The organism is Nitrospirota bacterium, from assembly GCA_016212185.1.
Taxonomy (GTDB): domain Bacteria; phylum Nitrospirota; class Thermodesulfovibrionia; order UBA6902; family DSMQ01; genus JACRGX01.
In genome coordinates this window covers 1-57,671 of sequence record JACRGX010000065.1, presented here as the reverse complement: position 1 = coordinate 57,671, position 57,671 = coordinate 1, and the positions used below count along the sequence as shown (strand labels likewise).

Here is a 57,671-nt window from a genome sequence, read left to right as displayed (position 1 = left end):
AACATAATAAAAAAGCATAATGGTAAAATAGATGTCGTGAGCGAACCTGACAAGAAAACTACTTTCACTATAATACTGCCGAAAGAACAATGAACCTTAATATCCTGATTGCAGAAGACGAAGAGATAACACTAAAACACCTTAAGTATGCTCTGGAAAAAGAGGGCTATGCCGTAACAGGCGTAAAAAACGGCATTGAAGCCTTCAATAAACTTGAGAAAGAGGAGTTTGACATTCTCATTGCCGACATAAAAATGCCCGGCATGGACGGCATAACGCTTCTCGGCAAGGTAAAAGACAACTATCCCGCCACTGATGTAATAATAATCACAGGTTTTGGCAGTATTGAATCTGCGGTTGAGGCAATGAAAAAAGGCGCATTTGACTACATCACCAAGCCCTTTAATCTGGATGAGCTGAGCCTTAAAATCAAAAAAATTCAGGAAAAAAAAACCTTACAAAAAGAAAACATAGCCCTTAAAGTTTCTCTGGGGATAGGCAGGGATTACCCTTTCATAGCAAAAAGCAGGGTGATAAAAAGGGTGGTAGAGATTGTAAACAGCATAACAAATTCTGACTGCAATGTCTTGCTGACCGGAGAGAGCGGCACAGGCAAAGGGCTTATAGCAAAGCTCATCCACTACACAGGTCCCCGCAAAGAAAAACCTTTTTTGGCGGTAAATTGCGCAATCTTTACGGAAGAACTTCTTGCAAGCGAACTTTTCGGACATGAAAAAGGGGCCTTCACCGGCGCCGTCGCCACTAAACAGGGACTTATTGAAATTGCAAACACCGGCACATTATTTCTTGATGAGATAGCGGAGATGTCAACAGCCCTGCAGGCAAAACTGCTTAAGGTAATTGAGGATAAAGAATTCCTGCGCGTAGGCGGCACAAGGCAAATCAAGGTTGACGTAAGGTTCATTGCCGCAACAAATCAGAATATCAATACGCTCGTATCCGACGGAAAGTTCAGAGAGGATTTATTTTACAGGCTCAATGTCATGGATATTCATATACCTCCGCTACGGGAAAGAAGGGAAGATATTGTCCCGCTCAGCAATCATTTTTTAGAAAAACATTCTAAAAAGGTAAATAAAAAGATAAGCGGTTTCGGCAAAGAAGCGATAGATATGCTCATGGCATATAATTTTCCGGGCAATGTCAGGGAGCTTGAAAATATTATTGAGCGGGCCCTTATTCTGGAGAAAACCTCCCGTATAATGCCTGAGAGCCTTCCCCAGAGCATAAAGTTATTTCAGGTTGAAACAATCACCCCTAAAAAAATAAAAACAATTGACGAGATAAATAAAGAATATGCAGAAAAAGTGCTTGAGTTTGTGGAGAACAACAGAGCAAAAGCGGCTGACCTTCTGGGCATCTCAAGGACAAGCCTCTGGCGGATACTTAAAAAGTAATAACATTCCGAAGCATTAGATTCCATTATCTTCCTTCAACGTAAAGTTTTTTTCGTAAAAATTCCTCCTCAACAAAAAGTCTGCAAGGTAATTAAATCTATAACTCCTTTCATGATGTTAGTGATAAAACCGTTCACCTGCGTTCATATTTGAAACAATAATTTAAGCGTCAAAAAATAGCTTTCCATTTAATTCCAATAAGTTATGAGCTGGCATGCTTCTTTCTATTACCTATGTAGAAGTTCAATTTAAGGAGGGAATACATGCAAGAAAAAATCTTATTTGTAACAAAGGGAGGTGAAGACTGCGATAACGGATTTTCTTATGCGGTAGAGCTTGCCAAAACTCTTAATGCCGGGATTGCGGTATTAATGGTTTACGGCAAACAGGCATTGATCACCCTTGAAGACACAATGGCTGCGGTTGCATTTGCAGAGGCAGGAGATACGGAGACTGTTAAATGGCTCCTGCATGAGCAGGAAGAAAAAATTAAAGAAGCTGCAGAAATCAAGATTAAAAAATTTGTTGAAACATGCGGGAAGAATTCCATATCGCTCATTTACCGGACAGCATTTAATGACACGATAACGGCAATTAAGGATTTTCTTAAAAATAGGCCGTTCATTGATATGGTCCTTTTAAGCCCGAATCTTTCAGACGATAAAAAAGGGGTTGACTTTAAAAAATTACTCAAAAACATAACAAAACCTGTCGTAGCCATGTCAGCGCCTGCAAAGGCAGAGGCATAGGTACAGGTTAAAAAGGAGGAAGCGAAATGAAAACACTCAAAAGCATATTCAAAAAATTTGAGAATGCAATGTTTGCCGTTACCTTTGCCGAAGCCGGGGAATTTGAAACGGCAAAGCAGTTTATGCAGGAAGAAGAGCCCCCTCACAAAAAAATCAGCAAAAAATCCAGTGGTGAATATGTATCAAAGATTGCAGTCAATTCAGCCGTAGGAAGCAATTAATTCTATGAAGAAAGATGGAGGAGAGATGTCAGAGAAAAAGAAAAAGCCCTATGCGGGAATGACACTCATGGGAATTATTTCAGTCGGAATGTATGCAGCGCTTCTTTTAAATCAGGATTTTCTTAACAACTACTTTGGTCACGGAGGCGCATATGCGTTTTTGCTGGTAGCTACGGCATTTGCCTTTTCGTTTGTCCACGGTTCATTTACAGGACATTTCTGGACTGTGCTTGGGGTAGAGGCTGCAAAAAAGAAAAGGGAGGTAAAGTAACATGCATGATATGGTCAAGGAGGCAGCTAATTTCATCAATCTTGATGTAATGACTGTTGCCTACCTGTTTATTGTAGGATTTGTCGGAGGTCTTGTAAGCGGATTTATCGGCTCAGGCGGCGCATTTGTGCTTACACCCGCCATGATGAGCCTTGGAGTGCCCGGACTCGTGGCAGTCGCAAGCAATATGTGCCACAAATTTCCCAAGGCCCTCATCGGTGCGCTTAAACGCGCAAAATACGGGCAGGTTGATGTAAAACTCGGCATCGTACTTGGAATATCTGCAGAAGCAGGCGTCCTTTACGGCGCGCAGATACAGGAAAATATAAAGAAAAATTTCGGCGATGCAGGGTCCAACCTCTATGTCAGCGCGGCATTTGTAGTAATTCTTGCAATTGTGGGCAGTTTTGTATTACTGGATGCATGGAAAACTTACAAATCTGGAAACACCAATGAAGAAGAAAAACTCACAAAACTTGCGCGCCGGGTGCAATCCATAAATATTCCGGGTACAATGGTTTACTTTAAGAGTCTGAATGCAAAGGTTTCAGTGCTCTTCACGATTCCACTCGGTTTTGCAACCGGAATGCTTGCAGCAACCATTGCAGTAGGCGGTTTTATCGGTGTCCCTTCAATGATTTATGTTCTCGGGGCGCCCAGCCTGATGGCTTCAGCCACAGAACTTGTAATTGCGTTTGTCATGGGATTAGGCGGTTCATTAAAATACGCAATGCACGGACTGGTTGACATACGCCTCGCCATGATTATCCTTGCCGGTTCTTTATTCGGCATTCAGCTTGGCGCAATAGGCACAACCTATGTTAAACCTCATATGATAAAGGTAGTAATGGGATTAATCATGGTTATCGTCCTTTTCAGCCGCGCCCTTATGGTCCCTGTTTATCTGTCCCAGCTTGGCCTGATACAAACACTTAGCGATGCTTTAACAAAGACATTAAAAAATGTAAGTTTTGGTATAATGATTTTCGCCCTTGTACTCGGCGCCTTTATAGTCCTTAAAGCCATGTGGCAGGGACGCAGGGTTGAGAGGCTTCAGCATGCAGGAGCGGCTTTAGAGCACGGAAAGGTGTAGTTTGGGGAGATACAGAAAACTGCTTGTTGCCGTTGACGGCTCTGAAACAAGCATCCATGCGCTGAAAGAATCCTTCAAGCTTGCTGTGAATGAAGGAAGCTGGATAACTGTCGTGTCTGTTGTTCCGCCTTACACCGGAGACCTTGATTTAACCGGGGTTAGAGATGTCATGGCATCCATAAGAAAACCATGCGAAGATGCCCTTTCAAAGGCTGAAGAGGCGGCAAGGACTGAAAAAGCTTTGATAAAAACAGTCTGTGAGGAAGGCGAGCCATATGAAAAGATTGTTAACCTTGCAGAAACTAACAACTGCGACCTGATAATAATGGGAAGGCGCGGACTGCGCCGGCTTGAAAGAGCGCTTATGGGAAGCGTAACCGCAAGAGTAATCGGCTACACCCGCAATGACATCCTTGTTATTCCGAGAGACACCTTTGTGGGCTGGCAGAACATCCTTGTTGCCACTGACGGCTCAAAATACAGCAGGGCTGCAATTGAAAAAGCAATTGACTTCGCTAAATCATACGGCGGGGAACTGAATATCCTGTCTGTTATAGACGTCCCCGCAGAATTTTATGCTGAGGCCCCTGAGGTTGCAGATGACTTAATCAGGAAAGCAAAAGGATATGTGGAGGAGGCCCGCAAACTGGCTGAGGCATCCGGCATAAAAACAGCGATTTTTGTTCGTGAAGACGTGGCATACGAGGCAATTACCGCCCTTGCAAAAAAACAAAAAGTTGACACAATAATCCTCGGCTCACACGGGCGGACAGGATTAAAGAGACTCCTCATGGGAAGCGTTACAGAAAAAGTTATAGGGCACGCTCCCTGCCCTGTGCTTGTAGTCAAACCATAAGTTTTTTAGGGTGTATTTTCATGCTTCTTTGTGCCACGAATGATTTCGAGACATGACGATTCTTTCGATTTCTCCACTCATATATTTTTTTCTTGACATCATCATATCATTATAATATTATATTGTCACAATGCAAGATAGCCAATTAGTACATCAGGGTAAAATAATTGACAGGCTGAATCAGGAAAAGCTTTATATCCAGCTCACAAGAATATTTCTTGAGGAAATAAGCTCAGGGCAGTGGCAGCCCGAACAGCAGATTCCAACTGAGGAAGACCTCTGCAAAAAATATAACGTAAGCAAAATAACAGTCAGGCAGGCGGTAACTAACCTCGTCTCTGACGGCTATCTTACAAAAATTCAGGGCAAAGGGACCTTTGTCAGCTCTGTATCTCCAGTCGTAGGGCTTGCCATGAAAACAAGGCTTACCGAAGAAATGTTCGGCAGGGAAGCTCATTTGGAGAGGGAGATATTATTTAAAGGAGTACAACAGGCGCCGCCTGATGTAACAGCATATTTAAAAACCGATGACAGGATATTCTACATCCTGAGTAAAAGAACAAGCGGAGGTGAAACCGCATACATTGAGGAAACCTATATTCCCTACAATATGCTTCCCTTTATTGAAAAACTTGACATTACCCACAGCTCAATTTATTCCGTGCTTCAGGAAAAAGGCACCAGAAAAATATTTAAGATGATACAAACCATTGAGGTGGCTCAGGCGTCCGGAGATAATGCAAAGAATTTAGGCTTAGGCGAAGGCTCGGCAGCGCTTATTGTTCACAGGCTCTTTTTCAGTTCTGACGACATACCGATTGCATACACAAAGATTCTGGGCAGAACTGACAAATATAAATTTCAGACGGAATTTGAAAGAATTAGGTAAAACGAATCATATAGAACTAAAGGGGGCATAAGTAAAGCCCCATAATTTGTCATTCCTCCCGAAATTTCGGGATCGGGAATCCTTCTTGAATCCCGATACATCGGGACGGACAAGCCGGAATGACAGAATAGCTATTAATTAAAGGGGGTTGAAAAAATGAGTGGTCCAAGAAAGTTGTTTGAATTTCTTAAGGCTGCGTCAGTTGCTCATGCACAATGGGACTACGAAGTCTCTATGTCTATTTTAAAAAACAGGAAAAAGCTTTTGATTCTGCTTGCCATGCTGGCTCCTATTCTCGCGATATCGTTTGTTGAGGCAAGCGATATGATAGGCGGCAAGACGGCATATGCGCCGGCATTTTATTCCAACCTTATATTTTTCGTTTCAATCGCAGTAGGACTTGCGGCGGGGCTTATAACAGGATGTATCGGCGCAGGCGGAGGTTTCATAATCACTCCTGCCCTGATGGCAGCCGGAGTAAAAGGCATACTTGCCGTTGGTACGGATCTTTTCCATATCTTTGCCAAAGCGATAATGGGTACAACGGTTCATAAAAAACTCGGCAATGTCTCGGTAAAGCTTGCGATAGCATTCCTTGTAGGCTCTGCCGGGGGTACATTTATCGGCGGCGCTATACAGAAGGGCCTTTATGATAAAGACCCCTTATTGAGCGAGGCCTTCATCAGTCTGGTATATGCTGTTTTACTGGGCTTCCTCGGTTTCTATGCGCTGATTGATTTTCTGAAGTCAAGAAAGGAAGCTGATGCGGGAGGGCATGGCGCACATGGCGGGCCGTCAAGCATACCTCCTCTCGGAATGAAGGTACAGAATATGAAAATCCCGCCCATGATATCTTTTGATGAGGACCTGGGCGGACGAAAAGTTTCCGGCATTATTGTTGCAATGGGCGGCGTTATTGTGGGTATATTGGCGGCAATAATGGGAGTCGGAGGAGGATTCATAACATTTCCGATGTTTGTATATGTTTTCGGAGTATCCTCCATGACAACCGTCGGCACAGACATACTGCAAATTATTTTCACTGCAGGAATAGGAGCAGTCACACAATACGCCATCTATGGGTATGTGTTTTATACACTCGCAATGGGAATGCTCATCGGCTCTTTGATCGGCATTCAGGTCGGCGCTCTTACGACAAAGGTTGTCAAGGGAATACACATCAGGGGATTTTACGCAATGTCAATTATTGCCGGTTTTATAAACAGAGTTGCTACACTTCCCAAAAAGCTCACCGAGCTTGAAGTTATTCATATGTCAAAATCTGTTTCCTCAGGCATAGAAACCGCCGGCAATATCATATTCTGGATAGTTGTCGGGTTTTTCGGTTTCTGGGTTATAAGCAAATTCTTTACAAATATCAAAACGCTAAGAGAGGAGGCATAACATGGCTGAAGCGCATAAAAAACATCTTGGAACGGGAATAGTCCTTGCCATATCGTTTATTGTAGTATTAGTCTTGATTTTTTCGCCCATTTTCCCGAAGACTCCGGAGGGTAACTCCCAGAACGGACTGGACTTTGCCGACAGAATGTTTAACGAACTCTCCAAGGGGTCCTCTTATTTCATTCCAAAGATAAAAAAGGATAATGAGAAATTTATCGGTAAGACATTTGCAGTCAGTATAAAGATAGACAAACCTGAAGACGCTGAAAATACAATCAAGCTGTTTAACTCTGCCGGCGCCCGTGCGGAAATGCAGGGAACTGAAATGAAGATAGAAGGCGACCTCGGCAAGGTGGTAGAGACCGTTCTTAACGATTCGGATGCAATGTACAATAATGACGGTTCCAAGGTATCGGGGCTGTACGGGTATGCCGAAAAGGCTGTGATGAAAAACTGGTGGCAGGCGCTGAGCAAGATGGCAAAGACCTTCACAAAAGATAAGAAACTTGACGAGGCAAAACTTCTTGACAGCGTAAACAAAAAAGCCGTAGAAACATCCTACAACTTTTACGGGATAACAGCCCAGAAAGTCTCTGAGAATGCAGTCCTTATGACAGGTCTTCTGGTATTTTATGTGGTATATACCATGTGGTGGGGGTTTGCAATATTCTTCATATTTGAAGGCATAGGGCTTACGATGAAGAAATCAAAGGTTAAAAAAGAAGTGTAAGGAGGATACAATGAAAATACTTGTTCCAGTAGACGGTTCAGAATATTCCACAAAGGCATTGAATGTTGCCAAAGACTTTGCAAAAACAAAAGGCGCCAAGATATGCCTGATTAATGTAGTCCCGGTCCTTGAAGGCATAGACCTGGAAATTTCCCCGTCTGAAAAAGATAAACTTAAAGAAAGCATGAGGAAGCGCGCTGATTATATAGTCCAGCAGGCTTGCGGCGTGCTTGCCACAGAAGACGTAATCGCAACTTGCAGGGAAATAGCCGCCTCAACTTCAGTGCCTGATGCAGTAATTGATTTTGCTGAAAAAGAAAAAGTTGACTTGATAATAATCGGCAGCCGCGGCTTAAGCCCTTCTTCAAGATTCAGGATGGGGAGCGTTGCGTCAAAAGTGGTCAGGCATAGCTCCTGTTCTGTATATGTGGTAAAATAATCCGGCAGGATAAGAGTTCAACAACACAAGGGTGAATACGCTGATTCACCCTTGATTTTTACCGGCGCTGATAAATTGAAAGGAAAAAAAACCGCTTCTTTCAGCCTTAAGGATTTAAAGCCTTTTCTGTGGGAAAGGTTTCACCCGTTCAATGTAAAGTCATTTTTGATTTTAGCCGGCATTATAATCCCTCCGGTTCTTCTGTCAGGCGTTCTCATACTCGCATGGATGTCCACAATTAAAATAAAAGACGTTGTAACTCTAAACTTTAACCAGCAGCAGTTGGTTCTTGCCCAGCACGCGGCAGGACAAATTGAAAACAGCATAAATATTTTGAAACGCGAATTGTCCCTCCTTAGTTTCTCTCCGTCAATTCAGTATGATGAAGAAGTATTCATGGGAAAGAGAATGGATATCGCCTTTTCAAGCATAAAAGACGAGGGCGGACTGGAAATAAGGTTTGTTAAAAATAAAGACAAAAAAACCATTGTGGCAAACAGCCGGGGATATAATCTCTCCAATCCATCCGCTGATGATTTGTATTATTTGAAGCAGGCCGGGCGGGAAGAAAATAAGGGCAAGATCTCGTTAAGCGATGTTTCAGCAAAAAATTACAAAAACAGTCAGAAACTTATAATAACAATGGCTCTGTCTGTCTGGCAGATTTCCGTTGATGTGACACATCCGGTGGCAGCCAATAAATTCTCAGGCGTCTTACTGTTTATTATTGATGCAACTGCATTGGCCGGAGAGACAACAAAAAATATTATTTCAGGCAATACGGGATATGCGTGGGTCATTGACAGAAACGGAACATTCTTGTATCACCCTGAAAAATGGTTCATCGGGAAAAATGCATTTGAGGTCCGCAAGGCAAAAAAACCTGCGATATCATTTGCAAGGATTAATACAATTCAGAGGGAGAAAATGTTGAAAGGCATGGTAGGGACCAGCTGGTATATATCCGGATGGCACAGGGGGAAAGAAGGAGAGATGAAGAAATTGATTGCCTATGCGCCTATCCCCCTGGACAATACGGCAGATAACCGCATCTGGTCCGTAGCAGTTGTGGCGCCTATAAGCGAGGTTGAGGGCGTAATACATGAGATACAGATCCGGCAGTTTTATCTTGAGGGGTTTACTATACTTACTATATTCTTCGGAGGTCTATTAATAGTCAGTTTAATGCTTGTCTGGTCCAGTTCATTGCAGAAAGAAGTTAAAAATAAGACAAGTGAATTAATAAAATCCGAAAGTCAGTACAAATCTCTTATAGAACATGCAAATGACATTATATTTACAGTAACCCATGATGGTGAAATCATCTCTATGAATCATGCCGGGCGGACTTTTTTTAAAAGAGACGATGAAGAAATTGTAGGAGACAATATAGGGGAAATCTGTTTTAATGAGGACAGCGCCTCTCTTCAATTAAAAGCTATTGACGATGTCTTTAAAGCAGCGCGCCTGAGCCGGCAGATTACTTACCCTGTTATAATCAGCGGTAATAAATACTGGCTCAGCACAAACTTCAGCGCGCTATTAGACGACAAAGGCGAGGTTTTTGCCGTTCTGGGAATTGCAAGGGATTTTACAGAAAGGAAAAAGATAGAAGAACAAATGTCCCATACCGAGAAACTGGCATCCCTCGGGACTCTGGCTGCGGGCGTGGCGCATGAAATAAATAATCCGCTGACAATAATACTCGGCTTTACAGACCTGCTGAAAGAAAAGGTGCCGGCATACTCTGAATATTATGAAATATTAAAGACCATTGAAAAGCAGGGGCTGAATGCGAAAAGGGTTGTGGAAAATCTCCTGACCTTTGCCCGTTTTTCAGAATATAAAGAAGAAAATGTTGATATAAATATGAATCTGAAGGAAGTTCTCACTATTGTGGGAAATACCCTTTCGCTTAACAAAGTCGCTATCGTAGAAGAATTGTCAGAATCCCTGCCCATAGTAAAGGGCGACCCGAGAGAACTTCAGCAGGTTTTCTTAAATATAGTGAATAATGCGATATCCGCCATGAAGGGCGGCGGCACTTTAACGATTGCCGCAAAAATGATAGATGAAGGGGGCGCGGTAGAAATAAAAATTTCCGATACAGGCAGCGGAATTAAAAAAGAATACAGTACCAGAATATTTGACCCGTTATTTACAACAAAAAAGGTTGGAGAAGGCACGGGTCTGGGGCTTTCAGTTTCTTATGGAATTATTGCAAAATACGGTGGTACAATTACCTTTGAAACAATGACCAAGGAAGAATCAAGCAAGACCGGAACAACTTTTATAATAACCCTGCCGGCAGTAAAGGCAGGGAATAGCCAATAGGGAATAGCCCAGAGGGATTTCCCCCCTATTCCCTCTTCTCTATTGCCTATTGGCTTAACCAAAGGAGGAGGAATTATGCCCGAAAAGATATTGGCTGTTGATGATGAACCTGATATGTTAAAGCTTCTGAGTATGATTATCAGAGAAAAGACATCTCACGAGATTATAACCACTAACAATCCTCTGGAGGCGCTTGAGCTGGCAAAACAGGGCGGCTTTGACATTATAATTGCAGACCTGAAGATGCCGGGGCTTGACGGCGTAGAGCTTCTTGACGCCGTAAGGAAATTTGATGAAAATATCCCTGTTATTATCATCACAGCCTACGGTACGGTTGAGTCTGCCGCCGAGACGATGCATAAGGGGGCTTTTGACTTTATAACAAAGCCTTTTCGTAAAGAACAGATACTTTACACAATAGACAGGGCTTCCAAATGGGTAGCGCTCCGGAATGAAAACAGGATATTGAAGGAACAGCTGAAGAAGGGAATAGAGAATAGCCAATAGGGAGTAGGGAAAGAAATGGAATCATATCAGGAACTGGAAGTGTGGAAGAAGGCTATAGAACTTGTAACGGAGATTTACAAAATAACAAAAACATTTCCTAATGAAGAAATCTATGCTTTGACAAACCAGATTCGACGAGCAGCAATTTCAATTCCAGCAAATATAGCTGAAGGATGGGGACGGAATATGACAAAAGAGTATATTCAGTTTCTGAGAATTGCCAGAGGTTCTTTATTAGAATTGGAAACTCATCTTATAGTATCAAAAAATCTGCAATATCTAAACAGCCAGGCATTGGAAATAATACTACAAAAAACCCAAGAGATAAACAAAATGCTCAATTCTTTTCTTTGATAAACAGTTTAAGCAAAAGGCTTAAGGGATAGGAAATAGGGGGAAATCCTTCTTGCCTCTTGGCTATTCCCTATTGCCTATTGGCTGTTCTTTAATGTGTTCTTTAACGAATTCCTCTATATACCAGTCTGTAATGGCGTCGTTATACATAACCATGTCCAGTTGTTTGGTATAAGCTGTCAGTTTGCCCATTATCTCTAATTTTTCTTCTATAGTCTCCTGCCTGTACTTGGTAAGAATTGCATCTATCACATCCTGCGCGGCATTGACTTTGAAGTCCAGTTTTTTAAGGATTTCCGTAATGAGCCTGACCCTTCTTAATCTCCTGTCTACGGCGGCTCCCCCGCCCTTAAAAAAGAATTTAATGTAATTGTCATTCATATTCTCTCCGGCATATGCCTCTACCATTGAGAAATGGTAGCCGAGTCTTATGCTGAAATTCATGTAATGGCCGGATACTATTGCAAAGCTTTTCTCGGCAGTTTTATAAATATCATCTTCAGGGATAGATGCCGTATGCGCAATCATGCCTAAAAAACCCTTTGCATCGGCAGCCCTCGGCTCAGGCCATCTCATACATCTCATCCCCTTAAGTAATGCGGAAAATGGAATTGAGAGTATATCTTCATGAGTTGCCTTTTTTATATCGGCTTTAATGCCGCCGTCAATGTCTATCATATGAGCGTCAATAGGAATCCCTGCCTTTAGTATAATCGTATGGGACTTCCCGGCATCAGGCCCCTCGCCTATCAGAAACATCTCAGCCATTGCCGTTTCATGGGCAAACCGTGTTATATCATGAAATGTCTTACAATATTCAGGCTTAAAGTTCTCATCTTCGGGATCAACCAGATTTAAAGGAACTATCCATTTTAATGTTTTTTCCAAAACCTTAAACAGATGCGTGTCTTTAAAAGGCTCTTTCTTTTTTAATGCGTACGCAATAAGTTCATTAACCTTTCCCTCATAGATATTGCAGTTTACGGCATCCACTGTTATCTCCTGTCCATTCTTAATAACAGTTGTCGCTGTTCCGGTATCAAGGATTGTCGGAACCTGATATTCCCTTGAAATAGACGCCATGTGTCCTGTCGCTCCCCCGATATCCGTAACAATGGCAGACGCCTTATTCATGACAGTTACGAATTTTGTGGATGTATGCCTTGCCACAAGCACAGCGCCCTCTGGAAAATCTTTCAGGTCTTCTTCGCCCTTAAGCACAAATGCCTTACCCGCGCCGATGCCTTTGCACGCAATGATCCCTTTATCAATCAGGCTGTTGCGCCCTTCTATCCTTCTCGGAACTTTTAATCCTTCACCTTCCGCCTTCAGGATTCTCAGCGGTCTGCTCTGCAGGATGTACAGCCTGCCGTCCATGTCAAGGGCCCATTCTATGTCCTGAGGTTTCGCATAATGGTCTTTAAGAATCACGGCATACCCGTATAATGTCTTTATCTGTTCATCAGTAAGACACGGTTTGCCCTTAACCTCATCAGGGATATCAACCTCTTTAATGTCTCCATCAGGATTGCATACAAGCATTATCTGCTGTTCAGCAATCCTCTTTTCTAAAATGGCGCCTGTCTTTTTTGAGACCATGTAAGAATCAGGATTTACCATTCCGTCAACAACGGTCTTCCCGAGCCCGTGTACAGCATTAATTATGACCGCGTCATTCACAGGGTCATTCGGGTCCATCGTATATGCGACCCCGCCTGCCCTTGAATTTACCATCTGTAATACACCGACCGCCATAACCATTTCTTCTTCAGCAAAGCCTTTTGTCTTATAGTAAAAAATAGCACGCTGGGTGAATAAACTTGCCAGAACCTCTTTGTATTTCTGCAGGATCCGGCGCTCAGGCACATTGAGAAAAGTAGAATACTGCCCTGCAAAACTGAACTCTCCGTCCTCCTGAATTGCACTGCTTCTGACGGAGACCATTAATGATTGTTGTTTGTTGCTGTCATTGCCGCTTGTCGGCAATCCTTTTTCGGAAAGATTCCGGACAAGCCGGAATGACAAATCTTCCAATTTCAACTTCAAACTTTCAACCGCTTTATTGATAGCCGTCCGTAACTCCTCAGGAACCTCTGCGCTTATTATCATTTCCTGTATCTCTTGGCCTGCCTTATTCAGTTCTTCCATGTTGTTTATGTTCAATAAAGACAGTCTTTCATTTATCTTTTCCGTAAGCCTGTTGTGTTCCATAAATTTTTTAAATGCATAGGCGCTGATTGTAAAACCATCCGGGGTCAAAAGCTTAAGACGGTTTTTTATTTCGCCCAAATGCGCTGTTTTACCGCCGGCAATATCCGACATCCCGGCTGTGAGATTTTCAAAGGGAACGGTTAAATCGCTAACCGGAACATCTGATTTGTGCGCCAAGGTTTTGTCTATTTCTTTATTAATCTCATTATATAGTCCGTAAAACTGCTTGTATTTATCACCGGAGAGGGCATTAAGGTTTTTAATGATTGTTAAAACTCCGTCAGCAATTAAGCGCGCATTGGAATTTATATACTGCCTGTCAAAGAGGTATTCACCGGAGAGTTTTTCCTCCATATCAGCCATAAGCTCAAGCACATTATTGTTCTTTGTCAGAAGAGACTGAAATATATTGTACTTGCTTTTAATGGCTTCCTTAAAAGCATCCGGCGGGCTTTCACCAGTCTTTTTGAATGGCTTTAAGAAATTAAGCATGTTTAATTATACCTCAAAATTACCTTATAAAAAAACTCTTGACAAGCAAAGGTTATGTTATTATAATGAATAAGGCATAACATTATAATAACATAACCAGCTACCAAAATGGAAAAACTAATTGACAGAGAGCACCCCCTGAAACTTTACGTCCAGCTCTATGAAATATTAAGGGGGAAAATTGAGAGCGGGGAATGGAGTGTTTATACCCAGATACCCACAGAAGAAGAACTATGCAAAACATATGAAATAAGTAAGGCAACTGTGCGGCTTGCAATCTCTGAGATGGTAAGGCAAGGTTATCTCAGACGACAGCAGGGCAAAGGGACCTTTGTATGCAAGAGGATTATCCCCGAAGGTCTTTCCATGCTGACAAGTTTTAAGGAATTAATGCTTGAGGCAGGAATAATTTTTACTACAAAGGTGCTTGCACAGACAGTAATGATGCCGACAGACGACATAAGTTTAAAATTAGATGTTCACGATGATAAGCATGTGATTTACCTGAAAAGACTGCGCCTCGTGGACAATGAGCCTGTTTTACTGCAGGAAACATACATACCGCATCATATTTGTCCTCCGCTCTTAGATGAGGATTTAGAAAATAATTCCCTGCTTGAAGTCCTTGAAAAAAAATACAGCATAAAGATTACCAAGGTCAAAGGCTACATTGGAATTGCATATCTCAGCGCCGAAGAATCCAGCTTATTGGAATTACAGGAAGGCTCTGCCGCACTGCTTATAGAACAATTTTTTTATTCAGGTGAAATTCAGATACAATATACGCGGTCCATTAAACAGCCGGAACGGTTTAGATTCTTTTTAGAACTTGAACGAAAGGTGTCGTAAAACAGTAAATAGTCGTAGTAACCAACACTAAAAACTGACACTATAAAAAAGGAGGACTTATGTCACAAAGTAAAGTTGTACAGGATTTGATGATGGACGTTTTTGAGTTTCCTCATATCCCCTACTGGTTTTCAATAAAACAAGCTATGGGGGTTACCAAAAAGTCATTGCTTGTTGATGAGAAATGTATCCGGCCTCTGGCAATACTGGTCTTTGACGAAAAGTATAACCTCGTGGGCACCTTGAGTCTTAAGGATATTCTGAAAGGGCTTGAGCCGAAATTCCTGAAGCCTACCGCAAAGGCGCAGGTTCCGGCGGAGAATGAGGCAGGGTTGTCTCTTTTATGGGATACATTTTTTGATGAAAAGTCCAGAGAACTGTCTGAAAAACCGATAAGCGAAGTCATGGTTCCCGCTAAGGTCTTTGTTGAGCCCGGCGATCCCATTACCAAAGCGGCGTATCTTATGCTTCATAATGATTTGGTTTTACTGCCCGTTCTGGAAAACAAAAAGAAGCTTGTCGGCGTGGTCAGACTGATAGAGATATTTGATGAAATTTCCAACATTATTTTAAAGGGATAAAGGAGGCAATATAATGACAGATAAAGATATTAAAAAAACTCGGGGATTGCCGGAGCCTCCGAAAGATATAGTAATTGCAGCTCCAAAAATCCCGTTTGAATGGAAGCGTGTATTTTTCATCTTGCTGGGACTGGGACTTTTCCTTCTTATCTATTTTATGCCATCGTGGAAAGATGCCGTGGACCCCGCAGGCAAGGCATTCCCTTTATCAAACGAGGGGAAAGGAGCCATTGCCCTGTTTGCAATGGCAGGAGTATGGTGGGTTTTTGAGGTATTGCCGATCGGTATTACGTCCATAGCAATCGGCGTGTTTCAGGCGTTATTCAGCATCCGCTCTGCAAAAGACGCCTTCAAGGACTTTATGGACCCGTCCGTTATGTTCATCTTCGGCTCTGTTGTTGTGGGTCTGGCATTTTCAACAACCGGACTAACAAAACGCCTTGCGTATAAAATGCTGGAAATAGTAGGAGAAAAAACCAGCATGATATTATTAGGCGCGCTTGTAGTAACCGCAGGGCTTGCGCATCTCATGGCGCATACGGCTGCGGCGGCAACCGTCTTCCCGATTCTGCTGGCTATTTATGCGCTCTACGGCGAAGGCGACAAACAGACAAACTTCGGCAAAGCGCTTTTCATCGGCATGGCTTATGCGGCAGGCGCGGGGAGCATCATTACATTCTTAGGCTCTGCGCGCGCGGCGGCAGGCGCGGGAATGTTTAAGGAATTTACCGGCAGGGACATTGGTTTTTTTGAGCTCAGCAAATACATGTTCTTCCTCGGATGGCTGATGGTCTTTCTGATATGGGGCTATCTGATGATATTCCTAAAGCCGGAAAAGGATGTCATTTCCGGCCTAAAGGAAAAGGTCAAAAAACTCTCCAAAGAGCTGGGTCCCATGACCAAAAACGAGAAGTTTGTAATCATAACCGTCATCAGCGTTGTAATAATCATGTCCCTGCAGTCTTTTGTGCCGGCATTAAAGTCCATGGACAGGGCGGCATTAATTCTTATATCAACACTCATATTCTTTATTTTTAAGATACTCACGGTCAAAGAGCTTGAAGAAATCCCCTGGAACATTATCCTCCTTTTCAGCGGCGCTATGAGCATTGGTTTTTGCCTGTGGAAAACAGGCGCCGCGCAGTGGATGGCTGTTAACTGGCTTGTCATGTTCCAGAATGCGCACTGGCTTGTTTTTATTCTAAGCATCGCAACATTTGTCCTTATAATGACAAACTTCATTATGAATGTGGCGGCAATAGCCATTTCACTCCCTGTATCGCTCGTTATAGCAGGATATCTCGGCGTCTCGCCTGATGTAATTTTCTATGCATCGCTCGCTACAGCGGGAATGCCTTTTGTGCTTCTTATCGGAGCCGCCCCGAATGCAATCGCTTATGAATCTAAACAATTTTCAACCGGAGAGTTTTTCAAGCACGGAATATTGCTGAGTGTGGTCTTAGTCGTAATAATCGGCGCGCTTATACTCTCGTTATGGCCGATTTTGGGAATGCCGACGGTGTTAAAGTAAGAGGAGAGAGTAAGTGGATTATGAAAATATTTTAAAAAAGTATTTTGACAGCATATACACTGAGGTTGATTTCGTTAAAAAAACATACGCCGTGCTTAAAGAATTAGGGTTCAGCGATGAAAACTCAATCGCCTCTGTATGCATTTGCAGGGATGAAATCTCACAATCACTGCGCAGTGTTATCAAACACATCTGGGGTGAGGCATTCAATCTTTCAAGCCTCGGAGGTATGTTTTTTGCCGGTCAGACCGGTCTGGCAGCCGCAATGCACCATGCCCCGAATGTGAACGGCAGGGAGCGCTATGTCTACTTTGCCCTGCCCCACATTGCAATTGACAAGGACGGACGGCTCGGCGCCTGCATGCGCACCGGAAGAGAGGAAGAGTCCACCGCATGCGGCGCCCTGTGCGCATTTCAGAAGGAAATGACAACGGGTTCATTAAATCTTTCAATGGACGACATAGACCTTGAGCAGAGCCTGCTTAAGAGGCGTCTCCTGCGGGAGATACCTTACGGTCATATCCCGGACCTGCTTGAATTGACAAAAATAACGCAGCGGGTTATACAAAAAGACCTTGAGCATGCGATAAACACAATTATTGACAAGGCTAAAAGCGATTACGCCCTTCTGACAGGCATTCAGATACACGGACCTGACACTAACTATGTAGGGAATGTCTCGGGCTACGTAGTCGTAAATAACGTAAGAGAGGAAATAAAATTTTAACGGAGGATTAATCCTATGATGACCCTGGTCGCAATTGTATTCGTATTAGCCTACTCAATGATTGCCCTTGAGCACCCTATCAAAATCAATAAATCCGCCACAGCGCTGATTGCCGCGGGCTTAATGTGGACCCTATACTCCTTTGCAAGTCCGGCAGGCGTTGAAGGCGTCAGCCATCAGCTCACGGAAAAGCTGGCTGAAACAGCGGCAATCGTATTCTTCCTGATTTGCGCCATGACCATTGTAGAAGTGACTGACTCTCACGGAGGTTTTGAGGTCATCACCTCACGCATTAAGGCAACGAAACTGTCAAGCCTGCTCTGGATAATAGGCTTCATCTCCTTTTACCTGTCTTCCATTTTAGATAACATGACTACAACTATTGTGATGGTCGCTTTAATGAAGCGCCTGCTTAAAGACCATAAGCAGCGTCTCTTCTTTGCGGGTATCATCGTCATCGCCGCCAATGCCGGCGGCGCCTGGACCCCCATCGGCGATGTGACTACTACCATGCTCTGGATAGGCGGACAAATAACCACGGGCAATATAATGAAGGGACTCTGGATTTCTTCCACTATTAATTTGCTGGTTCCTCTTGTCATTGCATCCTTTTTCCTCAAGGGAAATGTCGTGCCTCCAGACACAGTTGAAAACGGCGCCTCTGCCACCTCTCAGTTTGAGAAAACCTTTATGTTCTTTATGGGCATGGGCTCCCTGATTTTCGTTCCGATATTCAAGGCAGTTACGCATTTACCCCCATACCTCGGCATTTTGTTTGCCCTCGGCGTGCTATGGCTGACGGGTAATATACTGCATCGTGAAAAGCCTTCAGAAGTGAAGGAACACCTCACTCTATCCAAAGCGCTCAAACGCATTGATATGGCATCTGTAGTGTTCTTCATCGGCATCCTGCTTGCCGTGGCTGCCCTTTCCGCTAACGGTATGCTCCCTGCCCTTGCCGGGTGGCTTGACGCCAAACTCGGCAACCAGTCTCTTATCGTCATTATTATCGGCCTTTGTTCCGCTGTCATAGATAATATTCCACTGGTTGCCGCTTCCATGGGCATGTACCCCTTAACCCAGTTCCCTCCGGACTCATTCCTTTGGGAGTTCATGGCTTACTGCGCAGGCACCGGAGGCTCCATCCTGATAATCGGCTCGGCTGCGGGCGTGGCTGCCATGGGGCTTGAAAAGATAGAGTTTTTCTGGTATGCACGCCGTATCGGACCGCTTGCCTTTGCCGGGTATTTCTGCGGCGTGGCAGCGTATATCATTCAGTACAATCTTCTGCACTGATTGTAAAAAGTTGTCATTCCTGCGGAAGCCCCGACTTGTTCGGGACTTCCACGGGAATGACAAGGAAATAATAACATAGAATTCAAGAAACTCAACACCATGAGTCATGGTGCTATTTAATTAACACTTGAGAAAAAACACCCCAAACTATTAAACTTTATCGGATATGAAAATACGCGACAAACTACACCTTGCCGTTAGTTTCTACATATTACTCGCTGTAATGGGCGGGTTTTTTACATACAATGAATTACGCACAATTACAAAGGGACTAAAGTTTGTTGAGACGGCTGATGATATAACCAATGCCCTTCTTGAGGTAAGGAGATACGAGAAAAATCTCCTGCTGTATAAGGACAAGAGCAGCATGGGAGAACTCAAAAACTATCTTGAGATTTTTAAAAAACATATACTCAGCATTAAGGGCGAAATGGTAAAGGAATTAGGGGAAGCCAACTATGAAATGATACTGGCGGCAACAGCCGAATACGAACAGCACATTAACAGAATCGGAGAAAACTTCAAACAGCAGGATTCCATAGACGTCGTGAGGTCAGATGCAAGGCAGATAGAATCTTTTATAGATGCCTTTTCAAAGCAGGAAAGAGCCGATATAAATAGACGGCTGCAATTGTCCTCCCGTCTCCTTATATTTGTCATACTGATAGTAGTAGTACTTGGAGCAATTATAAATATACGACTTGCAAAAAGTATTGCCGAGCCGATAAAAAAACTTGAGGAGGTAACAAAGAAAATTGCAGCCGGTGATTTTTCAGAAAAAATTAAAATCAGGGGCCGGGATGAGCTTGCATCTCTGAGCGCATCGGTCAACATCATGGAGGATAAATTGCGGGATACCATGGGAGCCTTTAAACTTGCTATAACAAGACTGAATGAGAAACAGGCTCAGCTTGTGGAAACAGAAAAACTCGCTACACTGGGAAAATTCTCTGCAGGAGTGGCGCATGAGATAAACAACCCAATTGCCATAATCAATGAAAAAGCCGGCCTTATGAAGGACATCCTTGAAATATCAGAGGACTTCGGCAATAAAGAGAAGTTCCTGGGACTGATCAGCGCCATACTTGACAGCATAAACCGCTGTAAAACAATTACCCACCGCATACTCGGTTTTGCAAGAAAATCTGATATTGCGTTTGAGGCCTTCAATATCAATAGCACAGTTAAAGAAGCCTCAGAGTTCATGGAAAAAGAGATGTTCTACAGAAGCATACGTCTGGAAATAAATCTTCAGGAAAATATGCCTCCGGTTAAGAGCGACCGTGGACAGCTCCAGCAGGTGTTTCTTAATCTGATAAAAAATGCCATTGATGCTGTTGAAGAAGGAGGAGTTATAACAATATCCACAGATTTAAAAGATAAAGACACAGTAAGAATAGCTATTAAAGATACCGGATGCGGGATACCGCCGGAAAACTTAAACCGCATCTTTGAACCCTTTTTTACGACTAAGGAAAGGAAAAAAGGAACCGGGCTTGGTCTTTCTATCACATATGGTATTATAAATAACTTGGGTGGGAATATTTACGTTGACAGCGAGGCGGGCCAAGGAACAGCTTTTACAATTGAACTGCCGGTGCACGGGAAACCGGCTGAATGGAAAACCGCATGAGCCGCGCCAAAGTGCTTATAGTTGACGATGAGGTGGAATTCGCCTCAACCCTTGCAGAAAGGCTGACTTTGCGCGATTACGAAGCAAAGGCGGTGTACTGCGCTGAAGACGCTATTACCGCTGTGCGCAGCAAGCCGCTGGACGTTGTATTGCTGGACCTGAGAATACCTGGGATGAACGGCTTTGAACTTCTCGGCATCGTCAAACAGTTCAACCCGGCTATTGAGGTCATAATACTGACCGGTCAGATGACAGACAATGTGAAACCGGAAATAACAGCAGAGGTATTTGAATATATTCTAAAACCGGTGGAGATAAATGAATTGACTGTAAAAATTGACAATGCCATGAAAAAACGCAGTGTAAAATGAACCGCCCTGCAGTCCCGATTTTTCGGGGTGGGGTATTCAAAATAAAATAACTGCTTTGTATGTCATTCCCGCGAAGGCGGGAATCCAGGAAAACGACTTTCTGGATTCCGCATTCCCGATGCGTCGGGACGGAATGACGAAAATAAGGAATAATAAGATGGAACACATGGAAGAAGACATGCCGGCAGACTCTCAGCTAAGCTTTATAGCTAAGGTGCTTTCGGTCTTTACTCATGAGATCAAAAACCATCTTGCCATTATAAAAGAGTCAAACGGATTAATAGGGGATTTAATAACACTGGGGCAGACAGCTCCTAATGCTGCGCAGTGTCTGAAAATCATTGAATCCGTTGAGCATCAGATTACAAAAACATCTTTGCTCTGCACAAACCTCAACCGCCTTGGACACAGAATGGATATGTCCGTGTCCACATTTAACTTAAACGAATGCCTGGAGGAACTTCTTAGCCTTATTCAAAGAACTGCCAATCAGAAAAAACTCAGCTTTAAGAAAGATTTTGCCCAAAACATACCCTCGCTTTACAACAGTCCGTCAAAACTGCAGTTTCTCATCTTCTGCCTCCTTGAAAAAAGTATGGACTTGCTGGATTACGGCGGCAAGATAATTATAAAAACAGCATATACAAACGGGTCGGTGTCAATAAGCATTATCCCTAAGGGAGATTTCAAGGAAACAAATGCAGATTCTGTGTGTTATGATAAGAGCGTTTTGCATATGATAATTAATAAGATGGGAGGGGATATTTCCTGTCAAACCGGGGATGAAACAACAGTAATTACGCTCCCTGTATTTTTAAACTCCGGACAACAGGACGAATAAATTTTTTAAAATACTCAAATAAAAAATAAACGAAAGGGGGGTCTGATGAAAAAGGCGATTAAAGTCTTGCTCGTAGATGACGAAGTTGATTTTGTAAACACTCTTGCACAGCGGCTCAAAATGCGGGAGCTTGTGGTGGATACGGTTTACGATGGCGCTCAGGCTTTATCTTTTATAAAGAAAATAGAGCCTGATGTGATTGTCCTGGACCTGAAAATGCCGGGACTGCACGGCATAGATGTGCTTAGGGAAATAAAAAATATAAAACCCGCCATACAGGTCATTATCCTGACAGGACACGGCACGGAAAAAAACGCCGTAGAGGCAAAAAATCTCGGCGGATTTGACTTCCTGCGGAAGCCTGCGGACATTGATCTTCTCGTAGCCAAAATCAAAGAGGCATTCACTGAAAAGATTGAAAGAGCCATGACGGCAATTACATTTGCCGAGGAAGGTGTTTTTGATACTGCAAAAAAAATCATAAAAAAAGAAGAATAGAAGACGAAAACGGAGGTAAATATTATGTCTGAAGATATTAAAGCAAACATACTCTTAGTAGATGACGAAGAACAGTTCCTTGATGTGTTTTCAAAAAGACTTGAAGGCCGGGGCATGAAAGTAGACACTGCAAGCAGCGGAGAAGACGCCGTTAAACGGGCCAAGGGCAAGGACTTTGATGCGATTGTTCTGGACCTCATGATGCCGGGGATAAGCGGCATAGAAACCCTTAAACGCCTGCGGCAGGAAAATCCTGATATGCAGATTGTAATCCTTACAGGGCACGGCACATTAGAGAAAGGTGTTGAGGCAATAAAGGCAGGCGCAGTTGACTTTATGGAAAAGCCTGTGGACTTAAATAAACTCATGGAAAAAATCGGAGAGGCACAGAGCAAAAAAATACTTCTCGTTGAGAAAAAAGCGGAAAAACAAGTAAAGGAGATATTAGAAAGCAAAGGATGGTAAAAATAATGGAGCAATTAAATATACACCGTAAGTTTTTATATGTAATTTTCATTATTGCAGTTGCGGCTGTCTGTATTTCAGGTTTCAATGGAGCTGCTTACGGCGAAGAGCAAACAGCAGACGCAGCGGCAAATGGTTCTGCCGCTCCATGGTGGGTCTGGCCGCTGACTTTATTTGTTTTAACATTTGTGCTCGGGATTGTAGCTGTTTTAGGCGGTGTAGGCGGGGGCGTGCTCTTTGTGCCTATTATAGGAGGTTTTTTCCCGTTTCACCTTGATTTTGTCAGAGGGGCGGGTCTTCTGGTGGCCCTATCAGGAGCGCTTGCCGCAGGACCCGGCCTGCTTAAAAAAGGCATGGCAGATTTAAGACTTGCCCTGCCTGTGGCGCTCATTGCATCTTCATGCGCAATTGTTGGGGCCATGCTGGGTCTTGCACTGCCGACAAATGTTGTTCAGACTGCGCTGGGTGCAACTATTCTGGGAATCGTTGCAATTATGCTCATGGCAAAAAAATCAGAATACCCCGAGGTAAAGCAGGCGGATTCACTTTCCACAGCCCTCAGGATAAACGGAATATACCACGAGGTGTCTACAGGAGAGGAAATTAACTGGAAAATACACAGGACGCCTCAGGGGCTTGCAACATTTGTTCTCATAGGCGTAATGGCAGGTATGTTCGGGCTTGGAGCAGGATGGGCCAACGTGCCGGTGCTGAATCTCATGATGGGAGCGCCCTTAAAAGTCTCTGTGGCAACCAGCAAGTTTCTGCTCTCTATAACAGATACATCTGCCGCATGGATTTATTTTAATAACGGGGCAGTACTGCCTATGATGGTTGTTCCCTCAATAATCGGGATAATGCTGGGCTCCATTGTAGGCGTCAGGATCCTTGCAAAGACAAAGCCGGCGGCAATCCGCTATATAGTTATAATAATGCTTTTATTTGCAGGCGCAAGGGCGCTGCTTAAAGGTCTGGGCATCTGGAATTAATGAAATAAATGCAAAATTAGTGAAGAACCCTGCGGCAGAGACCGCAGGGCGTCTATTATTTGAATGTTTATTTTTTGGTGTCATTCCCGCAAGCGAAGCGCGTCGGGAATCCTTCCGGAAAGATTCCGGACAAGCCGGAATGACAGAAATTTGGAACTGTGGCAGAGACCACAGGGGGTAATAGATATAGATGTTGAATCCTTTTTCAATGAATCTTGAATTAAATTTAAACGGAGGAAATACATGGATAAGAAATTAAAGGCGACTGAGGAGCAGGTTGTATATGCAAAGCTCCTGGACACAGGGATGAAGGCAGGATTAATTGCAATAACCATCACATTTGTAATTTATTTGCTGGGAATATTTACACCTCATGTGCCGGTCAATGATCTTCCAAAGTACTGGGGAATGCCTGTAAAGGATTACCTTAAAGCAACAGGTATTCATCCCGGCTGGGCATGGCTTGGAATGCTCGGCAAGGGGGATTTTCTTAATTTTATTGGAATCGCCTTTCTTGCGGGTATAACTATACCTTGTTACATAAGAATAATTCCGATATTTTTCAGAAAAAAAGATACTGTATACGGCATTATCGCTATATTTGAGGTTCTTGTCCTTGCTCTTGCAGCATCAGGGCTGCTGAAGTCAGGCGGACACTGATAATCTCAGAAAGTTTACACTTTACAGCATACCTTTGATGACATAGGAGGGTTTTCATGGCAGACACAAAAAAGATTGAAGTCTTAATGACAGCGGGAAGGACCTTCCCGCCGTCAAAGGAATTCAGCGCAAAGGCTCACATAAAGAGCATGCAGGAGTACGAAAAAATATATAAACAGTCCATTGAAGACCCTGAAGGCTTCTGGGCTGAAATGGCTGAAAAAAATATTACATGGTATAAAAAGTGGAACAAGGTTCTTGAGTATAATTTTGAGAAGCCCGAGATAAAATGGTTTCAGGGCGGCAAGCTTAACGCCTCATATAACTGTCTTGACAAGCATTTATCAACTGCAACAAGGAACAAGGCGGCAATTATATGGGAAGCTGACAGCGGAGTTTATAAAACATTCACATATCAGCAATTGCATTATGAAGTAAACAGATTTGCCAATGTCCTCAAAAAGCACGGCGTAAAAAAGGGCGACAGGGTTACGATTTATCTGCCGATGATACCTGAGCTTGCGATTTCAATGCTCGCATGCGCAAGAATAGGCGCTATCCACTGCATAGTTTTCGGCGGATTCAGCGCACAGGCGCTGAGGGACAGAATTCAAGACTGCAAGGCAAAACTTGTCATTACCGCAGACCGGGGAATGAGGGGAGGCCGGCCGGTTGCGCTCAAGGCAAATGCAGATGCCGCACTGCACGAATGTCCGACAGTTGAAAAAATGATCGTGGTAAAAAGGACTGACGGCATAGATATGGAGCCCGGCAGGGATTTGTGGTGGCATGACGAGATAAATGCACCTGACATCGCAAACTACTGCGAGCCTGAACAAATGGATGCAGAAGACCCCCTCTTTATACTTTATACGTCAGGCTCAACAGGCAAGCCAAAGGGCGTTCTGCACACAACCGCCGGTTATCTCCTTTATACCAATCTTACATTCAGATGGATATTTGATTGCCGCGATGAGGACATACATTTCTGCACAGCAGACATCGGATGGGTGACAGGACACAGCTATATAATTTACGGGCCATTGTCAAATGGCGCAACAAGTCTCATGTTTGAAGGCATTCCCACATACCCTGATGCAGGAAGGTTCTGGAGCATCGTTGACAAGCATAAAGTCAATATCTTCTACACAGCGCCTACGGCTATCAGGGCTTTGATGAGGGAAGGCGAAAAATGGATAAATAATCACGACCTGTCATCACTCAGGGTTTTAGGCACAGTCGGAGAGCCTATTAACCCGGAGGCATGGATGTGGTATCACACCAATGTGGGAAAAGGCAGACTCCCGATTGTTGACACATGGTGGCAGACAGAGACAGGAGGCATACTGATAACTCCGTTGCCTGGGGCCATGACTTTAAAGCCCGGCTCGGCAAACCTGCCGTTCCCCGGCGTTGCACCCCAAATTTTAAAAGAAGACGGCTCGCAGGCGGCGGTGAATGAAGGCGGCTACCTTGTAATTGAAAAACCCTGGCCCGGCATGATAAGAGGCACTTACGGCGACCCTGAAGGCAAGCGCATCAAAGAAGTCTACTTTTCAAGATTTACAGGCAAGTATTTAACCGGCGACGGCGCATGGGTGGATAAAGACGGAGACTACTGGCTCATGGGAAGAATTGATGACGTCATCAACATCTCAGGGCACAGGCTCGGCACCGCAGAGGTGGAGTCTGCCCTTGTCAGCCATGAGGCAGTTGCAGAATCAGCAGTCGTCGGCTATCCTCATGAGATAAAAGGCGAAGGCATCTATGCATATGTAACACTTAAGCAGGGACAGAAACCTTCAGACGAGCTGAAGAAAATACTTGTCGGTCATGTAAGGACAGTCATCGGACCCATTGCAACGCCTGATAAACTCCAGTTTGCGCCCGGACTCCCAAAGACCAGAAGCGGCAAAATAATGAGGAGAATCCTCAGAAAAATAGCACAGGGAGATGTTGATGATTTGGGCGACACCTCTACCCTTGCCGACCCGTCTGTAGTGGATAATCTGGTGAAGGAGAGATTGTAAAAACAAATTTAACCACAGCGAGCACAGAGAAAAACAACTCTAAGTTCGGTAAAAAAATAGGGACAGCGCCTATTTTTATTGACATATAGAGTCAAGTTAGTTATTCTTAAATCCATGCCGAGAATAGCACGCGCTGTAGCAGTTAATTATCCGCACCATATCACCCAACGCGGTAATTACCGTCAATCTGTTTTTGAGCACAGGGATGATTTTGTGCGGTATTTAAACTGGCTCAAAATTTATACTGAAAAATACTCAGTAAACGGCAAAATTGGCGGCAAAATTGGGGTCAGGTCTTGAAATATAACCTCAAAGGAGATTGCGGATTATTTAAAGGTTCATTATACTACTGTTAGTAAGGCAATTAAAGAGGCGGAGGTTGAAAACTGATATTTCAAGACCTGACCCCATAATTCTTACTCAGAAAAATAGCACAGGGAGATGTTGATGATTTGGGCGACACCTCTACCCTTGCCGACCCGTCTGTGGTGGATAATCTGGTGAAGGAGCGGCTGTAAAAATGAAACTATATAAAACTATCCTGTTTCCCCTAATTATCTGCGCCTTGCTCTCTCCTGTATTCGCACAGGAGGAGAAACCTGCTGAGACCAAAAAAGAGCATATCAAAAAAAATCTCAAGGAAACAGCAGGCATGGCCAAAAAGACCGCAAAGAATATAAAGACAATAATAAAAAAAGATCTAAAAGAGGTAAAGGGAAAGGTTAAAGAAGACTTAAAAGAAGTAAAAAAAGAAACAAAACAAAAAGCCCAAGAGGCTAAAAAAGACACTAAAAATATCTGGCATAAGATTCGTGACGGCGCAAAAGACGCCCTCCACAGGACAGGAAACTTTTTCAAGAAAGGCTGGAAGAGTTTTCGCAAGGCAATCGGGTTGGATTGATTTTTAAAAAATGCCGGAAAACCTCAGCCCTTGCCGTGAAATCGCTCAGCCTCTTCCTCCATCTTCTCAAGCCTTGTGTAATAATCCGGGAACTCGTTTAAGTGCGCAAGCGCTATTTTGCCGGTTGTCATCGGGTCGTCATTGGTCACATTGGTGGCAGGGTCGTGCCTCCCGTGCTCAAGCTCAACATCAAGCCCCATCCTGAACTGCTCAACGTCAAATTTGTTCCAGTCAATGCCGAGCGCTCCGCCTATTTTTTTTGCCTCAACTGCTGTAAAATGTTTTTTTGCAGTCACAACATGCCTCCTTCCTGATAATTATAGCCGACGGTTCCTTGGTATGCAAGAACAAAAAACTTGACTTATACGGCATTTCGCTTTTAAATATTATAAGTATATGAAACACAAAACAAGCAGTATCAGCCATATCCTGAATAAACTTGAAGCCCATGGAATACTTGACGCCATTGGAGACGGCGTCAGCATTCAGGACACTGCTTTTAGAGTGCTTTATCAGAACAAAAGCCATAAAAATTTTATGGGCGACCACATCGGCGAGTACTGCTACAAATCCTTTGCGAATAATAGCGATACCTGTGAAGGCTGCCCGCTTATTATGGTTTTTAAGGATGGCACTGTTCATACCGCAGTAAGAAACACTCCAACGAATAATGGAATGAGATTCTTTGAAATTACTGCCTCGCCATTACGCAGCGCTTCAGGTAAAATTGTTGCCGGCATTGAAATAGTGAGGGATGTCACCGCGCATAAGCTGAAAGGCGAGGAAATAAAAAAAAACGAAAAGTTCCTCAATGACATCTTTGACAGCATACAAGACGGTATAAGCATCCTTGATAAAGATATGACTATCATCCGTGTAAATCATGCAATAGAACGCTGGTATTCACATGCCATGCCTCTGATAGGTAAAAAATGCTATGATGCATATCACAGCCGCAAAGAATGCTGTGAAGTCTGCCCTACGAGCCGGACCATTGAAAACTGCAGGGTAGCTTACAATGTGGTTCCAAAAAGAGGGCCAAGAGGCGAGGTTGTCGGGTGGCTGGACCTGTATAGTTTCCCTCTGGTAGATATGGAAACAAATGAGCTTAAAGGCATAATTGAATATGTCCGCGATATTACAGACCGCAAGCTGGTGGAAGAAGAACTTAAGAAAAGAGTTGAAGAACTTGAAAAATTCTATGAGATAGCAGTAGGCAGGGAGCTCAAGATGAAAGGACTGAAAGACGAGATACAAAAATTAAAAGATGAACTTTCTAAATATAAAAAATAACTGCATTTTTCATTTCTAAAATTGTATAATATAGTACCCCGCTTTTTTAATTCTTTTTAAGAACCGCTGGAGGATGAGTAAAGGTGAAAATTATTGTCTGCATAAAGCAGGTGCCTGATACGGCAGAGATCAGGATTAATCCTGAGACAAACACATTAATTAGAGAAGGCGTTCCGAGCATAATCAATCCATTTGACCTTCACGCCCTTGAGGCAGGAGCCCTAATAAAAGAGGCTTTGGGAGGGAACATGACTGTCTTGACCATGGGACCGCCTCAGGCGGAAAATGCGTTGCGGGAGGCAGTATCAATGGGCGCTGATGAAGCAGTTTTGCTTTCAGACAGGGCATTTGCAGGCTCTGACACATGGGCAACTGCATACACCCTTGCAGCGGCAATTAAAAAAATCGGCGCTGACATAATATTCTGCGGCAAGCAGGCGATAGACGGCGATACAGCTCAAGTAGGTCCTGAAACAGCCGAATTTCTGAATATCCCGCACATTGCCTATGTGAGAAAGATTGAAGAAGTGAAAGAAGGTTATATCAGAGTCCAGCGGCTCATGGACGACGGGTATGACATCGTGGAATCTTCTTTGCCCGTTTTACTTACCGTTGTTAAGGAACTGAATGTCCCGCGGCTCCCGTCACTTAAAGGCAAGATGGCGGCGAAAAAGGCAGTAATAACAAAAATGGGGCCTTCAGAAATAGAAGCGGATGAAAACAGCCTTGGACTCAACGGCTCTCCCACAAAGGTTAAAAATATTTTTGCACCGCAATCCAAATCTGACAGAATGATGATTGACGGCGCGCCGGAAGAACAGGCAAGTGTATTGATTGAAGAGTTACGGAAAATCAAATGCATATAATCGTAAAGCCCGATAAATGCAGCGGGTGTGAAACATGTGTAGCCTCATGCCCTTATGATGCCATCAGCATTACAAGCGGAGTAGCCTTTATAAATGAGTACTGCCAGCTCTGCAAGGCATGTCTTGAGGTCTGCCCTGAGGGCGCAATAGTTGAGGTAGAAGATACCCCCTCTTCCACTCACACCTTACCCCTTACCGATTATAAAGGCGTGTGGGTATTTGCTGAACAAAGAGAAGGGAAAATTGCATCTGTATCCTATGAACTCCTCGGCGCCGGGAAAAAACTCGCTGATGAACTTGCGACAGATCTCTCCGCTGTTTTATTTGGGGGCAGTGATTCAGAGGCAGATGAACTTATAAGATGGGGCGCTGACAAAGTATATTTATGCACTGACACAATCCTCGGAGATTTTAATGATGATACATATTCCGGGCTTCTCTCAAAACTTATTAGTGAATATAAGCCGGCAATTGTCCTCGCAGGCGCAACGCCGGTCGGCAGGTCGTTCATTCCGCGTGTTGCGGCAAAACTTAAAACAGGGCTTACTGCCGACTGCACCTCGCTTGAGATAGACAAAGCGACAAAGAACCTCCTGCAGATACGACCTGCATTCGGAGGCAACATAATGGCTACAATCCTCTGCCCTGATTACAGACCGCAGATGGCAACTGTAAGACCCCGCGTAATGAAAAAGGGAGAATATGACGCAGGAAGAACAGGTGAAATAATACATGTCAACGCGGATAATCTAACCTCAAGAACTATGGTCCTTGATACAATTAAAGAAGTTTCCGAGCTTACAGTAAATCTCCATGAGGCTGATGTCATCGTGGCAGGCGGAAGAGGGCTCGGTGATGTAAAGGGATTTAAACTCCTTGAAGAGCTTGCAGCAGTTATGGGCGGAGCCATCGGCGCATCAAGGGCTGCAGTTGATGAAGGGTGGATTTCATACAGCCATCAGGTCGGGCAGACAGGCAAGACCGTTTGCCCCAAGATTTACTTCGCCTGTGGGATTTCTGGGGCGGTTCAACACCTTGTCGGGATGCAGTCCTCAGACATTATTATCGCAATAAACAAAAACCCTGAAGCGCAGATATTCAGCGTTGCAACTTATGGCATAGTCGGCAACTTGTATGAAGTAATCCCTCTGCTGATTAAGAAAATTAAAGAGGCAAAGGGTATGTAGGGCTATAAATTCTTTTCAGAGAAACTGATACTCAGCGGCTCTTCACATTAATCTACTCTATTGCAATCCAAACTATTTTCTGGGAAGATAAAACTTTTTCGGTATTTTTTGCACGATCAAAAATAACTAATCCTTCGTAAGTAGATTACAACATTTTTCCCTGAGATTAAATCCAATATACTTACGGTGTTGTTCGTGTAATTAGTCCCGGCGCAACACGTATGATCATTTGGTGTGTATGCAACCAACGTTTCATTAAGTGAAAAATTTAGGAATACTTCAACATCCTTGTTAATCTCTGATAAAAGCCCTGTTTCTATATTCAAAGCAAAAAGGCTCTTATACTCCGACCAAAGTTGTCCGATATTAAATGTAGAAAAAAATAATTGATTTTTTATTTTTCTGGACCAGTAAACCATGCGTCTTTCCATGCCATTGTCAGCGAATACATCCTTGACCTTAAGCTGTTCTTTAAATACAAGCCTCTTATCCTTGCCGTCAATGTTAGCTGTATAAACTTCATGCTTTATGAATGCAGTGCCGTCATCATCCTCAATAATATTGGTAATTCTATTAACATTCCATGCAATACGCAATCCATCGGGTGATATCAAAAAATTATTAACAAATGAAAAATCCACATCTTTGACATCATGTCAGGCCTCCAGAGAGGTGCGAGAGCCTCGTAAGTCTTGCTCAAAATTCCGGTATGAACAATCGCATCAATAATCTCAAATGCCAAAAATACCGCTATGCCTGCTCATATAAATCTTTTTGTGTTCATCTCAAGCCCTCCTTTTAAAAATATTATAGCACTAACATCTTTAAAAATTTATAAAATGTGACCCTTCAGTTTATAGTGTTCATTTGTTGATTTTCACTTGATATTAAGTTTATATTATTTTACAGTAATATCATTCAAACCACTTATGGGGCACTCCCTAACAAAATCTTTAGAATAAGTTTGTTTTCCTATAAAATTTACAGGCAAAACAAGGTGCAGGAGGGAATATGAAAATCGCTTTTGTTTTTCCCGGTCAAGGATCACAGCATGTCGGAATGGGAAAAGACCTTTATGAAAATTTCGGCGAAGTTAAGCAAATATATAAAGAAGCCTCTGATGCGCTTGGCTATGATATTGCAGGACTGAGCTTTAACGGCCCTCAAGATGAGATTTATAAGACCTTCAGGACCCAGCCGTGCCTTCTGACTGCAAGCTTTGCGGCATTCAAAGTCCTCTCTTCAAAAAACATAACTCCGTTCTGCGTGTCCGGCCACAGCCTCGGCGAATATTCTGCTGTAGTTGCATCCGGGGTTATTCCGTTTAAAGATGCTGTAAAGATTACTGAAAAAAGAGGGCAGTTCATGCAGGACGCAGTGCCTGAAGGCAAAGGGCTTATGGCAGCCATACTCGGGCTTGAAAGAAGCGAGTTGGAAAATGTGTGCCGGTCAGTCAGTTCGGGTTATGTTGCTCCTGCAAACTACAATTGCCCGGGACAGATTGTGATTGCAGGCGAAAAACCTGCGGTTGAAGAGGCAATAGAGCTGTCAAAAGAGGCAGGCGCCAAGAGGGCTGTCGTGCTTCCGGTATCAGTGCCTTCTCACTGCAAACTTATGTCAGACGCCGCCAACAGATTAGCTGAACTGTTAAACAATACTCAGTTCCAACCGCCTAAAGTGCCTATTGTAAATAATGCAGATGCAGTTTTTTTAAATTCCCCTGAGGAGATTAAAGCATCTCTTATTAAACAGCTTAACCACCCGCTTCTGTGGGATGATTCCATAAGGCTCATGATTAAAAATGAAGTAAACACATTTATTGAAGTCGGCCCCGGCAAAATCCTTTCCGCCATTATCAGGAAAATAGACAAAGAAGCGAGAGTGCTTAATGTTGAGGATACTAAAAGCCTTGAAGAGACGTTAAATAGTATAGGCTCCGGATAATATCTCTAAGCGTTTAAAGCGTTTTGGTTAGTGTCAATTGCTTTTACGTCCCAGTTACATAATTGCACCATAACACTTATGTAATATTTACATAGTGTCCTGCATATAAACAATCTGCCTGTCTTCACCAACTATCTGAAATTTATATATTTTTTAATATCCATTATACGTTATTGCTATTTTTAGACCTGGCATGATTTTTGATATAACTAAAAATAAAGGATAATATTTTTCATAAAGTTATGTAAATTTTCTTTGCAATATAAAATAATTTCAGGGGGGGCAGAAGGCATGAAAGGCAGATTATTTATTTCCTGTATCTCAGTTCTATGTTCAATCTTATTTTTTCAGGGATGCAATAATTCAAAATCATCCTCAATAAAATTTCAGTCAGAGTATCAGGTTGTATTCCTTGACAACGGACAGGCATTCTTTGGAAAGCTTGAGGGCGCCGGCTCATCATATCCGGTTTTAAAAGATGTTTATTATGTCCAGAGTCAGACAAATCCGGAGACCAAGCAGGTAAACAGCATTCTTATCAAGAGGGGCAAGGAATGGCATGGCCCTGACATAATGTATCTGAATGCAAAACACATAGTTTTAATAGAGCCGGTATCGTCTGACTCAAGGGTGGCACAGTTGATTAAAGCAGATGCAGAGACTCAGGAAACAAAATAGATAAACAAACAACATTTAAAGGCGGTGATTTTATGAAGTGTTTAAAAATTCATAGGGCAAAAAGTTTTTTTACAGAAGTGTTTTCTACCGTAGTCGTATTACTGTGTTTTGCAGGCAGTGTGCCTGCCGCACAGGTTGATGCTGTCTGGGATGGAGGTGGAGGCACAAATTACTGGAATACAGCCACCAACTGGGACCCGAATGTTATTCCTAATAATGGAACGGATACGTACAATGTCTTTATCGGCGGCTTATATCTGCCTGACTACACCGTGTCTTTGAACACAAATCCTACCATTGACAATCTGACCGTTGATACAGGCGACAGCCTCACTGTCAATAATAACTCTCACTTATACATTGCAGGTGGTGCGTCAGCCGGCGCCATTACCAACAACGGGACCATGTCACTGAACGGGTCCACTACTTACACGGACTTATACTTGAATGGGAACAGCACTATTACAGGCACTGGGATTCTAAATCTTAGCAACTATGCAAACAATCGGATTACCGGTGCATCTGGCGCTGTATTGACAAATGATACCAATCATACCATACAGGGCTCTGGACAGTTAGGCAATAACATTTTAGGAATTACCAACAACGGCACAATTATTGCCAATCAGAGCACTGCATTGACCATTAACCCTGGCAGCGCCGGGGTTACTAACAACGGCATTATGCGGGCGAATGGCGGGACACTCTCTCTATATAGTGGCACATTCACCAACAACAATATCATTGAGGCATTAAACGGCTATGAAGTTCAACTTAATGCCGCTACCATAGTTGGAGGGAATTTAAATACCAGCGGCGGCAGTAAAATCAGGAATACAAGCGCAGCATACTTAAACGGGATTACCTTAAATGGAGATTTTTTAGCAAATAACGGGACAGATACCTATCTTTATGCCGGCGCCATTACCAACAACGGGACCATGTCACTGAACGGGTCCACTACTTACACGGACTTATACTTGTATGGGAACAGCACTATTACAGGCACAGGGATTCTAAATCTTAGCAACTATGCAAACAATCGGATTACCGGCGCATCCGGCGCTGTATTGACAAATGATACCAATCATACCATACAGGGTTCTGGACAGTTAGGCGATAACATTTTAGGGATTACTAACAACGGCACAATTATTGCCAATCAGAGCACTGCATTGCTCATTAACCCTGGCAGCGCCGGGGTTACTAACAACGGCACATTCAGGGCAAACAGCGGCAGCACACTTACAGTAAATGATACCCTTACAAACCTTGCAGGCAATACACTGACAGGAGGGACATATTATGTTACTGGTACAATGCGTCTGCCAGGCGCAATCAATATCAATGCTGCCTCTATTATTCTTGATGGAACAAGTTCAAACCTCTACAACGGTACATCAGGCACAAACAATGCCCTTGCGAATCTTAATACAAACAACGGCAGTTTCAGCATCCTGAATGACAGGGATTTCACAACAGCAGGGAATCTGACAAATTCAGGTGCAATAATAGTCGGCGATAACAGTATCTTAAAAATAAACAGCACAGGCACAGGGATGCTGACATCAAGCGGAAGCATTTCCGGCACAGGGACAATAAACGGTGATGTGGTAAACAGCGGAAGCGTAATGCCGGGTTTATCTCCGGACATGTTAACAGTGGACGGTAATTACACAATGGATTCCTCTGCATCCCTTCTAATTGAACTTGCAGGGTTAACGCAGGGGACAGAGTATGATATGTTAAATGTAACGGGCAGCGCCTATCTTGCAGGGGCATTGTCAGTTGATTTGCTTAACGGATTTACTCCAACCCTCGGCAACAGTTTTACTATCCTGTCAGCGAACAATATCTACGGGACGTTTAACACCTATAATCTGCCGGCATTAGGAAACGGAATGGGATGGGATGTGGCATACAATGCAAATAATGTAAGCCTGATGGTAACGCCCGAGCCCATGTCGGCGATTTTATTCCTCTCAGGGGCCTCGGTCTTTGCCGTGAGGAGATTCAGAAGGGCAAAACATTAAAGATTCAAATTACAGAGTGTCAGAGTTATAAATCTCTGACACTCTATATTCTTATTCCCCTTACCTGCGCGGTTTGTGCTCTCTCTGCCGGTCTTGCCTATGACGGGGCATGTCTTTCCTGTCCCTCATATTTCCTCTTCGGTCCCGAATATCTTCTCTCCTGTCCTTTATATCTTCCTTACGGTCTTTTACATCTTCCTTCCTATCTCTGGCGTCTTCTTTCCTATCACGGACATCCTCGCGCCGGTCCCTGATGTCTTCCTGTTTATCCCTTCTAATATTATTCTGCAGTCTATCTATCTGACCTTGCAGCCTTGCCTGCTCTTGGGGGTCTGTGGTATTTGCCAGTTGATTCTGCAAGTTGCTAAGCTGTTCTGCCTTTATCTTATCATCTTTTCTATCTATAATATCCTCTCTTCTATCCTGTACATCTTCGCGCCTGTCCTTGATATCTTCCCTGCGGTCTTTCATCTCTTCGCGTTTGTCGCGAATGTCTTCTTTTTTGTCTTTAATCTTTTCAAGCGCTTCTTTTTTTGACGCAGGCTTACTTTGTTTCATTTGCCATTCCCTCTGGGACTTTGCCTCCTCAACGCTTATAACACCATCGTTGTTCCTGTCTGCATGCTGAAACATCTTCTTATTGTCGTAATAACTATTCATTCTCGGGTCTGCAGCGATTTCATTTTTATCAAGGACGCCATCCTGGTTTGTATCAATGCTTCTTAAGTTCTCAACTGCATAAGGCTCGGAGCTTACATTTTCCCCCTGGGTTTCGCCTGCTGAATCTGCCGCAAATGCCGGCATTGACCAGATTAGCAAAAGCCCTAAAATCATTGTTAAAACCACAATCTGCTTTTTCATTTTACTCCTCCTTTTCAATTCTTAAGATTATCTGGTTTATTAGAGCAAGTTTTACAGGAAAAGTTTACCATAAGTTAATAAAAAAATTTTAGTTTTAAAAATCAATGTCTTGCGAAGCGCACAGCATATAATGTAAACTTTTTCAGTTAAACATGACTCTAAATATGATGAAAAGCCTCACAGACAAAGAACTTGTAGAAAGGCTTAAAGCTGATGATACTAATGCCTTTGAGGAGCTTGTTGAAAGGTATAAAAAGATGGGTTTTTCATTAGCTTATAATATGTCAGGCAGCATTGAAGATGCGCAGGACATATCGCAGGAGGCCTTTGTAATAGTCCATTCACAGATACATAAATTCAGGGGGGAAAGCAGTTTTAAGACATGGTTCTACAGAATTATCGTAAATCTGTGCAGAAGGCATTACAGGAAAAACAGGTTTGCCTCATTTATTTCACTTAATTTTTTTACTAAAGAAGGAGAAGAAAAGACAATAGATGCAGCAGCGGAAACTACGCCTGAGGATGAACTCTCAACCAAACAGCTCGGCTCTGCGATTAAAAACGCAGTTAAAAACCTGCCGGTGAAACAGCAGGAAGTTTTTGTAATGAAACATTTTAACGGCATGAAAATCAGTGAAATATCCGAGATACTCGGATGCGCAGAGGGCACTGTCAAATCGCATCTGTTCAGGGCCGTTAAGGAACTTCAGGAAAAGTTAAAGGGGTTTTATAATGCAGTGTAAAGAGGTCCAAAAAGAACTGGTGAATTATTATTACAATGAGGCGGGTAATGTTCTTAAGTCTGCAGTGGATGAACACCTTGGATATTGTGATAATTGTGCGTCTTCGCTGGAAAAGCTTAAGAAAACACTTAATGGGATTAAGATTAAAGAGCCTGCCCTCCCGGATGCCTTTTGGAAACGGTACAGTCAGAAAGTTTATAAAAAAATTGACAGTAAAAAACCGCATCGGGAAAGAACGTCATGGCTGTTCCGGCTGCCAAGGCTCATCCCGGCAGCTGCAATAGCAATGGCGCTGCTTGCTGTTTTTTGGGGCGGCATCAAATTTTATGAGTCAAAACAGGAAAATACATTCATTTCCCAGAATTACGACTTTATAAAAAATCTTGACTTATTTGAAGAGTACGAGATATTACAAAACCTTCAGGAGATAGCGGTTGTTGAAAAAACATGAGGTTATATGCGCTTGTATTTTTATTTTTATTGTTTTATTGAGCGGCGCTAATGCATCTGGTGAAAAACAAGATGCAAAAGAAGTTGAAGAGGAAATTATAAAGGTTCTTGATATGCTTGAAGATTATGACCTTTTGATAAACATGGACCTATATGAAGATAAGGAAAAAACAAATGACACGCAAACCATCAATCCAAACACCGAAGAAAAAGCTAAAAGGGGAAACAGTGAAAAAAATTAATTTAATCATAATTTATATTACCTGCTTTTTCTTTCTTGCAATCCTGCCTCTGCGAGCTGAGCAACCTGATGATAATTACCAGGAAAATCTGAAGAAATGGCAGCAGATGACTCCTGAGGAACACGAAAAAATCAAGGAACGGTTTCAGGAATGGAAAAAACTGCCTGACAGCGAAAAAGCGGCGGTAAGAAAAAACTACCAGCGGTTTAAAGCCCTTTCACCAGAGGAAAGGGAAAAGATAAAAAATAAATACACAAAATTCAAACAACTGCCTCCTGAGGAAAAGCATAAGATCATGGAAAATTATAAACGATGGAAAAGCCTCAGGCCCGAAAAGAGAGAAGAAATAAGAGAACGCTACAGACAGCAGAGGCAGATGCCTCCTCAGCGCCGACAGAAACGCTAATCAGCCTTTGATCTTCTTCTGCCACACCTGTGCCTTGCCGATTATATCTTCTTCATCCATTGTCGTAAGCCTTCTGTTTTCAACTACGACCCTGCCGTTAACCATCACTGTCAAGATATCCGAAGGCCTCATGCAATATACAATGTGGGAATATATATCGTAAATCGGCACTAAATGAGGCTGTCTGAGGTCTGCAATAAACAGGTCTGCTAGTTTGCCGGGCTTAAGTGTGCCGGTTTTTTCGCCGAGCCCTAAAATCTCAGCGCCCCATCCGGTTGCCATTAAAAGAGCCGTTTTGCTGTCAACAATAGTCGGGTCGCCGGAAACAGCCTTGTGCACCTTAGCAGCAGTAGACAGTTCACCTAAAATGCTAAGATCGTTGTTGCTTGCAGCGCCGTCCGTGCCGAGCGCAACTCTTACCCCTGCTTTAATCATCTTAGGCACAGGCGCAAAACCTGACGCAAGTTTAAGATTGCTTTCAATGCAGTGCGCAACGCCCACTTTCCTTTCCGCAAGTATTTCAATTTCTTTATCGGTCAGCCACACACAATGCGCAGCAAACATGCGTTTTGAAAGAACGCCGAGACTTTCTAAATATTCCACCGGAGTTTGGCCGTAGCGTTTTTGTATCTCGGCAACTTCCCAAGCGGTCTCAGCAACATGGGTATGTATCGGAACTCTGTATTTTTCAGAAAGTTCATCTGCCCTCTTCAGCGTGTCAGGACCGCAGGTATAGGTTGCGTGAGGGGCAATAAAAGGAGTTATCAATTCACTGCCCTTCCAGTCCTTGATAAATTCCTCGGCATTTCTGAAATAATCGTCAGGGGTCTGCGCATAACCTGAAGGGAAGTCAATAACGCCTGCGCCAAGCACGCCTCTCATTCCTATTTTCTCAAGTTTCCTGCCTGCGGCATCTTCATAAAAATACATGTCTGCATATGTTGTAACCCCTGCCTTTAACATTTCAAGGCAGGCCAGTTCAACAGCATCGGATACAAACTCAGGACTCATCCACTTCGCCTCGGCAGGCCAGATGTGCTTTTCAAGCCACTCCTGAAGCGGCAGGTCATCGGCAAGCCCCCTGAAATAAACCATCGGGGCATGCGTGTGGGTATTGATTAACCCCGGGGCAACAACTTTGTTTGCGCCGCCGATTGTTTTTCCGGCAGTATATTTTTTTGAAATATCGGCATATGCACCGACATCTGTAATGTTCCTGCCTGCTACTGCAACAGCGCCGTCCCGTATGACAGGAAGCCCGTCCTCCATCGGAAGCACATAATCACCGCGTATAATGAAATCAACTTTTCCCATAATGCTCCTCTTCCTCAATATTCCCCTCTTTAAAAGTGGCGAATAAGGCATATATGTCTGAAAAACTTTAAGGCAACACCTTAATGTCATGCTGCCTTTTATAAATAGTTCAAAAGCAATTACTTAAAACCCTTGCAGCATGACTGATAATACTCTTGGTTGCATGCTTAAAGTTTTGAGGGCATGTATGCCTTTAATTTCAAATCCAAAATCCAAATGACAAATCAATAAAGGCATATGCGCCTTTGTCATTCAATCAGTTTTTCCGCAATCTGCACAGCATTAAGCGCCGCGCCTTTTCTTAAATTATCCGAAACCACCCACAAGTTGATGCCGTTTTCAACAGAATGGTCCTCCCTTATCCTTCCTACATATACTGCATCTTTTCCGGCGGCGTCAACAGGAAGGGGATAAAGGTTTTTCTCAGGGGCATCGTAAATAACAATGCCCGGCGCTTTTGAAAGCAGCGTCCTTGCCTCATTCGCCGATAATTTTCTCTCAGTCTCAATGTTAACTGACTCAGAATGCCCCCTGAAGACAGGCACCCGTACGGTAGTTGCCGTAAGCCTTATTGAATCATCCCCCATAATCTTCTTGGTCTCATTTACCATCTTAATCTCTTCTTTTGTATAACCGTCTTCCATAAACTTATCAATATGGGGAAGGCAGTTAAAAGCTATCTGATGCGGATAGACAACCGGCTTTATCTCCTTGAAATTAAGCATGTCCGAGGACTGCTGCAGGAGCTCCTCCATGGCCCTTTTGCCTGTGCCTGAGACAGACTGGAATGTGGTCACAACCACCCTCTTGATTTTAACCGCATCATGAATGGGCTTCATGACAACAACCATTTGGATTGTTGAACAGTTTGGATTTGCAATTATCCCCTTATGCCACTTTAAATCATGGGGGTTGACCTCAGGCACCACAAGCGGCACACCGGGATCCATCCTCCATGCGCTTGAATTGTCAATGACAACACAGCCTGCCTTAACCGCAAAGGGAGCAAAGTGAAGGCTCCGCTCTGCTCCGGCAGAAAACAGGGCGATGTCTATCCCTGCAAAAACCTTTTCACTCAGTATTTCCACAAGCACTGCCTTGTCATTGAATTCAATAGTCTTGCCTTCTGAACGCTCCGAGGCAAAAAGCCTCAGTTTTTCAACCGGGAACTTCCTTCCCTCAAGGATTGAAACCATTTCATTTCCAACCGCGCCCGTTGCTCCAACAACCGCAACAACATATTTCTTTTTTTTCTTCAGCATCTGTATGACCTTTCTTAATAAAAATTAAATTTTACTTCATATATTACAATGGTTTTTCTAATGTTACCGTCCCTGTAAAATGTTCTATGAAGTCGGCTGCCGTAGCATCGGCGGCGTACTCCAGTTCTTCTTTTAAAATTTCTCCATCGTTAGCTGTGAATTCTCTCAAGGTGTATTTCCTCTTAAAATCGCCTCCCCTGTAAGTAAATGATTTTTCCCAGAGGACCTTGCCGTAAGGGTCCTTCAGTGTTGCCTTTGTACTGCTTGAAAGCTCCATATCAACAGTATCAATTGAAATACGATACACCTTAAATTCAAGCACGGCATTTTCAAACTCAATCTCTTCTTCCTCAGGCGGCAATGACACAAAAGATTCCTCAAGCAGTAATGGCATAAAAAATTCATAAGTTGGACGCTCTATCATCGGTTCTTCCTTTACATATACTTCCTTCGCAGGTGCCTTCTTCAAAGGTGCCTTCTTCACAAATACTTCTTTTACAGGCTCTTCTTCAATGCTCATCTCAGGCCAATTAGGGATGTTCTTAAGCGCGCGTCTTACAAATTTTTCTAATACCAGTTTGCCAAAATCCGGACGGGGAATTTCATTCCCTATCCGCTGTATTGACGCCAGGGTTCCCACCGCTGTTCCCACTCCCGGGAACAGCAGAGTTCCGATGCTCGCACTAAAAATGGTGCATTCAGCGCTTGATACCCTAATGCCTCCCGGTGTTTTAAATCTCACCACTTTTAAATACTGACTGGTAGTCAGATTCTTCTTGGCAAGCGGCACATTCTTAGAGGCTGTTGTGCATCCTAAAAAAGAAAGAATGGCAATCAAAGCTGTCAGCCGTATAGTTGTTTTTCTCATTTTTATAATTGTCATTATCCCCGAAGACAATGACATCTATGCATTTGCTAAGAAAGTTCTACCGCATATTTTGCAACAAGATCTCCTGTTTCAGCCGTCGTGTGTCCCATCTGACCTGCCGCAAGGCTTTTAATATGTTTTGCAGTGACAGTCATGACAGCCTGCTCAATGCATTTACTTGCTTTTTCCTCGCCCAAATGCTCAAGCATCATGCCCCCTGCGCATATGGCGGCAAGCGGATTAATTACATTCATTCCTTTATATTTAGGCGCAGAGCCTCCTATCGGCTCAAACATGGACACGCCCTGAGGATTTATATTCCCTCCGGCCGCAATACCCATCCCGCCCTGAATCATTGCGCCCAAATCAGTGATTATGTCGCCGAACATATTGTCTGTTACAATAACATCAAACCACTCGGGGTTTTTGACAAACCACATGGTTATCGCATCCACATGTGCATAGTCAGGTTTTACATCCGGATATTCCTTTGCAACCTCATAAAAGGTCCTCTCCCATAAATCAAAGGCAAACGTCAGGACATTTGTCTTTCCGCAAAGGGTAAGCTTGTTCGCCTTGTTCCTCTTCCTGCAATATTCAAAGGCATAGCGGATACAGCGCTCAACGCCTTTTCTGGTGTTAATTGACTCCTGCACCGCTACTTCGTCAGGCGTCCCTTTTTTAAGCACACCGCCCGCGCCCGCATAAAGCCCTTCGGTATTCTCCCTCACAACGACGAAATCTATATGCTCGGGTTTTTTGTCCTTAAGCGGACAGTCCACGCCGGGATAAAGTTTTACCGGTCTTAAATTAATATACTGGTCCAGCTCAAACCTGAGCCTGAGGAGAATGCCCTTTTCAAGCACACCGGGTTTTACGTCAGGGTGTCCGATTGCGCCGAGATAAATAGCGTCATATTTCTTAAGCTCTTCAATTGCGTCCGGAGGAAGCGTCTCGCCTGTTTTTAAATACCTCTCGCCGCCGAAATCAAAATAGTTTAGATTCAGTTTAAATCCGTATTTGTGCGATACGGCATTTAAGACCTTCACTCCCTCTGCGATAACCTCCGGACCCGTGCCGTCGCCCGGGACCACTGCAATGTTATAAGTCTTAGGCATTTAACCTCCTTACTTCTGTTTTTAACTATACACTGTTCACTGATTACTGTTCACTGTCTTTAATGGCGGTCCCAACGGGTTTCGAACCCGTGTTTCAGCCTTGAGAGGGCCACGTCCTAGGCCGCTAGACGATGGGACCACTGGGGAGAGAGGATTCGAACCCCTATAAGCAGATCCAGAGTCTGCCGTCCTGCCATTGGACGACTCCCCAAAAAAACGACAGTAACAAGTTACAAGTTAAGAGTTATTAGTGAACAAATAAAAAACAGCGTTTATAGCGTCTATTCCTCTGGCTTTTCACTTTTAACTCTTAATTTTTAACTCTCAACTCGTAATTGCTGTTATAACATTATAGGATACAAAACCGTCTGAGTTATAGTCAATTGCCCTGCGCTTTTTCCGCGCCTTTTTCCGACAGTTTTCTACGCATCTCATAGAGTTTATTCAATGCCTCAATCGGCGACATGCTCATAATATCCAGCCCTAAGAGCTCCTTTATCACGGGGTCTGCCTGCGTGGTGAAAAGGTCCAGTTGTCCGCCCTTTGGTTTCTCTGCAGGGGAATCTGCAGAATAGGCAATCTTCGGTGCGCCGAGTTCATTAAGCTCTGCCTTTTCAAGATTTGAAAGAACTTCTTTTGCGCGTTTTATTACATCATCGGGAAGCCCTGCAAGTCTCGCAACCTGTATGCCGTAACTCTTGTCGGCAGGTCCCTCTTCAATTTTTCTTAAAAATATTATTTCATCGCCCCACTCTTTAACGGCAACATTCAGGTTCTTAATTCCCTCAAGGCAGAGCGCAAGTTCTGTGAGTTCATGGTAATGAGTTGCAAAAAGCGTCCTTGCCTTCAGGTTCTTAGCGATGTATTCGGCAGTTGCCCATGCAATGCTTATACCGTCAAAAGTGCTGGTCCCCCTTCCAACTTCATCAAGCAGGATAAGGCTCTTTTGGGTTGCATTGTTTATGATATTTGCCGTTTCAATCATTTCAATCATAAAAGTGCTTTGACCTTTGGTTATTACATCCGATGCGCCTATGCGTGTAAATATCCTGTCAACAATCCCTATCCTGGCCTCTTTCGCAGGCACAAAACTGCCTGTCTGTGCCAGTAAAACTATGAGAGCAACCTGCCTCATATATGTTGATTTGCCTGCCATGTTCGGGCCTGTGATGATTAAAATATTGTTTGCGAATGTATCAAGCATTGCGTCGTTCGGGATAAACCTGTCGCTTATCGCCAGCCTTTCAAGCACAGGATGCCGGCCCTCGGAAATCCGGATAATGTCGCCGCTGTCAACCACAGGCCTTACATAATTATATTTGGCCGCAATGCGTGCAAAACCGGACAGGGCGTCCAGTTCTGCAATTGCAGAAGCAGTCTTTTGAATCCTTTCAGTTTCTTTCAGAATCTCAGCCCTTAGTTTTATGAAAATTTCATATTCAAGATTTTTAAGCCTTTCTTCCGCGCCCAAAACCTTTGATTCATATTCTTTGAGTTCAGGCGTTATAAAACGCTCGCCGTTTGCAATCGTCTGTTTTCTTATATAATCAGGCGGGACCTGCGGGAGGTTCGGTTTTGTAACTTCAATAAAATAACCAAAGACCCTGTTATAGCCTATTTTTAATGATGATATGCCTGTGCGCTCCTTCTCTCTTGTTTCAAGCGAGGCAAGGAAATCCTTTCCGCTTGAACTAATCTGCCTCAGTTCGTCAACCTCAGGGCTGAATTCCTGCCTTATCAGGCCTCCGTCTTTCAGGCTGAGAGGAGGATTTCCGGCAATGGATTTTTCAATAAGCGCTTCTATGTCTGAAAGTTCATCAATTTGCCCTTGCAGAAATTTAATACGCCTGTCTCCGCTGTCTCTGAGCAAGCCCTTAAGTCCTGGCAGGAGTTTCAGTGAATTCTTAAGCGCTGTCAGGTCCCTTGCATTAGCGCTTTCGTTGTCCATCCTGGATGATAAGCGCTCAATATCTGATATATCTTTTAAAATCCCCTGAATTTTAGAAAGCAGCGCTGAATCATCATAAAGAGAACCAACTGAATCCTGCCTTTCCCATATTTTTTCAGCGTTAAGCAGGGGATTAAGAAGCCAGGTCCTCAGAAGCCTTGCGCCCATCGGCGTAAGCGTCTCATCAATAACCCAGAGCAGACTGCCTTCCTTTGCGTCATCTTTAATATTTTTTATAAGCTCCAGGTTTTTCTGCGTGGCGGCGTCAAGCAGCATGTGCGAATCGCGCTTGAGGACTTTTATCTTTTTAAATCCGAGAGCTCCTTTCTGTGTACCCTCAAGATAATTAAGAAGAGCGCCGGCCGCTGAAACAGCCACGACCATGCCCTCAACGCCATAACCGTCAAGAGAGCCTACTTTGAAGTGTTTTAAAAGCGCCCTGTACGCCTCAATATAATCGTAATACCAGTCCTCATACGGGGTAGTGTAATAACCGTTAAGCCATTCCTGAATGGAGGGATTGTGCTTAAAACTCAGGGGGTAAAGCACTTCCTTAGGCTCAAACCTCACTATCTCGTCATTAAGATTATTGCAGGATTCGTAAATCTGGAACTCTCCGGTCGTTATATCGGCGGCGGCAAAACCAAAAATATTTTCCTTCTGAAAAATACTCAGTATGTAATTGTTTTCCTTCGGACTCTCGGGTTGAAAGGTCCCGGGAGTCACAACCCTGACAACCTCCCTCCTCACTATCCCCTTTGCATCTTTCGGGTCTTCCACCTGCTCGCAGATTGCAACCTTATGTCCGCTTTTTATTAATTTTGCGATATAGGTTTCTGCAGTAAAATGCGGCACGCCGCACATCGGAACGGCGTCTTCTTTGCCCCGGTCCCTCGTTGTCAGGGCAATCTGAAGAATTTTTGACGCTGTCACTGCATCCTGCCCGAACATCTCATAAAAATCACCGAGGCGGAAAAATACAATAGAATCGGGATGATTCTGTTTTACCTCGTGATATTGCCTCATTAAAGGGGTTAGTTCTGACATAAAAATCTAAAATTAAAGAATCTTAAGAATATACCATAATAACTGTCATAATAAAAGAGTTTGAAATAACTGCTCAACTCAGAATACAATTTGCTAAAATTTTTCTTTTGTGTTATTTTTAACAAATTAAATTCTACAACTTAACAGGAGGACTGAAATGAAACGCTTTACAAAACTGACATTATCCATGCTTGCAATGATTGTTTTTGCAGCCTTTACAAGTAACGGGGTTTTTGCAGGGACTCAACCCGCTCAAAAAGCTCAAAAAGAAGAAAAGAAGGCATCCCCCGACATACAGAATACGCTTAAGGAAATCCAGAAAACACAAAAAGAAATCCTCCTGAAACTTGATGCCCTTGAAAAGAAAGTCTCAAGTCCTGCACAACCTGCAAGGCCCGCTGTTGATTTCAGTAAAGTTTATACCATTCCCATCGGAAATTCACCTGTAAAAGGCGACAAGAATGCGCCTGTTACCATTACAGAGTTTTCTGATTTCCAGTGTCCTTACTGCGCCCAGCTTGAGCCCACTTTAAACGATGTTCTAAAGGCTTATCCAAAAGAGGTTAAGCTGGTTTTTAAACAATATCCGTTGCCTTTCCACCCTCATGCAAAAAATGCGACTAAGGCGAGTCTCGCAGCTTTTGAACAGGGCAAATTCTGGGAAATGCACGACCTTATCTTTGCAAATTTCACCAAGCTTGGCGAAGACAAATTCAAGGAATTCGCAGCACAGCTCGGGCTGAATATGGAAAAATTTAATACTGACTATTCCAGCAGTAAATATGACGCACAGATACAGCAGGACATAACACTCGGCAATAACGTTGGAGTAACAGGCACGCCCACTCTTTTTATAAATGGGAAGAGGATGCAGGGCAGGTCACTTGATGATTTTAAGGCGACAATTGACAGTGAGCTGAAAAAGAAATAGGGTTGGCAAGTGTTGTATTATCTCAATGGAAAATGCAGAAGAAGCATGTAATGTTACTACGTCTAATAAAATAAGTCTTCTGCATAAACCAACCGTTCATATTTTATTAATTGTCATCATTGGACTGATTGCATACTCCAAGACCTTCCATGTACCTTTTTATTTTGATGATATAAACAATATTGTCAAAAATTCTTTTATTAAGGACCTCCGGTATTTCACAGAACCCTCAAAAGCAAAAACAGCAGGGGCAAAGGGTATTGAGTATTATGCCTTTAAATATGATGGCTTTAAAAACCGTTTCATAGGCTTCCTCACTTTTGCATTGAACTACAAGCTGCATGGTCTTAATGTCACAGGCTATCACATCGTTAATCTTGCAATTCATCTTCTGAACGCCCTGCTTATCTACCGGCTTGTCCTTCTTACATTTCAAACGCCGTATTTCAGGTGTCAAAGTGTCAAAGTATCAGAGTGTCAGAGTGGTGGAGTGTCAGAAAGTCAAAGCTTTGATACTTTGATACTTGGATACTCTGATACTAAGTTTGTTGCCTTGTTTTCAAGTCTGCTCTTTGTCTCCCATCCCATCCAGACACAGGCAGTTACCTATATAATCCAGAGGCTTACATCCCTTTCAACACTCTTTTATCTCCTGAGCCTTGTGATGTATGTGAAATTCAAAATTCAGAACACAGACAAGAGGCAAAAAATCTTTAGTCTGTCATCTGTGTTCTGGTATCTGACATCTGTCCTTTCTGCTGTTCTTGCCATGAAGACTAAGGAGATTGCATTCACCCTTCCGATAATCATAACGCTTTATGAAATTTTCTTTTTTAACCCTAAACTTAAAACCCAAAACCCTGAACTCGAAACTCTAAACTCGCAGACTAAAGCCTGCGGCTACATATCACGCCTTACCCCTTACGCCTTACGTTTTCTCTATCTAACCCCCTTTCTCCTTACCCTGCTTATCATTCCTATTTCTCATATCGGAGCTCCACAGTCTGCCGGAGATTTAATAGGCGAAGTATCAGAGACAGTAAGGGTTCAGACAACAATGTCAAGAGTGGACTATCTTTTTACTCAGTTCAGGGTGATTATCACATATATAAGGCTTTTATTTTTGCCGGTAAATCAAAATCTTGATTATGACTATCCGGTATATCATTCATTTTTTGAGCCGAATGTATTTTTGTCGTTTCTGTTTTTATTATCTATTTTGGGGCTCGGGGTTTATCTGTTTTATTATTCAAAAACCAAACAACAAACCTCGGATACGCAGGCTGAAGCCCCGTATCAAGTACGGGGCAGGCTCTGCGGCTACACATCATGCCTTACCCCTCACGTCTTACGTCTCACCGCCTTTGGAGTTTTCTGGTTCTTTATAACCTTGTCTGTTGAGTCAAGTGTTATTCCTATTGTGGACGTAATTTTTGAACACAGACTATATCTGCCATCAGTCGGTGCGTTCATTGCAATAATAACTCTTATATTTTTTATGACAAAAAGCTTAAAAAACAAATGGCACCTGATAAATAACATAATCACCACAGGACTTACGTTAATCATTATTACATTTACCTGGGCTACTTATTCAAGAAATACTGTATGGCAAGATGAAATAGTGCTATGGGAAAATGTGATAAAAAAGAGCCCGAATAAGGCAAGAGGTTATAATGAATTGGGGATAGCTTATATGAACAGAGAAATATTTGATAAAGCTACTTCCAAATTTCAAATAGCCATAGAATTAGATCCACATTTTACAGATGCACTTCATAATCTTGCAACTGTTTACAGTAAAATAAATATGTTTGCCGTGGCAATTGAAATGTATAACAAAGTTTTAAATGAAAAACCGGATTTATTCTACATCTACAATAATCTCGGAGTCATTTATTTTAAACTAGGGCAATTTGATAAAGCCTTCGAAAATTATACAAAAGCAATCACCATAAATCCCTATTTTGCAGAACCTTACAATAATCGTGGAATTATCTATGCCAGAATAAAAAAATATATAAATGCCATTGAAGATTATACAAAAGCAATTACCCTGGATCCAACACTCGTAGAGTCTTATACAAACCGCGGGAATTCATACGATGAAGAAGGCCTCCCTGATAAGGCTCTTAATGACTATACTGCAGCAATTACTATAAATCCGAAATATGCTGATGCCTATTTTAATCGCGGCGTTACCTATTTCCATCTTGGTAATACTGCAAGTGCGATGTCAGACTTCCAAAAATCTTGTGATTTGGGAATTAAAAAGGGATGTGAGGCATTATGAACTATTTCAAAAAGCAAACTACTCCTACTTGAAGAATTTTCTTAGTTTGTCGTAGGTTTTTCTCAGGTGCTCGGGCATCACCCTTATTTCCGAAATTATGGGCATGCTGTCAGTATCGCCCGCCCATCGCGGGACCACGTGAATGTGCATATGCTGTTCCATGCCGGCGCCCGCAACCTTGCCAAAATTAAGCCCCATGTTAAAACCATCGGGGCTCAGCGCCTTTATTAGAATACCTACTGATTTTTCCACAGTCTTTATCAAATCAAAAAGAGCCTTGTCTGAAAGACCGTCAAAGGTTGGTGTATGAAAATAGGGGACCACCATCAGATGTCCGCCGTTATAAGGATAGCGGTTTAAAATCACAAAGCAGTGTTTCCCCCTGTGCAGAATTAAATTTTTTTTGTCATTTCGTTTTTCCTGTTTTATAAAATCGCAGAAAAGGCAGCCCTTGTGTTTTTCATCGGATAAGATATATTCCATTCTCCACGGCGCCCACAGCCTCTTCATAACTCTCCTCAAAAAATCATTTAAAATTTATCATTGCAAAATTAGCAGTTATCATTAATTGATAATTGATCATTGATAAATGTTAATTGCTAATTATTATTTCTTCAGTTTCTCCATCACCTTCTGCGCATCACCCCATGTCAGCCATTTATCCTTTGGGTTCCTGAGCAAATACGCAGGATGAAATGTCGGCATCACGGGAATACCGTCGTATTCATAAAATCTACCCCTTAATTTGCTTATCGGGGTTTTTGTATTAAGAAGGTTCTGCGCTGAAATCCTTCCAAGCGCAATAATAACCTTCGGATTGATTATACTTGCCTGTTCCTGAACAAAAGGCATACACGAATTAATTTCGTCTTCCTCCGGGTCCCTGTTCATCGGAGGCCTGCACTTTACAATATTAGCTATGTAAACGTCTTCGCGCCTTAAACCCATTTTCACGATAAGGTTGGTAAGAACCGTTCCTGCCTCGCCGACAAAAGGTCTTGCCTGAAGGTCTTCTTCCCTGCCGGGTCCTTCTCCAATAAACATAAGTTCAGACTCAGGATTGCCCTCGCCAAAGACAATGTTTGTCCTGCCGCTTGAAAGCTTGCACCGTTTGCAGTCTCCAATTTCCTCCCTCAATGTCTTAAGGGCAGAGTCCTTATCGGGTAACGGATAAATCCCCCCTTGCCCCCCTTTGTCAAAGGGGGGATGGGGGGATTTATCCTGCATTTCAAATCCAGAATCTTGCAAATTGTAACTTGCAACTGTCTTTAGAGGCAGATACTCAAATCCAATCTCCCGATAAAACTCAAGCGCCTTTCTTAGTTTGGTTAGGGTTTTTTTTTCGCTGTCAACTGTTAACTGTTCACTGTTCACTATCTTTTCACCGTTCCCCCCACTTCAGTTTTGTCCTCAAGACCTCAAAATAATCCCTGTCCGAGAGGCGGATGAATTTTGTCTTATACCCTGCCTTCCTGACCTTCACTGTATCTTTGACCTTTAGCGGAAAACCAACCTGTCCGTCAAGCGTAAGATAAACTTCATCCCCCATTTTTATAGAGACCTCTAAAATAAATTTATCAGGCAGGACAATCGGTCTGTTTGTAAGAGTATGCGGACATATAGGAGTTACAACAAACGCCCCGAGTGTAGGATATAAAATAGGCCCGCCGGCCGAAAGCGAATGGGCGGTTGAGCCGGTAGGCGTTGAGATTATCAGTCCATCAGCCTTTAGGGTTGTGACATCCCTGCGGTCCACACGGGCGTCAAACTCAATCATCCTTGCAAGGGCGCTTTTATGTATTACAACATCATTAAGGGCGCCTGCCTTAAAAACCTGTTTCCCCCGCCGGTCCACACGGGCGGAAAGCATTATGCGTTCTTCTAAACTGTACTTACCGGATGCGATTTTATTAATTGCGTCAGGAATCTCATTTAGGGTAATTTCAGTAATAAACCCGAGTCCTCCGAGATTGACGCCAAGTATCGGAATCTCCCTGCCGCCGATTAATCCTGCCGCATGTAAAAGAGTGCCGTCTCCGCCCAAGACAATTATCATTTCTGCGTGCGCAGGGATCTCATTGCGCGGATAACCCTTTATCCTCAGGTCTGCGGCTAATTCAGGCTCAACAAAAACTTCAAATCCTTTTTTCCATAAAGACTTCACAGCGCCCCTGACTGCATTTACAGCCCCGGGCATCCCTTTCTTTGTTATTATGCCGACCTTTTTCATATTAAAACCACAGAAAAAACAAAACTGAATTTAGCCACAGATTAACACAGATTTTTTTATTTCCTCATTTTTTAATTTTATCTTTAATTTAAATTTAAGTTTTCTCTGCGTTCTCTGTGGTAAACTTTACAAGTCAACCCCCTCTATTAAAATATCCCTTTCATTTTCTCCCGCATAATTAATCCTGACCTTTATACATCCTTCAGGGATTTCCTCCCCTGCCCTCTCAGCCCATTCAACAACTGATACGCCTTTGCCAAGGTATTCATCAAGCCCGAGTTCCCCTGCCCTTTCAGTCTCCACTCTGTAAAGATCTATGTGATAAAAAGGCGTTGCCCCTTTATATTCGGCAATGATTGTAAAACTTGCGCTTGTTATATCGCGTTCGTCTATCCCAAAGGCAGAAGCTATGCCTTTAACCATCGTTGTCTTGCCTGAGCCGAGCTCTCCGTATAAACAAACGACATCTCCTGTCTGAAGCTGTCTTCCAACCCTTCTGCCGATTTCCCTTGTCTCTGTTTCGTTTCTGCTTTCAAGCTTCACGGGTCATAGCGCTGACTAAATCAGCCTTGCCTATAATTCCGACAACCACCTTATCCCTGACAACAGGTATCAGGTGAATATTTTTATCTGACATTATCGTGGCAATATCATCCATAGACGTTTCTTCCGTAATTGTAACGATATTTTTTGTGCAGATTTCACCGACTGTGGTAGCCGCCATTTTCCTGATTTCTCCTTCCAGCTTGCCGGAGCCGAGTACAATATAGGCGTCAAAAAGCCTTATTATTGTCGGAATATGGAGCCTTCTGTTCTGGCTTATGAGGTCATTTTCAGTGACAATGCCGATAAGTTTTTTCCCTTCGTCTACCACGGGCACGCCGCTGATTTTATGTTCTATCAGCAATCGCGCAAGCTCCTCAACTGTTGCTTCCGGCTTAACGGTAATAACATCCTTTGTCATCATATCTTTAGCCTTGAGCATCAATCCCTCCAATTAAATAGTTCAAACAGTTTAAACTGTTCAAATCGTTCAAACCATGTTGAACCATTTGAACAATGTTGAACGTCTTTATCTTTTTATTGAACCATGTTAAACAATATTAAACTGTTTAAACTATTTATATCATTCCTATAAATCCGCCCTGTCTTCCGGCGCGGTCTTTTGCATATCTGAAAGAATGGAATTTTGCAGGTTTGCAAAAAGTGCATTCTTCCGACTGCCAGATATTTTTCTCTAAAACGCCTGCCGCCAGAGCCTGAATCCTGTTTGCATTTGAAAGGTCAATTAAATATTTTTCATCTCGTTTGGAAAAATATCCGCCCTCTCCCGTTGCCATATGCACTGCATCCTTTACTTCATCTCCGACATTATAACAGCACTGCCTGATGCTCGGACCTATAGCGACCAAAATATCTTCTGCTGATGAGCCAAACTTCTCCTTCATGGCATTTATCGTCTTTTTCAAAATACCTGACGACGTTCCCCTCCACCCCGCATGGACGGCGCCGATTACCGACTTGCCTTCATCCAGCAAAAGTACAGGGACGCAGTCTGCAACCTGCACCCCGATTAATACGCCCTTCCTTTCTGTTAGTATAGCATCTGCAATCTGAGGTTTAAAATCATCTTCTAAAATCATTACACTGTCCGTATGCTTCTGCAAAGGCATGTAAATGGAATCCTCCGGAAAACCGCTTTCTTTCAGCGGCTCATAAAAGTTATTGCCCGTTGTCTTAGTCGTAAAAAAAGCCTTTACGCCGGAGCTTATAAAATTATGCGGCTTAATAAATTTCATGCCATCCGCCTTCATAGTCATTTTTTAAATAATACCACATTTTTACAGTTCTTTATTATACCGCCTAATTAAACGATTTTGGCGTAACACATTATAAAATATACATTGGAGGTTAAAAATTACAAATGTTATATTATTTCAATGAAAACCATAGAAGAGGCAGATAAGGTTAACATGCTTTATAAAATAAGTCTCCTGCATAAACCAATAGTTCATATTTTATTAATTGTCATAATCGCCCTGATTGCATACTCAAATACTTTTCATGTGCCATTTCAGTTTGATGATAAACCGTATATCGCTGAAAATTCGGCTATCAAAGACTTCCAGTATTTTATAGAGCCTTCAAAAATAGAGAAAATTAAATTGTCTTATCCCCTTTCTAATATTTTGGTTCAATATACTTTTAAAAAAAGGCTCATGGGCTCCCTTACCTTTGCTATTAATTATAAATTGCACGGCTTTAATGTTACAGGTTATCATATCTTTAATCTTTCAATCCATATCATCAATGCCTTGCTTGTCTATTGGTTTGTCCTGCTCACGTTTCAAACACCTTCTCTCCGAATGCTAAACTCTGAACACCGAACACACTTAATTGCCTTATTCTCAAGTTTGCTCTTTGTCTCACATCCGATACAGACTCAGGCAGTTACTTATATCACACAGCGATTTGCGTCCCTTGCGACGCTCTTTTATCTCCTGAGTATGGTGATGTATGTGAAGTTCAGAACACAGAACCTGCCTAGCGGACAGGCAGGCACAGAGCACAGAGCACAGAGCACAGACAAGAGGCAAAAAACCTTTAGTCTGTCATCGGTGTTCTGGTATCTGGGCTCTGTCCTCTCGGCTGTCCTTGCCATGAAGACAAAGGAAATCGCATTTACACTTCCTGTTGTTATTATTCTCTTTGAGTTTATGTTCTTTGATAATCTACGATCCACAAAAGAAATTACGAAAAAATTGCTATATCTTACTCCTTTAATTCTCACAATTTTGATAATACCACTAAGCCTTATACCAAAAGGAAATACTATGGAAAATATAGATGAAGCTACGAGAGCCCTTTCAACTATGTCACGGTGGGATTATTTATTTACTCAATTCAGAGTAACTGTTACTTACATAAGGTTATTGTTTCTGCCGATAAACCAGAATCTTGATTATGATTATCCGATATACAACTCATTTCTAAATCCGAATGTGTTTTTGTCATTTTTGTTTCTATTGTCTGTCTTCGGACTCGGGGTTTATCTGTTTTATTATTCAAAAAAATATTCAACCTTCATCCTTCATCCTTCATCCTTACGCCTCACCGCCTTCGGCATTTTCTGGTTCTTCATAACACTGTCTGTTGAGTCAAGTATAATACCCACACAAGATATAATTTTTGAGCATAGGTTGTATTTGTCATCTATAGGCGTCTTTGTTGCAATAATAACTTCTATATTTATTATCACTGCCAAACTGCAAAGAAAATGGGAAACAATGAACAAGGGCATAGTCTTATTATTTATAGTAATTATTATTAGTCTTGCCGGCACTACTTATTCCAGAAACACCGTATGGAGCGACGAGATTAGGCTATGGGAAGATGTAGTGAAAAAAAGCCCTAATAAGGCAAGGGGGCATATCAATTTGGGACTTGCATATGATTCTAATAATTTAACAGATAAAGCAATAGAACATTTACAAACCGCCCTGAAATTAAACCCTGATTCTTTAGAAGCACATATTGATCTTGGCAAAATTTACGATGCTAATAATTTACCAGACAAAGCGATAGAACATTTACAAACTGCCCTGAAACTGAATCCCGATTCTTCAGAGGCATATAATAATCTCGGTCTTGTCTATGCCAAGAAAGGAGAGTTTGACGTGGCAGTTGAATTATATAACAAGGCAATTGCTTTGAATCCTTATCATTTTACCTCTTACGTCGGTCGCGGCAATGTTTATGATGATAAAAATCAGCCTGATAAAGCAATTGAAGATTACAATAAGGCAATCAGTTTAAATCCTGATTATGCTACGGCGTATCTTGAGCGAGGGATTACTTATATGCGCATCGGCAAATTAGGATTGGCAATATTAGATTTCCAGAGGGCTTGTGATATGAGGGACAATGATGCATGCGCGCAGTTAGGACATGCTTTAGAAAAAAAGTAAAGCTGTTCCACCAGTTTTAATATTTATGTCATACTGAAATGCCTGTCACCCTTATAATCTCGTCAAATGTGGTCACGCCTTTAAACATTATCTCCACGGCGCATTCCCTGAGGGTCTTAAAACCTTCAACCCTTGCAATCTGCCTGATTTTGGCAGGCGCCGCCTTTTCCTCAATGGCGCCCCTTATCTTTTCCGTTATCTCCAGGACCTCAAAAATTCCGGCCCGTCCGAGATAGCCCGTGCCCCTGCACTGCGGACATCCGGCGCCGATTGAGACCTTCGCATTTTTCGTCCTGTCGTAATTTATACCAAGCATCCTGCACTCATTTTCCGAGAGGTGATACTGTTCCACACAGTGCCTGCATACGGTCCTTACAAGCCTCTGCGCCACTACGCCAATAAGAGTGGAATTAATCAGAAAAGGCTGGATGCCGAGGTCCAAAAGTCTTGTGACAGAGCCCGGGGCGTCGTTGGTGTGAAGCGTGGAGAGCACAAGATGCCCTGTAAGCGCAGACTGAATGGCATTGTCCGCCGTCTCAAAATCTCTTATCTCGCCGACCATGATTATGTCCGGGTCCTGCCTGAGAATCGTCCTCAAACTGCTTGCAAAGGTAACGCCTATCTGCGGTTGTATGGAAGTCTGGTTAAAATCCTCGTGTATCATTTCAATAGGGTCTTCTATGGTGACAAGGTTTACGTCGGACGTTGAAAGAGTCTTTAACGCAGAGTAAAGGGTCGTTGTCTTGCCGCTTCCGGTGGGACCGGTAACAAGAATAAGCCCGTTTGGAGATGCGACAAAAGACTTGAAAAGCGCAAGTTCCCTTTCCATAAAGCCGAGATTTTCAATGTCCTGCATTAAAATATTCGGGTCAAAAATTCTTATGACAACCTTCTCTCCGAATGCAACAGGCAGTGTTGATACGCGGAGTTCTATTTCTTTGCCGTCCTGCTCTGTCTTAATCCTGCCGTCCTGAGGCCTGCGTTTCTCTGCTATATCCATGCGGGACAGCATTTTGATGCGGGAGACAAACGCAGGATGCACCGCCTTCGGCATCTTGTGTATGCCGTGCAGCACCCCGTCAATCCTGAACCGTATAAGGCTGTGCTCCCGCTTAGGCTCTATGTGTATGTCCGAGGCCCGCTGCGAATAGGCATAATGCAGAAGATATTCAACGGCGTCAATAATATGCTGGTCCGAGGCTCCGAGATCTGAAACTGATTTTAATTTTACATACTGCTCAAGATTGCCGAGGTCTATCTGCGATGAAAGCTCGCCATGCGCGGCGGCAATGGAAGATTTGAAGCCGTAAAATTCTGTAATAATCCTCAGTATATCTGATTTTGTTGAAACAACAACATCTATGTCATAGCCCTTGGATTGTTTGATGCCGTCAATGCCGTCGCGTTCAAAAGGGTTTGACGTGGCAACGGTCAGAGTATTGCCTGAAAGCTTAACCGGCAAAAGCAGGTGTTTAACAGCATAAGGCCTTGAGACAATCTTTGTCGCCGCATCGGAATCAATCGTAAGGGGGTCAATCTTTAAAAACGGCATGTTGAGATGCCTCGCCATCTCCTTCATGACAGTCTCTTCCGAAATATACACAGAATCGCTGCCCGGCATTTTCAATTTCAATGAATCAATAATGTCAAAGATTGAAATGTCAGGCTGTATTCCCCTGCCGCGCTTCATGACTGCGCCCTTTGATTTAAGGAGACGGGCGCGAAACACATCTTCTTTTGACAGGATATCGTCCATCTGCTTTTTTGACAGAAGACCTGCCGACTGGAGGATTTTAAGGATGGTCTTTTTTGTTTTCTCATCCATGATAATTTCCTGGATAATACCACATTTTTACGGTTCTTTAAAATACTGCCTGACTAAACGATTTTGGCATGACACATTATAAAATATACATTGGAGGTTAAAAATTACAAATGTTATATTATCTCAATGAAAACTATAGAAGGGGTAGATAAGGTTAATACCCCTTATAAAATAACTCTCCTGCATAAACCAATAGTTCACATTTTATTAATTGTCATAATCGGTCTGATTGCATACTCAAATACTTTTTATGTGCCTTTTCAGTTTGATGATTATAACTATATTGTTGACAACCATAAATTAAGAGACCTCAGTAACTTCTGGTCGCCTACCGGGTCCAGATGGGCCGGGTTTTTGACATTTGCCTTGAACTATAAATTCGGAGGACTTAACGTTACAGACTACCACATAGTTAATATCATCATTCATATCCTTAATGCCTTGCTCGTTTACCGGCTTGTCCTTCTGACCTTTCAAACGCCGTATTTCAGGTGTCAAAGTGTCAAAGTATCAGAGTGTCAGAGTGGTGGAGTGTCAGAAAGTCAAAGCTTTGATACTTTGATACTTGGATACTCTGATACTAAGTTTGTTGCCTTATTTTCAAGTTTGCTCTTTGTCTCGCACCCAATTCAGACACAGGCAGTCACATATATCGTTCAAAGGTTTACATCCCTTGCAACGACGTTTTATCTCCTGAGTCTGGTGATGTATGTGAAATGGAGGCTCAAGTCAGAGCAGCAGAGCAATAGCACATCAGAACAGCAGGTTAAGAAAACTATTCTTGCACAATTACGCTGCCGCACTTCTGCGCTGCTGCTCTACTG

Annotated in this window: 58 protein-coding genes and 2 tRNA genes (1 of these 60 running past the window's edge); 43 read left to right on the top strand and 17 right to left on the bottom strand. The window is 42.9% G+C overall.

Translation table 11 applies throughout. The features are described 5' to 3' along the window. The 14 genes from HZA10_07815 to HZA10_07750 form a co-directional block, all read left to right on the top strand. A protein-coding gene (locus HZA10_07815) for a HAMP domain-containing protein (GenBank protein MBI5196213.1) crosses the window boundary here: on the top strand, nt 1-93 show its end. The gene continues 1,476 nt to the left of window position 1, outside the view; only the last 93 of its 1,569 coding nucleotides appear in the window; the start codon falls outside the window, past its left edge; the stop codon is at nt 91-93. After that, nucleotides 90-1,418: a sigma-54-dependent Fis family transcriptional regulator gene (locus HZA10_07810; protein ID MBI5196212.1), complete on the top strand. Its 1,329-nt coding sequence runs from the start codon at nt 90-92 to the stop codon at nt 1,416-1,418. Before HZA10_07815 ends, HZA10_07810 begins: the two co-directional genes overlap by 4 nt. A 263-nt stretch (nt 1,419-1,681) precedes the next feature. Next, on the top strand, nt 1,682-2,167 hold the full coding sequence (locus HZA10_07805; protein MBI5196211.1) for a hypothetical protein: 486 nt from the start codon (nt 1,682-1,684) through the stop codon (nt 2,165-2,167). A 26-nt stretch (nt 2,168-2,193) separates the two neighbouring features. Next, nucleotides 2,194-2,388 carry a hypothetical protein gene (locus HZA10_07800; GenBank protein ID MBI5196210.1) on the top strand — a complete coding sequence of 65 codons (195 nt, stop codon included), beginning with the start codon at nt 2,194-2,196 and terminating at the stop codon, nt 2,386-2,388. Between the two features lie 4 nt (nt 2,389-2,392). Beyond that, nucleotides 2,393-2,659 (top strand): hypothetical protein, encoded by a 267-nt coding sequence (locus tag HZA10_07795; GenBank protein MBI5196209.1) that lies wholly within the window; start codon nt 2,393-2,395, stop codon nt 2,657-2,659. A 1-nt stretch (nt 2,660) separates the two neighbouring features. Beyond that, nucleotides 2,661-3,752 (top strand): sulfite exporter TauE/SafE family protein, encoded by a 1,092-nt coding sequence (locus HZA10_07790; protein MBI5196208.1) that lies wholly within the window; start codon nt 2,661-2,663, stop codon nt 3,750-3,752. Between the two features lies 1 nt (nt 3,753). Further along, on the top strand, nt 3,754-4,608 hold the full coding sequence (locus HZA10_07785; GenBank protein MBI5196207.1) for a universal stress protein: 855 nt from the start codon (nt 3,754-3,756) through the stop codon (nt 4,606-4,608). A gap of 130 nt (nt 4,609-4,738) precedes the next feature. After that, nucleotides 4,739-5,497 carry a GntR family transcriptional regulator gene (locus HZA10_07780; protein MBI5196206.1) on the top strand — a complete coding sequence of 253 codons (759 nt, stop codon included), beginning with the start codon at nt 4,739-4,741 and terminating at the stop codon, nt 5,495-5,497. Nucleotides 5,498-5,653: 156 nt separating this feature from the next. After that, nucleotides 5,654-6,901 carry a sulfite exporter TauE/SafE family protein gene (locus HZA10_07775; GenBank protein MBI5196205.1) on the top strand — a complete coding sequence of 416 codons (1,248 nt, stop codon included), beginning with the start codon at nt 5,654-5,656 and terminating at the stop codon, nt 6,899-6,901. 1 nt (nt 6,902) lies between these two features. After that, entirely contained in the window at nt 6,903-7,631 is a 729-nt protein-coding gene (locus HZA10_07770; protein ID MBI5196204.1) for a hypothetical protein, read from the top strand. 10 nt (nt 7,632-7,641) lie between these two features. Further along, nucleotides 7,642-8,070 carry a universal stress protein gene (locus tag HZA10_07765; protein MBI5196203.1) on the top strand — a complete coding sequence of 143 codons (429 nt, stop codon included), beginning with the start codon at nt 7,642-7,644 and terminating at the stop codon, nt 8,068-8,070. A 75-nt stretch (nt 8,071-8,145) separates the two neighbouring features. Then, nucleotides 8,146-10,404 carry a PAS domain S-box protein gene (locus HZA10_07760; GenBank protein ID MBI5196202.1) on the top strand — a complete coding sequence of 753 codons (2,259 nt, stop codon included), beginning with the start codon at nt 8,146-8,148 and terminating at the stop codon, nt 10,402-10,404. 75 nt (nt 10,405-10,479) lie between these two features. Continuing rightward, nucleotides 10,480-10,911, top strand: coding sequence for a response regulator (locus HZA10_07755; protein MBI5196201.1), 432 nt, complete (start codon nt 10,480-10,482; stop codon nt 10,909-10,911). A 15-nt stretch (nt 10,912-10,926) separates the two neighbouring features. Beyond that, on the top strand, nt 10,927-11,265 hold the full coding sequence (locus tag HZA10_07750) for a four helix bundle protein (GenBank protein ID MBI5196200.1): 339 nt from the start codon (nt 10,927-10,929) through the stop codon (nt 11,263-11,265). 63 nt (nt 11,266-11,328) lie between these two features. Here HZA10_07750 and HZA10_07745 read toward each other — a convergent pair whose 3' ends face one another. Next, nucleotides 11,329-13,968 carry a phosphoenolpyruvate synthase gene (locus HZA10_07745; protein MBI5196199.1) on the bottom strand — a complete coding sequence of 880 codons (2,640 nt, stop codon included), beginning with the start codon at nt 13,966-13,968 and terminating at the stop codon, nt 11,329-11,331. A gap of 108 nt (nt 13,969-14,076) precedes the next feature. Between HZA10_07745 and HZA10_07740 the strand changes: the two genes are divergently transcribed. The 14 genes from HZA10_07740 (at nt 14,077) to HZA10_07675 (ending at nt 27,340) form a co-directional block, all read left to right on the top strand. Next, nucleotides 14,077-14,817, top strand: coding sequence for a GntR family transcriptional regulator (locus HZA10_07740; GenBank protein MBI5196198.1), 741 nt, complete (start codon nt 14,077-14,079; stop codon nt 14,815-14,817). A gap of 59 nt (nt 14,818-14,876) precedes the next feature. Beyond that, on the top strand, nt 14,877-15,398 hold the full coding sequence (locus HZA10_07735; protein MBI5196197.1) for a CBS domain-containing protein: 522 nt from the start codon (nt 14,877-14,879) through the stop codon (nt 15,396-15,398). Nucleotides 15,399-15,411: 13 nt separating this feature from the next. Further along, on the top strand, nt 15,412-16,929 hold the full coding sequence (locus tag HZA10_07730) for an SLC13/DASS family transporter (protein MBI5196196.1): 1,518 nt from the start codon (nt 15,412-15,414) through the stop codon (nt 16,927-16,929). 13 nt (nt 16,930-16,942) lie between these two features. After that, nucleotides 16,943-17,656 carry a hypothetical protein gene (locus tag HZA10_07725; protein ID MBI5196195.1) on the top strand — a complete coding sequence of 238 codons (714 nt, stop codon included), beginning with the start codon at nt 16,943-16,945 and terminating at the stop codon, nt 17,654-17,656. 15 nt (nt 17,657-17,671) lie between these two features. Next, nucleotides 17,672-18,952, top strand: coding sequence for a sodium:proton antiporter NhaD (gene nhaD, locus HZA10_07720; GenBank protein MBI5196194.1), 1,281 nt, complete (start codon nt 17,672-17,674; stop codon nt 18,950-18,952). A 166-nt stretch (nt 18,953-19,118) separates the two neighbouring features. Then, nucleotides 19,119-20,585 carry a HAMP domain-containing protein gene (locus HZA10_07715; protein ID MBI5196193.1) on the top strand — a complete coding sequence of 489 codons (1,467 nt, stop codon included), beginning with the start codon at nt 19,119-19,121 and terminating at the stop codon, nt 20,583-20,585. After that, the gene (locus tag HZA10_07710; GenBank protein ID MBI5196192.1) at nt 20,570-20,956 is read left to right on the top strand and encodes a response regulator; all 387 of its coding nucleotides are present in this window, start codon (nt 20,570-20,572) and stop codon (nt 20,954-20,956) included. The genes HZA10_07715 and HZA10_07710 overlap by 16 nt, the downstream gene beginning before the upstream one ends. A 133-nt stretch (nt 20,957-21,089) precedes the next feature. Next, nucleotides 21,090-21,797 carry a HAMP domain-containing histidine kinase gene (locus HZA10_07705; protein ID MBI5196191.1) on the top strand — a complete coding sequence of 236 codons (708 nt, stop codon included), beginning with the start codon at nt 21,090-21,092 and terminating at the stop codon, nt 21,795-21,797. Nucleotides 21,798-21,842: 45 nt separating this feature from the next. After that, the gene (locus HZA10_07700) at nt 21,843-22,295 is read left to right on the top strand and encodes a response regulator (protein MBI5196190.1); all 453 of its coding nucleotides are present in this window, start codon (nt 21,843-21,845) and stop codon (nt 22,293-22,295) included. A 24-nt stretch (nt 22,296-22,319) separates the two neighbouring features. After that, a complete protein-coding gene (locus tag HZA10_07695) occupies nt 22,320-22,760 on the top strand; it encodes a response regulator (GenBank protein MBI5196189.1) in 441 nt (146 codons plus the stop codon). A gap of 5 nt (nt 22,761-22,765) precedes the next feature. Next, nucleotides 22,766-23,749, top strand: coding sequence for a sulfite exporter TauE/SafE family protein (locus HZA10_07690; protein MBI5196188.1), 984 nt, complete (start codon nt 22,766-22,768; stop codon nt 23,747-23,749). Between the two features lie 243 nt (nt 23,750-23,992). Further along, on the top strand, nt 23,993-24,409 hold the full coding sequence (locus HZA10_07685; GenBank protein ID MBI5196187.1) for a hypothetical protein: 417 nt from the start codon (nt 23,993-23,995) through the stop codon (nt 24,407-24,409). 56 nt (nt 24,410-24,465) lie between these two features. Continuing rightward, nucleotides 24,466-26,439: an acetate--CoA ligase gene (gene acs / locus HZA10_07680; protein ID MBI5196186.1), complete on the top strand. Its 1,974-nt coding sequence runs from the start codon at nt 24,466-24,468 to the stop codon at nt 26,437-26,439. Between the two features lie 520 nt (nt 26,440-26,959). Then, nucleotides 26,960-27,340, top strand: coding sequence for a hypothetical protein (locus HZA10_07675; GenBank protein ID MBI5196185.1), 381 nt, complete (start codon nt 26,960-26,962; stop codon nt 27,338-27,340). Nucleotides 27,341-27,363: 23 nt separating this feature from the next. On the opposite strand, the gene HZA10_07670 is transcribed toward HZA10_07675, so the two are convergent. Beyond that, nucleotides 27,364-27,636 (bottom strand): hypothetical protein, encoded by a 273-nt coding sequence (locus HZA10_07670; protein ID MBI5196184.1) that lies wholly within the window; start codon nt 27,634-27,636, stop codon nt 27,364-27,366. A gap of 100 nt (nt 27,637-27,736) precedes the next feature. Between HZA10_07670 and HZA10_07665 the strand changes: the two genes are divergently transcribed. From HZA10_07665 to HZA10_07655, 3 genes are all read left to right on the top strand, one after another. Continuing rightward, a complete protein-coding gene (locus tag HZA10_07665; protein ID MBI5196183.1) occupies nt 27,737-28,633 on the top strand; it encodes a PAS domain-containing protein in 897 nt (298 codons plus the stop codon). A gap of 83 nt (nt 28,634-28,716) precedes the next feature. Then, on the top strand, nt 28,717-29,499 hold the full coding sequence (locus HZA10_07660) for an electron transfer flavoprotein subunit beta/FixA family protein (protein ID MBI5196182.1): 783 nt from the start codon (nt 28,717-28,719) through the stop codon (nt 29,497-29,499). Continuing rightward, nucleotides 29,490-30,686: an electron transfer flavoprotein subunit alpha gene (locus HZA10_07655; protein MBI5196181.1), complete on the top strand. Its 1,197-nt coding sequence runs from the start codon at nt 29,490-29,492 to the stop codon at nt 30,684-30,686. Before HZA10_07660 ends, HZA10_07655 begins: the two co-directional genes overlap by 10 nt. A gap of 116 nt (nt 30,687-30,802) precedes the next feature. Here HZA10_07655 and HZA10_07650 read toward each other — a convergent pair whose 3' ends face one another. Continuing rightward, the gene (locus HZA10_07650) at nt 30,803-31,327 is read right to left on the bottom strand and encodes a hypothetical protein (protein ID MBI5196180.1); all 525 of its coding nucleotides are present in this window, start codon (nt 31,325-31,327) and stop codon (nt 30,803-30,805) included. A 370-nt stretch (nt 31,328-31,697) separates the two neighbouring features. On the opposite strand from HZA10_07650, the gene fabD reads away from it, so the two are divergent. From fabD to HZA10_07635, 3 genes are all read left to right on the top strand, one after another. Further along, nucleotides 31,698-32,630: an ACP S-malonyltransferase gene (gene fabD / locus HZA10_07645; GenBank protein MBI5196179.1), complete on the top strand. Its 933-nt coding sequence runs from the start codon at nt 31,698-31,700 to the stop codon at nt 32,628-32,630. Nucleotides 32,631-32,921: 291 nt separating this feature from the next. Continuing rightward, nucleotides 32,922-33,308, top strand: a complete 387-nt coding sequence (locus HZA10_07640) for a hypothetical protein (protein ID MBI5196178.1) — start codon at nt 32,922-32,924, stop codon at nt 33,306-33,308. Between the two features lie 32 nt (nt 33,309-33,340). Beyond that, the gene (locus HZA10_07635) at nt 33,341-35,341 is read left to right on the top strand and encodes a hypothetical protein (GenBank protein ID MBI5196177.1); all 2,001 of its coding nucleotides are present in this window, start codon (nt 33,341-33,343) and stop codon (nt 35,339-35,341) included. 60 nt (nt 35,342-35,401) lie between these two features. Here the strand turns inward: HZA10_07635 and HZA10_07630 are convergent, their stop codons facing one another. Continuing rightward, nucleotides 35,402-36,202 carry a hypothetical protein gene (locus HZA10_07630; protein ID MBI5196176.1) on the bottom strand — a complete coding sequence of 267 codons (801 nt, stop codon included), beginning with the start codon at nt 36,200-36,202 and terminating at the stop codon, nt 35,402-35,404. A 164-nt stretch (nt 36,203-36,366) separates the two neighbouring features. Between HZA10_07630 and HZA10_07625 the strand changes: the two genes are divergently transcribed. The 4 genes from HZA10_07625 to HZA10_07610 are packed head-to-tail and all read left to right on the top strand — an operon-like array spanning nt 36,367 to nt 38,043. Next, the gene (locus HZA10_07625; protein ID MBI5196175.1) at nt 36,367-36,945 is read left to right on the top strand and encodes an RNA polymerase sigma factor; all 579 of its coding nucleotides are present in this window, start codon (nt 36,367-36,369) and stop codon (nt 36,943-36,945) included. Continuing rightward, nucleotides 36,935-37,396: a hypothetical protein gene (locus HZA10_07620; protein ID MBI5196174.1), complete on the top strand. Its 462-nt coding sequence runs from the start codon at nt 36,935-36,937 to the stop codon at nt 37,394-37,396. The genes HZA10_07625 and HZA10_07620 overlap by 11 nt, the downstream gene beginning before the upstream one ends. Next, entirely contained in the window at nt 37,383-37,637 is a 255-nt protein-coding gene (locus HZA10_07615; protein MBI5196173.1) for a hypothetical protein, read from the top strand. Before HZA10_07620 ends, HZA10_07615 begins: the two co-directional genes overlap by 14 nt. Beyond that, nucleotides 37,624-38,043 (top strand): DUF3106 domain-containing protein, encoded by a 420-nt coding sequence (locus HZA10_07610; protein MBI5196172.1) that lies wholly within the window; start codon nt 37,624-37,626, stop codon nt 38,041-38,043. Before HZA10_07615 ends, HZA10_07610 begins: the two co-directional genes overlap by 14 nt. On the opposite strand, the gene HZA10_07605 is transcribed toward HZA10_07610, so the two are convergent. Then, nucleotides 38,044-39,357, bottom strand: a complete 1,314-nt coding sequence (locus tag HZA10_07605) for an amidohydrolase family protein (GenBank protein MBI5196171.1) — start codon at nt 39,355-39,357, stop codon at nt 38,044-38,046. It abuts the gene before it with no gap. A 248-nt stretch (nt 39,358-39,605) separates the two neighbouring features. Beyond that, nucleotides 39,606-40,619, bottom strand: a complete 1,014-nt coding sequence (locus HZA10_07600; GenBank protein ID MBI5196170.1) for an aspartate-semialdehyde dehydrogenase — start codon at nt 40,617-40,619, stop codon at nt 39,606-39,608. Nucleotides 40,620-41,038: 419 nt separating this feature from the next. Here HZA10_07600 and HZA10_07595 point away from each other — a divergent pair, with 419 nt between their 5' ends. Continuing rightward, nucleotides 41,039-41,377, top strand: a complete 339-nt coding sequence (locus tag HZA10_07595; GenBank protein ID MBI5196169.1) for a pentapeptide repeat-containing protein — start codon at nt 41,039-41,041, stop codon at nt 41,375-41,377. Nucleotides 41,378-41,534: 157 nt separating this feature from the next. Here HZA10_07595 and HZA10_07590 read toward each other — a convergent pair whose 3' ends face one another. The 4 genes from HZA10_07590 to mutS form a co-directional block, all read right to left on the bottom strand. Beyond that, nucleotides 41,535-42,605, bottom strand: coding sequence for a 3-isopropylmalate dehydrogenase (locus tag HZA10_07590; protein MBI5196168.1), 1,071 nt, complete (start codon nt 42,603-42,605; stop codon nt 41,535-41,537). Between the two features lie 63 nt (nt 42,606-42,668). Further along, nucleotides 42,669-42,744: transfer RNA gene (locus HZA10_07585), tRNA-Glu, on the bottom strand. Nucleotide 42,745: 1 nt separating this feature from the next. Beyond that, nucleotides 42,746-42,816: transfer RNA gene (locus HZA10_07580), tRNA-Gln, on the bottom strand. A 168-nt stretch (nt 42,817-42,984) separates the two neighbouring features. Continuing rightward, complete coding sequence (gene mutS / locus HZA10_07575) at nt 42,985-45,600, bottom strand: DNA mismatch repair protein MutS (GenBank protein MBI5196167.1); 2,616 nt, start codon at nt 45,598-45,600, stop codon at nt 42,985-42,987. A gap of 157 nt (nt 45,601-45,757) precedes the next feature. Here mutS and HZA10_07570 point away from each other — a divergent pair, with 157 nt between their 5' ends. Both HZA10_07570 and HZA10_07565 read left to right on the top strand, forming a co-directional pair. Then, entirely contained in the window at nt 45,758-46,531 is a 774-nt protein-coding gene (locus HZA10_07570) for a thioredoxin domain-containing protein (GenBank protein ID MBI5196166.1), read from the top strand. Nucleotides 46,532-46,556: 25 nt separating this feature from the next. Continuing rightward, complete coding sequence (locus HZA10_07565; GenBank protein ID MBI5196165.1) at nt 46,557-48,824, top strand: tetratricopeptide repeat protein; 2,268 nt, start codon at nt 46,557-46,559, stop codon at nt 48,822-48,824. Between the two features lie 24 nt (nt 48,825-48,848). Here the strand turns inward: HZA10_07565 and HZA10_07560 are convergent, their stop codons facing one another. The 6 genes from HZA10_07560 to pgeF all read right to left on the bottom strand — a co-directional run bounded on the left by HZA10_07560 (nt 48,849) and on the right by pgeF (nt 52,853). Next, nucleotides 48,849-49,334, bottom strand: coding sequence for an HIT domain-containing protein (locus tag HZA10_07560; GenBank protein MBI5196164.1), 486 nt, complete (start codon nt 49,332-49,334; stop codon nt 48,849-48,851). Between the two features lie 96 nt (nt 49,335-49,430). Then, complete coding sequence (locus HZA10_07555) at nt 49,431-50,051, bottom strand: uracil-DNA glycosylase (protein MBI5196163.1); 621 nt, start codon at nt 50,049-50,051, stop codon at nt 49,431-49,433. A gap of 154 nt (nt 50,052-50,205) precedes the next feature. Beyond that, on the bottom strand, nt 50,206-51,054 hold the full coding sequence (locus HZA10_07550) for an NAD(+)/NADH kinase (protein ID MBI5196162.1): 849 nt from the start codon (nt 51,052-51,054) through the stop codon (nt 50,206-50,208). Between the two features lie 126 nt (nt 51,055-51,180). After that, nucleotides 51,181-51,597, bottom strand: coding sequence for a tRNA (adenosine(37)-N6)-threonylcarbamoyltransferase complex ATPase subunit type 1 TsaE (tsaE, locus tag HZA10_07545; protein MBI5196161.1), 417 nt, complete (start codon nt 51,595-51,597; stop codon nt 51,181-51,183). After that, entirely contained in the window at nt 51,587-52,039 is a 453-nt protein-coding gene (locus HZA10_07540) for a CBS domain-containing protein (GenBank protein MBI5196160.1), read from the bottom strand. The genes tsaE and HZA10_07540 overlap by 11 nt, the downstream gene beginning before the upstream one ends. Before the next feature lie 136 nt (nt 52,040-52,175). Beyond that, a complete protein-coding gene (pgeF, locus tag HZA10_07535) occupies nt 52,176-52,853 on the bottom strand; it encodes a peptidoglycan editing factor PgeF (protein ID MBI5196159.1) in 678 nt (225 codons plus the stop codon). Nucleotides 52,854-52,994: 141 nt separating this feature from the next. On the opposite strand from pgeF, the gene HZA10_07530 reads away from it, so the two are divergent. Further along, nucleotides 52,995-55,022 (top strand): tetratricopeptide repeat protein, encoded by a 2,028-nt coding sequence (locus HZA10_07530; protein ID MBI5196158.1) that lies wholly within the window; start codon nt 52,995-52,997, stop codon nt 55,020-55,022. Nucleotides 55,023-55,050: 28 nt separating this feature from the next. On the opposite strand, the gene HZA10_07525 is transcribed toward HZA10_07530, so the two are convergent. Next, nucleotides 55,051-56,847 (bottom strand): type II/IV secretion system protein, encoded by a 1,797-nt coding sequence (locus tag HZA10_07525; GenBank protein MBI5196157.1) that lies wholly within the window; start codon nt 56,845-56,847, stop codon nt 55,051-55,053. A 126-nt stretch (nt 56,848-56,973) separates the two neighbouring features. On the opposite strand from HZA10_07525, the gene HZA10_07520 reads away from it, so the two are divergent. Beyond that, nucleotides 56,974-57,671, top strand: a 698-nt coding sequence (locus tag HZA10_07520; GenBank protein ID MBI5196156.1) for a hypothetical protein, incomplete at its 3' end; no start/stop codon positions are given.

Excerpts from the sequence above, each read along its gene's own strand:
- HZA10_07780 (MBI5196206.1), top strand. The coding sequence starts at position 4,739 with ATGCAAGATAGCCAATTAGTACATCAGGGTAAAATAATTGACAGGCTG.
- HZA10_07560 (MBI5196164.1), bottom strand. The coding sequence starts at position 49,334 with ATGAAGAGGCTGTGGGCGCCGTGGAGAATGGAATATATCTTATCCGAT.
- HZA10_07705 (MBI5196191.1), top strand. The coding sequence starts at position 21,090 with ATGACGAAAATAAGGAATAATAAGATGGAACACATGGAAGAAGACATG.
- HZA10_07655 (MBI5196181.1), top strand. The coding sequence starts at position 29,490 with ATGCATATAATCGTAAAGCCCGATAAATGCAGCGGGTGTGAAACATGT.
- HZA10_07685 (MBI5196187.1), top strand. The coding sequence starts at position 23,993 with ATGGATAAGAAATTAAAGGCGACTGAGGAGCAGGTTGTATATGCAAAG.
- HZA10_07735 (MBI5196197.1), top strand. The coding sequence starts at position 14,877 with ATGTCACAAAGTAAAGTTGTACAGGATTTGATGATGGACGTTTTTGAG.
- HZA10_07755 (MBI5196201.1), top strand. The coding sequence starts at position 10,480 with ATGCCCGAAAAGATATTGGCTGTTGATGATGAACCTGATATGTTAAAG.
- HZA10_07620 (MBI5196174.1), top strand. The coding sequence starts at position 36,935 with ATGCAGTGTAAAGAGGTCCAAAAAGAACTGGTGAATTATTATTACAAT.
- HZA10_07600 (MBI5196170.1), bottom strand. The coding sequence starts at position 40,619 with ATGCTGAAGAAAAAAAAGAAATATGTTGTTGCGGTTGTTGGAGCAACG.
- HZA10_07640 (MBI5196178.1), top strand. The coding sequence starts at position 32,922 with ATGAAAGGCAGATTATTTATTTCCTGTATCTCAGTTCTATGTTCAATC.
- HZA10_07605 (MBI5196171.1), bottom strand. The coding sequence starts at position 39,357 with ATGGGAAAAGTTGATTTCATTATACGCGGTGATTATGTGCTTCCGATG.
- HZA10_07700 (MBI5196190.1), top strand. The coding sequence starts at position 21,843 with ATGAAAAAGGCGATTAAAGTCTTGCTCGTAGATGACGAAGTTGATTTT.
- HZA10_07730 (MBI5196196.1), top strand. The coding sequence starts at position 15,412 with ATGACAGATAAAGATATTAAAAAAACTCGGGGATTGCCGGAGCCTCCG.
- mutS (MBI5196167.1), bottom strand. The coding sequence starts at position 45,600 with ATGTCAGAACTAACCCCTTTAATGAGGCAATATCACGAGGTAAAACAG.
- HZA10_07530 (MBI5196158.1), top strand. The coding sequence starts at position 52,995 with ATGAAAACCATAGAAGAGGCAGATAAGGTTAACATGCTTTATAAAATA.
- acs (MBI5196186.1), top strand. The coding sequence starts at position 24,466 with ATGGCAGACACAAAAAAGATTGAAGTCTTAATGACAGCGGGAAGGACC.
- HZA10_07795 (MBI5196209.1), top strand. The coding sequence starts at position 2,393 with ATGAAGAAAGATGGAGGAGAGATGTCAGAGAAAAAGAAAAAGCCCTAT.
- fabD (MBI5196179.1), top strand. The coding sequence starts at position 31,698 with ATGAAAATCGCTTTTGTTTTTCCCGGTCAAGGATCACAGCATGTCGGA.
- HZA10_07710 (MBI5196192.1), top strand. The coding sequence starts at position 20,570 with ATGGAAAACCGCATGAGCCGCGCCAAAGTGCTTATAGTTGACGATGAG.
- HZA10_07590 (MBI5196168.1), bottom strand. The coding sequence starts at position 42,605 with ATGCCTAAGACTTATAACATTGCAGTGGTCCCGGGCGACGGCACGGGT.
- HZA10_07765 (MBI5196203.1), top strand. The coding sequence starts at position 7,642 with ATGAAAATACTTGTTCCAGTAGACGGTTCAGAATATTCCACAAAGGCA.
- HZA10_07555 (MBI5196163.1), bottom strand. The coding sequence starts at position 50,051 with ATGCAGGATAAATCCCCCCATCCCCCCTTTGACAAAGGGGGGCAAGGG.
- HZA10_07675 (MBI5196185.1), top strand. The coding sequence starts at position 26,960 with ATGAAACTATATAAAACTATCCTGTTTCCCCTAATTATCTGCGCCTTG.
- HZA10_07550 (MBI5196162.1), bottom strand. The coding sequence starts at position 51,054 with ATGAAAAAGGTCGGCATAATAACAAAGAAAGGGATGCCCGGGGCTGTA.
- HZA10_07630 (MBI5196176.1), bottom strand. The coding sequence starts at position 36,202 with ATGAAAAAGCAGATTGTGGTTTTAACAATGATTTTAGGGCTTTTGCTA.
- HZA10_07770 (MBI5196204.1), top strand. The coding sequence starts at position 6,903 with ATGGCTGAAGCGCATAAAAAACATCTTGGAACGGGAATAGTCCTTGCC.
- HZA10_07750 (MBI5196200.1), top strand. The coding sequence starts at position 10,927 with ATGGAATCATATCAGGAACTGGAAGTGTGGAAGAAGGCTATAGAACTT.
- HZA10_07695 (MBI5196189.1), top strand. The coding sequence starts at position 22,320 with ATGTCTGAAGATATTAAAGCAAACATACTCTTAGTAGATGACGAAGAA.
- HZA10_07570 (MBI5196166.1), top strand. The coding sequence starts at position 45,758 with ATGAAACGCTTTACAAAACTGACATTATCCATGCTTGCAATGATTGTT.
- HZA10_07800 (MBI5196210.1), top strand. The coding sequence starts at position 2,194 with ATGAAAACACTCAAAAGCATATTCAAAAAATTTGAGAATGCAATGTTT.
- HZA10_07810 (MBI5196212.1), top strand. The coding sequence starts at position 90 with ATGAACCTTAATATCCTGATTGCAGAAGACGAAGAGATAACACTAAAA.
- HZA10_07805 (MBI5196211.1), top strand. The coding sequence starts at position 1,682 with ATGCAAGAAAAAATCTTATTTGTAACAAAGGGAGGTGAAGACTGCGAT.
- HZA10_07625 (MBI5196175.1), top strand. The coding sequence starts at position 36,367 with ATGATGAAAAGCCTCACAGACAAAGAACTTGTAGAAAGGCTTAAAGCT.
- HZA10_07525 (MBI5196157.1), bottom strand. The coding sequence starts at position 56,847 with ATGGATGAGAAAACAAAAAAGACCATCCTTAAAATCCTCCAGTCGGCA.
- HZA10_07775 (MBI5196205.1), top strand. The coding sequence starts at position 5,654 with ATGAGTGGTCCAAGAAAGTTGTTTGAATTTCTTAAGGCTGCGTCAGTT.
- HZA10_07790 (MBI5196208.1), top strand. The coding sequence starts at position 2,661 with ATGCATGATATGGTCAAGGAGGCAGCTAATTTCATCAATCTTGATGTA.
- HZA10_07745 (MBI5196199.1), bottom strand. The coding sequence starts at position 13,968 with ATGCTTAATTTCTTAAAGCCATTCAAAAAGACTGGTGAAAGCCCGCCG.
- HZA10_07740 (MBI5196198.1), top strand. The coding sequence starts at position 14,077 with ATGGAAAAACTAATTGACAGAGAGCACCCCCTGAAACTTTACGTCCAG.
- HZA10_07635 (MBI5196177.1), top strand. The coding sequence starts at position 33,341 with ATGAAGTGTTTAAAAATTCATAGGGCAAAAAGTTTTTTTACAGAAGTG.
- pgeF (MBI5196159.1), bottom strand. The coding sequence starts at position 52,853 with ATGAAATTTATTAAGCCGCATAATTTTATAAGCTCCGGCGTAAAGGCT.
- HZA10_07690 (MBI5196188.1), top strand. The coding sequence starts at position 22,766 with ATGGAGCAATTAAATATACACCGTAAGTTTTTATATGTAATTTTCATT.
- HZA10_07565 (MBI5196165.1), top strand. The coding sequence starts at position 46,557 with ATGGAAAATGCAGAAGAAGCATGTAATGTTACTACGTCTAATAAAATA.
- HZA10_07665 (MBI5196183.1), top strand. The coding sequence starts at position 27,737 with ATGAAACACAAAACAAGCAGTATCAGCCATATCCTGAATAAACTTGAA.
- HZA10_07540 (MBI5196160.1), bottom strand. The coding sequence starts at position 52,039 with ATGCTCAAGGCTAAAGATATGATGACAAAGGATGTTATTACCGTTAAG.
- nhaD (MBI5196194.1), top strand. The coding sequence starts at position 17,672 with ATGATGACCCTGGTCGCAATTGTATTCGTATTAGCCTACTCAATGATT.
- HZA10_07715 (MBI5196193.1), top strand. The coding sequence starts at position 19,119 with ATGAAAATACGCGACAAACTACACCTTGCCGTTAGTTTCTACATATTA.